The 54,750-nt window shown below is 65.4% G+C and carries 61 protein-coding genes, 2 pseudogenes and 2 riboswitches (2 of these 65 cut by a window edge); of the genes and pseudogenes, 38 read left to right on the top strand and 25 right to left on the bottom strand.

Annotated elements, in window-relative coordinates; genetic code table 11:
- From ACU5AX_RS17535 to ACU5AX_RS17570, 8 genes are all read right to left on the bottom strand, one after another.
- A protein-coding gene (locus ACU5AX_RS17535; protein WP_232474404.1) for an FTR1 family protein crosses the window boundary here: on the bottom strand, window positions 1–1,051 show its 5' portion. Its footprint begins 971 nt before the window's first position; only the first 1,051 of its 2,022 coding nucleotides appear in the window; it begins with the start codon at window positions 1,049–1,051; its stop codon lies beyond the left edge, outside the window.
- 82 nt (window positions 1,052–1,133) lie between these two features.
- Complete coding sequence (locus ACU5AX_RS17540) at window positions 1,134–2,366, bottom strand: aspartyl protease family protein (protein ID WP_446691941.1); 1,233 nt, start codon at window positions 2,364–2,366, stop codon at window positions 1,134–1,136.
- A gap of 88 nt (window positions 2,367–2,454) precedes the next feature.
- The gene (locus ACU5AX_RS17545; protein ID WP_198355573.1) at window positions 2,455–2,853 is read right to left on the bottom strand and encodes a MerR family transcriptional regulator; all 399 of its coding nucleotides are present in this window, start codon (window positions 2,851–2,853) and stop codon (window positions 2,455–2,457) included.
- On the bottom strand, window positions 2,840–3,433 hold the full coding sequence (locus ACU5AX_RS17550; RefSeq protein ID WP_198355574.1) for a recombinase family protein: 594 nt from the start codon (window positions 3,431–3,433) through the stop codon (window positions 2,840–2,842). Before ACU5AX_RS17550 ends, ACU5AX_RS17545 begins: the two co-directional genes overlap by 14 nt.
- Before the next feature lie 197 nt (window positions 3,434–3,630).
- On the bottom strand, window positions 3,631–4,113 hold the full coding sequence (locus tag ACU5AX_RS17555; protein WP_198355575.1) for a c-type cytochrome: 483 nt from the start codon (window positions 4,111–4,113) through the stop codon (window positions 3,631–3,633).
- Between the two features lie 12 nt (window positions 4,114–4,125).
- A complete protein-coding gene (locus tag ACU5AX_RS17560; protein WP_198355576.1) occupies window positions 4,126–5,361 on the bottom strand; it encodes a molybdopterin-dependent oxidoreductase in 1,236 nt (411 codons plus the stop codon).
- An 89-nt stretch (window positions 5,362–5,450) separates the two neighbouring features.
- Complete coding sequence (locus ACU5AX_RS17565; protein WP_007406242.1) at window positions 5,451–6,602, bottom strand: TDT family transporter; 1,152 nt, start codon at window positions 6,600–6,602, stop codon at window positions 5,451–5,453.
- A complete protein-coding gene (locus tag ACU5AX_RS17570) occupies window positions 6,599–7,471 on the bottom strand; it encodes a LysR family transcriptional regulator (RefSeq protein ID WP_007406272.1) in 873 nt (290 codons plus the stop codon). Before ACU5AX_RS17570 ends, ACU5AX_RS17565 begins: the two co-directional genes overlap by 4 nt.
- Before the next feature lie 146 nt (window positions 7,472–7,617).
- Here ACU5AX_RS17570 and ACU5AX_RS17575 point away from each other — a divergent pair, with 146 nt between their 5' ends.
- Window positions 7,618–8,685: a molybdopterin-dependent oxidoreductase gene (locus tag ACU5AX_RS17575; RefSeq protein ID WP_007406227.1), complete on the top strand. Its 1,068-nt coding sequence runs from the start codon at window positions 7,618–7,620 to the stop codon at window positions 8,683–8,685.
- Window positions 8,682–9,194: an MgtC/SapB family protein gene (locus tag ACU5AX_RS17580; RefSeq protein WP_198355578.1), complete on the top strand. Its 513-nt coding sequence runs from the start codon at window positions 8,682–8,684 to the stop codon at window positions 9,192–9,194. The genes ACU5AX_RS17575 and ACU5AX_RS17580 overlap by 4 nt, the downstream gene beginning before the upstream one ends.
- A 51-nt stretch (window positions 9,195–9,245) precedes the next feature.
- Here ACU5AX_RS17580 and ACU5AX_RS17585 read toward each other — a convergent pair whose 3' ends face one another.
- Genes ACU5AX_RS17585 through ACU5AX_RS17600 form a run of 4 tightly spaced genes read right to left on the bottom strand, consistent with a single transcriptional unit; the run spans window position 9,246 to window position 12,330 of the window.
- Window positions 9,246–10,016 (bottom strand): anti-sigma factor family protein, encoded by a 771-nt coding sequence (locus ACU5AX_RS17585; RefSeq protein WP_063690136.1) that lies wholly within the window; start codon window positions 10,014–10,016, stop codon window positions 9,246–9,248.
- On the bottom strand, window positions 10,013–10,522 hold the full coding sequence (locus ACU5AX_RS17590; RefSeq protein WP_446691942.1) for an RNA polymerase sigma factor: 510 nt from the start codon (window positions 10,520–10,522) through the stop codon (window positions 10,013–10,015). Before ACU5AX_RS17590 ends, ACU5AX_RS17585 begins: the two co-directional genes overlap by 4 nt.
- Before the next feature lies 1 nt (window position 10,523).
- The gene (locus ACU5AX_RS17595) at window positions 10,524–11,963 is read right to left on the bottom strand and encodes a YncE family protein (protein ID WP_063690139.1); all 1,440 of its coding nucleotides are present in this window, start codon (window positions 11,961–11,963) and stop codon (window positions 10,524–10,526) included.
- A 1-nt stretch (window position 11,964) separates the two neighbouring features.
- Complete coding sequence (locus tag ACU5AX_RS17600; RefSeq protein WP_078462353.1) at window positions 11,965–12,330, bottom strand: DUF305 domain-containing protein; 366 nt, start codon at window positions 12,328–12,330, stop codon at window positions 11,965–11,967.
- Window positions 12,331–12,493: 163 nt separating this feature from the next.
- Window positions 12,494–12,570: riboswitch (Fluoride riboswitch) on the top strand.
- A gap of 23 nt (window positions 12,571–12,593) precedes the next feature.
- Here ACU5AX_RS17600 and ACU5AX_RS17605 point away from each other — a divergent pair.
- The 17 genes from ACU5AX_RS17605 (at window position 12,594) to ACU5AX_RS17685 (ending at window position 26,220) form a co-directional block, all read left to right on the top strand.
- Window positions 12,594–13,952: a voltage-gated chloride channel family protein gene (locus ACU5AX_RS17605; RefSeq protein WP_446691943.1), complete on the top strand. Its 1,359-nt coding sequence runs from the start codon at window positions 12,594–12,596 to the stop codon at window positions 13,950–13,952.
- A gap of 26 nt (window positions 13,953–13,978) precedes the next feature.
- Window positions 13,979–14,314 (top strand): DUF190 domain-containing protein, encoded by a 336-nt coding sequence (locus ACU5AX_RS17610; protein WP_063690145.1) that lies wholly within the window; start codon window positions 13,979–13,981, stop codon window positions 14,312–14,314.
- Between the two features lie 147 nt (window positions 14,315–14,461).
- A riboswitch (Fluoride riboswitch) is annotated at window positions 14,462–14,538 on the top strand.
- A gap of 24 nt (window positions 14,539–14,562) precedes the next feature.
- Window positions 14,563–15,954 (top strand): voltage-gated chloride channel family protein, encoded by a 1,392-nt coding sequence (locus ACU5AX_RS17615; protein ID WP_043060742.1) that lies wholly within the window; start codon window positions 14,563–14,565, stop codon window positions 15,952–15,954.
- A gap of 32 nt (window positions 15,955–15,986) precedes the next feature.
- The gene (locus ACU5AX_RS17620) at window positions 15,987–16,373 is read left to right on the top strand and encodes a DUF190 domain-containing protein (protein WP_229664493.1); all 387 of its coding nucleotides are present in this window, start codon (window positions 15,987–15,989) and stop codon (window positions 16,371–16,373) included.
- 2 nt (window positions 16,374–16,375) lie between these two features.
- A complete protein-coding gene (locus tag ACU5AX_RS17625) occupies window positions 16,376–16,813 on the top strand; it encodes an EamA family transporter (RefSeq protein WP_043060744.1) in 438 nt (145 codons plus the stop codon).
- 23 nt (window positions 16,814–16,836) lie between these two features.
- On the top strand, window positions 16,837–18,696 hold the full coding sequence (locus ACU5AX_RS17630) for an alkaline phosphatase family protein (protein WP_196227733.1): 1,860 nt from the start codon (window positions 16,837–16,839) through the stop codon (window positions 18,694–18,696).
- Window positions 18,693–19,271 carry a histidine phosphatase family protein gene (locus ACU5AX_RS17635; protein ID WP_150426783.1) on the top strand — a complete coding sequence of 193 codons (579 nt, stop codon included), beginning with the start codon at window positions 18,693–18,695 and terminating at the stop codon, window positions 19,269–19,271. The genes ACU5AX_RS17630 and ACU5AX_RS17635 overlap by 4 nt, the downstream gene beginning before the upstream one ends.
- Complete coding sequence (locus ACU5AX_RS17640) at window positions 19,268–19,480, top strand: hypothetical protein (RefSeq protein WP_043060745.1); 213 nt, start codon at window positions 19,268–19,270, stop codon at window positions 19,478–19,480. Before ACU5AX_RS17635 ends, ACU5AX_RS17640 begins: the two co-directional genes overlap by 4 nt.
- The gene (locus ACU5AX_RS17645; RefSeq protein ID WP_043060746.1) at window positions 19,477–20,295 is read left to right on the top strand and encodes an ABC transporter ATP-binding protein; all 819 of its coding nucleotides are present in this window, start codon (window positions 19,477–19,479) and stop codon (window positions 20,293–20,295) included. The genes ACU5AX_RS17640 and ACU5AX_RS17645 overlap by 4 nt, the downstream gene beginning before the upstream one ends.
- A complete protein-coding gene (locus ACU5AX_RS17650) occupies window positions 20,292–21,110 on the top strand; it encodes a universal stress protein (RefSeq protein WP_229664494.1) in 819 nt (272 codons plus the stop codon). Before ACU5AX_RS17645 ends, ACU5AX_RS17650 begins: the two co-directional genes overlap by 4 nt.
- A 3-nt stretch (window positions 21,111–21,113) precedes the next feature.
- Window positions 21,114–21,743, top strand: a complete 630-nt coding sequence (locus ACU5AX_RS17655) for a 2,3-bisphosphoglycerate-dependent phosphoglycerate mutase (RefSeq protein ID WP_076718498.1) — start codon at window positions 21,114–21,116, stop codon at window positions 21,741–21,743.
- Between the two features lie 13 nt (window positions 21,744–21,756).
- Window positions 21,757–23,058 carry a phosphopyruvate hydratase gene (gene eno / locus ACU5AX_RS17660; protein ID WP_198355580.1) on the top strand — a complete coding sequence of 434 codons (1,302 nt, stop codon included), beginning with the start codon at window positions 21,757–21,759 and terminating at the stop codon, window positions 23,056–23,058.
- Window positions 23,055–23,867 carry an undecaprenyl-diphosphate phosphatase gene (locus ACU5AX_RS17665; protein ID WP_043060748.1) on the top strand — a complete coding sequence of 271 codons (813 nt, stop codon included), beginning with the start codon at window positions 23,055–23,057 and terminating at the stop codon, window positions 23,865–23,867. The genes eno and ACU5AX_RS17665 overlap by 4 nt, the downstream gene beginning before the upstream one ends.
- A 55-nt stretch (window positions 23,868–23,922) precedes the next feature.
- Window positions 23,923–24,309: a fluoride efflux transporter CrcB gene (gene crcB / locus ACU5AX_RS17670; RefSeq protein WP_061780585.1), complete on the top strand. Its 387-nt coding sequence runs from the start codon at window positions 23,923–23,925 to the stop codon at window positions 24,307–24,309.
- Window positions 24,310–24,412: 103 nt separating this feature from the next.
- Window positions 24,413–24,670: a PepSY domain-containing protein gene (locus ACU5AX_RS17675; RefSeq protein WP_052814241.1), complete on the top strand. Its 258-nt coding sequence runs from the start codon at window positions 24,413–24,415 to the stop codon at window positions 24,668–24,670.
- Window positions 24,671–24,707: 37 nt separating this feature from the next.
- Entirely contained in the window at window positions 24,708–25,424 is a 717-nt protein-coding gene (locus ACU5AX_RS17680) for a sulfite exporter TauE/SafE family protein (RefSeq protein WP_196227750.1), read from the top strand.
- Between the two features lie 58 nt (window positions 25,425–25,482).
- Complete coding sequence (locus tag ACU5AX_RS17685) at window positions 25,483–26,220, top strand: sulfite exporter TauE/SafE family protein (protein ID WP_196227749.1); 738 nt, start codon at window positions 25,483–25,485, stop codon at window positions 26,218–26,220.
- Here ACU5AX_RS17685 and nhaA read toward each other — a convergent pair.
- From nhaA to ACU5AX_RS17705, 4 genes are all read right to left on the bottom strand, one after another.
- A complete protein-coding gene (nhaA, locus tag ACU5AX_RS17690; RefSeq protein ID WP_043060751.1) occupies window positions 26,213–27,394 on the bottom strand; it encodes a Na+/H+ antiporter NhaA in 1,182 nt (393 codons plus the stop codon). The two genes, ACU5AX_RS17685 and nhaA, sit on opposite strands and share 8 nt — an antisense overlap.
- A gap of 326 nt (window positions 27,395–27,720) precedes the next feature.
- On the bottom strand, window positions 27,721–28,266 hold the full coding sequence (locus ACU5AX_RS17695; protein ID WP_373284538.1) for a DsrE family protein: 546 nt from the start codon (window positions 28,264–28,266) through the stop codon (window positions 27,721–27,723).
- Between the two features lie 28 nt (window positions 28,267–28,294).
- Window positions 28,295–28,705 carry an ArsR/SmtB family transcription factor gene (locus ACU5AX_RS17700; RefSeq protein ID WP_043060753.1) on the bottom strand — a complete coding sequence of 137 codons (411 nt, stop codon included), beginning with the start codon at window positions 28,703–28,705 and terminating at the stop codon, window positions 28,295–28,297.
- Window positions 28,702–29,325 (bottom strand): peroxiredoxin, encoded by a 624-nt coding sequence (locus tag ACU5AX_RS17705; protein ID WP_043060754.1) that lies wholly within the window; start codon window positions 29,323–29,325, stop codon window positions 28,702–28,704. The genes ACU5AX_RS17700 and ACU5AX_RS17705 overlap by 4 nt, the downstream gene beginning before the upstream one ends.
- A gap of 72 nt (window positions 29,326–29,397) precedes the next feature.
- Here ACU5AX_RS17705 and ACU5AX_RS17710 point away from each other — a divergent pair, with 72 nt between their 5' ends.
- From ACU5AX_RS17710 to ACU5AX_RS17755, 10 genes are read left to right on the top strand one after another with little or no spacing between them, the layout of a single operon-like run.
- Complete coding sequence (locus ACU5AX_RS17710; protein ID WP_446691944.1) at window positions 29,398–30,327, top strand: MBL fold metallo-hydrolase; 930 nt, start codon at window positions 29,398–29,400, stop codon at window positions 30,325–30,327.
- On the top strand, window positions 30,327–30,767 hold the full coding sequence (locus ACU5AX_RS17715; protein WP_043060755.1) for a YeeE/YedE family protein: 441 nt from the start codon (window positions 30,327–30,329) through the stop codon (window positions 30,765–30,767). Before ACU5AX_RS17710 ends, ACU5AX_RS17715 begins: the two co-directional genes overlap by 1 nt.
- Window positions 30,767–31,192, top strand: a complete 426-nt coding sequence (locus ACU5AX_RS17720) for a DUF6691 family protein (RefSeq protein WP_043060756.1) — start codon at window positions 30,767–30,769, stop codon at window positions 31,190–31,192. The genes ACU5AX_RS17715 and ACU5AX_RS17720 overlap by 1 nt, the downstream gene beginning before the upstream one ends.
- Window positions 31,193–31,210: 18 nt before the next feature.
- On the top strand, window positions 31,211–31,645 hold the full coding sequence (locus ACU5AX_RS17725; protein ID WP_043060757.1) for a protein tyrosine phosphatase family protein: 435 nt from the start codon (window positions 31,211–31,213) through the stop codon (window positions 31,643–31,645).
- Window positions 31,642–32,874: an NAD(P)/FAD-dependent oxidoreductase gene (locus tag ACU5AX_RS17730; protein WP_188658600.1), complete on the top strand. Its 1,233-nt coding sequence runs from the start codon at window positions 31,642–31,644 to the stop codon at window positions 32,872–32,874. Before ACU5AX_RS17725 ends, ACU5AX_RS17730 begins: the two co-directional genes overlap by 4 nt.
- A complete protein-coding gene (locus ACU5AX_RS17735) occupies window positions 32,871–33,653 on the top strand; it encodes a sulfite exporter TauE/SafE family protein (RefSeq protein WP_188658601.1) in 783 nt (260 codons plus the stop codon). Before ACU5AX_RS17730 ends, ACU5AX_RS17735 begins: the two co-directional genes overlap by 4 nt.
- Before the next feature lie 29 nt (window positions 33,654–33,682).
- The gene (locus ACU5AX_RS17740; RefSeq protein WP_229664496.1) at window positions 33,683–34,462 is read left to right on the top strand and encodes a TlpA disulfide reductase family protein; all 780 of its coding nucleotides are present in this window, start codon (window positions 33,683–33,685) and stop codon (window positions 34,460–34,462) included.
- A complete protein-coding gene (locus ACU5AX_RS17745) occupies window positions 34,459–35,085 on the top strand; it encodes a DsbA family protein (RefSeq protein WP_188658602.1) in 627 nt (208 codons plus the stop codon). The genes ACU5AX_RS17740 and ACU5AX_RS17745 overlap by 4 nt, the downstream gene beginning before the upstream one ends.
- 2 nt (window positions 35,086–35,087) lie before the next feature.
- Window positions 35,088–35,729, top strand: coding sequence for a DsbA family protein (locus tag ACU5AX_RS17750; protein ID WP_188658603.1), 642 nt, complete (start codon window positions 35,088–35,090; stop codon window positions 35,727–35,729).
- A gap of 21 nt (window positions 35,730–35,750) precedes the next feature.
- A complete protein-coding gene (locus ACU5AX_RS17755; RefSeq protein WP_150426776.1) occupies window positions 35,751–36,641 on the top strand; it encodes an MBL fold metallo-hydrolase in 891 nt (296 codons plus the stop codon).
- 96 nt (window positions 36,642–36,737) lie between these two features.
- Here ACU5AX_RS17755 and ACU5AX_RS17760 read toward each other — a convergent pair whose 3' ends face one another.
- Window positions 36,738–38,507 (bottom strand): chloride channel protein, encoded by a 1,770-nt coding sequence (locus tag ACU5AX_RS17760; RefSeq protein ID WP_229664497.1) that lies wholly within the window; start codon window positions 38,505–38,507, stop codon window positions 36,738–36,740.
- A gap of 16 nt (window positions 38,508–38,523) precedes the next feature.
- Window positions 38,524–38,805, bottom strand: coding sequence for a hypothetical protein (locus ACU5AX_RS17765; protein ID WP_150426775.1), 282 nt, complete (start codon window positions 38,803–38,805; stop codon window positions 38,524–38,526).
- 63 nt (window positions 38,806–38,868) lie between these two features.
- Between ACU5AX_RS17765 and ACU5AX_RS17770 the strand changes: the two genes are divergently transcribed.
- Window positions 38,869–39,636, top strand: coding sequence for a serine hydrolase (locus tag ACU5AX_RS17770; RefSeq protein ID WP_232474406.1), 768 nt, complete (start codon window positions 38,869–38,871; stop codon window positions 39,634–39,636).
- 63 nt (window positions 39,637–39,699) lie between these two features.
- Here the strand turns inward: ACU5AX_RS17770 and istB are convergent, their stop codons facing one another.
- Together istB and istA are read right to left on the bottom strand one after the other, a co-directional pair.
- On the bottom strand, window positions 39,700–40,428 hold the full coding sequence (gene istB / locus ACU5AX_RS17775) for an IS21-like element helper ATPase IstB (protein WP_093068513.1): 729 nt from the start codon (window positions 40,426–40,428) through the stop codon (window positions 39,700–39,702).
- A pseudogene (istA, locus tag ACU5AX_RS17780) lies at window positions 40,415–41,928 on the bottom strand (IS21 family transposase). The gene istB and the pseudogene istA overlap by 14 nt, the downstream one beginning before the upstream one ends.
- Before the next feature lie 51 nt (window positions 41,929–41,979).
- Between istA and ACU5AX_RS17785 the strand changes: the two are divergent.
- Both ACU5AX_RS17785 and ACU5AX_RS17790 read left to right on the top strand, forming a co-directional pair.
- Window positions 41,980–42,489 (top strand): redoxin domain-containing protein, encoded by a 510-nt coding sequence (locus tag ACU5AX_RS17785; RefSeq protein ID WP_198355585.1) that lies wholly within the window; start codon window positions 41,980–41,982, stop codon window positions 42,487–42,489.
- Entirely contained in the window at window positions 42,486–42,866 is a 381-nt protein-coding gene (locus ACU5AX_RS17790) for an ArsR/SmtB family transcription factor (RefSeq protein WP_198355586.1), read from the top strand. Before ACU5AX_RS17785 ends, ACU5AX_RS17790 begins: the two co-directional genes overlap by 4 nt.
- Before the next feature lie 29 nt (window positions 42,867–42,895).
- Here ACU5AX_RS17790 and ACU5AX_RS17795 read toward each other — a convergent pair whose 3' ends face one another.
- From ACU5AX_RS17795 to ACU5AX_RS17805, 3 genes are read right to left on the bottom strand one after another with little or no spacing between them, the layout of a single operon-like run.
- On the bottom strand, window positions 42,896–43,642 hold the full coding sequence (locus tag ACU5AX_RS17795; RefSeq protein WP_198355587.1) for a substrate-binding domain-containing protein: 747 nt from the start codon (window positions 43,640–43,642) through the stop codon (window positions 42,896–42,898).
- Entirely contained in the window at window positions 43,639–44,631 is a 993-nt protein-coding gene (locus tag ACU5AX_RS17800) for a substrate-binding domain-containing protein (protein WP_288338777.1), read from the bottom strand. Before ACU5AX_RS17800 ends, ACU5AX_RS17795 begins: the two co-directional genes overlap by 4 nt.
- A gap of 21 nt (window positions 44,632–44,652) precedes the next feature.
- Window positions 44,653–45,210, bottom strand: coding sequence for a DsrE family protein (locus ACU5AX_RS17805; RefSeq protein ID WP_198355589.1), 558 nt, complete (start codon window positions 45,208–45,210; stop codon window positions 44,653–44,655).
- Window positions 45,211–45,366: 156 nt separating this feature from the next.
- Between ACU5AX_RS17805 and ACU5AX_RS17810 the strand changes: the two genes are divergently transcribed.
- From ACU5AX_RS17810 to ACU5AX_RS17835, 6 genes and pseudogenes are all read left to right on the top strand, one after another.
- Window positions 45,367–46,917 carry a cbb3-type cytochrome c oxidase subunit I gene (locus tag ACU5AX_RS17810; protein WP_198355590.1) on the top strand — a complete coding sequence of 517 codons (1,551 nt, stop codon included), beginning with the start codon at window positions 45,367–45,369 and terminating at the stop codon, window positions 46,915–46,917.
- Entirely contained in the window at window positions 46,914–47,534 is a 621-nt protein-coding gene (locus tag ACU5AX_RS17815) for a cbb3-type cytochrome c oxidase subunit II (RefSeq protein WP_198355591.1), read from the top strand. Before ACU5AX_RS17810 ends, ACU5AX_RS17815 begins: the two co-directional genes overlap by 4 nt.
- Complete coding sequence (locus ACU5AX_RS17820) at window positions 47,531–48,733, top strand: c-type cytochrome (protein ID WP_198355592.1); 1,203 nt, start codon at window positions 47,531–47,533, stop codon at window positions 48,731–48,733. The genes ACU5AX_RS17815 and ACU5AX_RS17820 overlap by 4 nt, the downstream gene beginning before the upstream one ends.
- Window positions 48,734–49,191: 458 nt before the next feature.
- Window positions 49,192–49,545: pseudogene (locus tag ACU5AX_RS17825) on the top strand (c-type cytochrome); the annotation flags it as partial.
- On the top strand, window positions 49,511–51,844 hold the full coding sequence (locus ACU5AX_RS17830; protein ID WP_446691945.1) for a heavy metal translocating P-type ATPase: 2,334 nt from the start codon (window positions 49,511–49,513) through the stop codon (window positions 51,842–51,844). The pseudogene ACU5AX_RS17825 and the gene ACU5AX_RS17830, both read left to right, overlap by 35 nt.
- A gap of 131 nt (window positions 51,845–51,975) precedes the next feature.
- Window positions 51,976–53,096 (top strand): IS3 family transposase gene (locus ACU5AX_RS17835; RefSeq protein WP_314375207.1). Its coding sequence is split into 2 segments (ribosomal slippage): window positions 51,976–52,225 and window positions 52,225–53,096, totalling 1,122 coding nucleotides; the frame shifts between segments, so codons are not numbered across the junction.
- Window positions 53,097–53,304: 208 nt separating this feature from the next.
- On the opposite strand, the gene ACU5AX_RS17840 is transcribed toward ACU5AX_RS17835, so the two are convergent.
- Together ACU5AX_RS17840 and ACU5AX_RS17845 are read right to left on the bottom strand one after the other, a co-directional pair.
- On the bottom strand, window positions 53,305–54,468 hold the full coding sequence (locus tag ACU5AX_RS17840) for a TDT family transporter (protein ID WP_198355604.1): 1,164 nt from the start codon (window positions 54,466–54,468) through the stop codon (window positions 53,305–53,307).
- Window positions 54,465–54,750: the final stretch of a LysR substrate-binding domain-containing protein gene (locus ACU5AX_RS17845; RefSeq protein WP_198355605.1), read on the bottom strand. The gene runs 587 nt beyond the window's last position; 286 of the gene's 873 nt are visible here — the last part of the coding sequence; its start codon lies beyond the right edge, outside the window; the stop codon is at window positions 54,465–54,467. Before ACU5AX_RS17845 ends, ACU5AX_RS17840 begins: the two co-directional genes overlap by 4 nt.

Genomic DNA, 54,750 nt, shown 5'->3' on the forward strand with positions numbered 1-54,750 from the left:
TCGGCTCGACCGGCTCAAAACCGTCCAGGTACGCCGACAGCGCCATTCCCTTCGCAGCAGCGCTATCACCTTTGCGAGCCGCATCAAGGCTCGCCGCCAACTTCTGACGAACGAGCGACAGCGACGCCGGAGCCTGTTCGATCACGGCTTCCGGGTGGCGGCGTAGATAAGCCATGGCCGCCCGCGCCCGCTGCTCACCCAATTTGCCAGCGAGGGAGGCTGGCGTGAGGCCTACAAGGGCCTTGAGGTCCGGGATTTGGTCGCGCAGCGCCGGATCGGCTTTCCAGAGGCGCTCGCCGAGCCGCGCCTGTTCGTCGCTGAAGGCAAAGCTGCCGGCGCGGAATGCCAGCGCCCATCGATCCTGGCTCGGCAGATCGGCGAAGCTCTGCATCGCCGTTCCGTCGATACCTTGGCTGATCACTTGATAGAGCGCGAACACGCTGCGCTGACGGGCGCGATCGGCATCGGTAAACGCGATCGGGGGCGTGGTCAGCTTCGCCGCACTAGGGCCATGCCCATCTCCAGTAGCACCGTGGCAAGCGGCGCAAGTCGAACCGAACAAAGCTTCGCCACGTGCAAAGCTCGGGGGAGCGGTCGGGGCGAGCGGCACGGGGTAAGCTTGCAGCAGATCAGCCGCGAGCCCGTGTGCCAACGCGGAGACCTCCTGGGGCGACCTCTGGCGGACGATCAGGCCTTGCAAGCGTGCCGCACCCGAGATCAACGCCGCTCGCTCGGGCTTGATCGGCAGAGCCGCAAGACGTGAGGAAACGGAGCCTGCAAACTCCTTCATCTCGGCATATTCGGACGCGCTCTTGATACGGCCGCGATCGACGGCCCCCTCGTAATCAACGGCAACATAGTCGAGCAGTCGCCAGGCAGTTTGCACATCGTTCGGGTCGGCCGCGGGCGCGGCGCGCAACGTGGAAATGGGCACAATGAGCCCGAGTAGGATCAGGAGCGCGACAACGATCAGCCGCACCGGGGCGGCGTGGATCGCGCGGTCAAAAGGCGCGCCGTCGACGTTGAAATGGCGAAGATACACGGGAAACATGCCGGCTCTCTACAACCTCCAGCCACTATAGAAGCAAGCGATTTGAGAGCCGCTCGCAGTAGCGCCGCATCGAGTGGTGGCTTCAGTAGTAGTCAGCAAGCGTGAGCATGCGCGTTGTGCCGTCTGCGAGCCTAAGCGCTATCCGGTCTCCGGCGCGGCCATAGCGCCACTGCCAGAGCCGGCCGCGGATGTAGGATCTGTCGATCGCAATGCCGTTCACCGCCACGATCCGCTCGCCAATCAACCATCCCGCCCTTGCCGCCGGGCTGCTGATCGCCACGTGAATGACCGCAAGATCTGTCGGGGAGGCCACGAGGCCGAGGCCACTTCGATCCTTCAGCATCGGCAGACGCGCTTGAAGCCGTGCCGGTCGCAACCACAGGCGTCCGAGGGCGACGTCCAGCACAATATTAAACTGCCCCAGCAGCGGCATCCCGATGTTGCCCACCGTGCTCGCCGAGGCCCATCGATCCAGGGCGAGGGCCGGGACTGCCTCTGTCAACAGCCCGCCCAGGCTCACCTTGTCGGCAGTGAACGTCTTGACGATCTGCACACCCTCGACCCCGCCCAGCGCTGCGGTTGAGTGAGGCCGGTCGGCGAGCGAGCGGTGCGCATCGAGATAGGCAGAGGACAACATCAGTGCAGATGAGCTGCCGGTATCGAGCATCAGCAGTATCGGCCCAGAGCCATTCACCGACGCGCGGAGGAGGAGTTCCTGTCTGGCACCCCGCTCGAGCGGGAGCATCGTCCATCCTTCTCCACCGAGGAAGCTCCCATTCTTTCCGAATGCGAACTGTTTTCTCTCAAAATTCAGGACAACGCAGCCGCCGACAAGCACGTCGGCTCCGAGCATCATGTCGATCGGTCTTCCATATGCCGCAGAGATCGCGGCGAGATCAGCAACGATGGCAAAAGACAGAACATGGGCTTCGCCGGCCAGCGTCACCTCGACATTGCGAACCAATTCAACTGCGGCCCGGCTGCTAAGGCCGGATATTGTTCGAGGTTCGAGGCCCACCATACCGAGTTTTGCGGCAAGCGGGCGGCTGATGATCGAGGCCCCGCTTCCAGTGTCGAGCACTGCCTCAATGTCGGCGCCCGCGACCTTCGTCGGGACAAGCAGGGTGTCGCCTGTTCCCACTTCCAAAGGATGCCAGCTTGGAGGTTCGACGAAGCCGGGCCAGTACGATCCGGATCGAGGCCCCCTGCTCACAGCAGCGGTAGAGATGCTGGCCCCGAGAAGCCCGCTGCCGAGCTGCTTCAACACCCTTCGACGGCTTAAATACCCCGCCGCGGCTCCGTCCACGCGGTCCACTTAATCCTTCCCACCCCGGCCCCGTTGCCGGAATGGAGGTGCTGCTACATGCTACAGTCGCTAGAGGATCAAGCCGTATAATCGGGCCTTACGCAACAGGTCGCGCGATAGCCTGGATGACCCGGCATTCCGCCATCGTCTTGGCGCAACAGCCTGCCGCGCTCATTGAGGCAAGTTCATCCCGCAGCGCACCGAGCTGGCGAAGCCGCTCCTCGACGTCAGCAAGGTGGCGCGACGCGATGTCAGTCGCTTCCGAACAGTCGCGCTCAGGTTGGTCGGCGAGCGCCAGCAACGAGCGGATCTCATCGATCGAGAACCCGAGCCGTCGGGCATTGCGAATGAAATTGAGACGATCGACGTCCGGGAGACCATAGGTGCGCCGCCCCGACGCGGTACGAGCGGGCCGGCCGAGCAGTTCGATTTCTTCATAGAACCGTATGGTTGTGACTTTGGTCGCGGTAGCGCTTGCCAATTCACCGATCTGCATCGAGACTTCCTTCCGCACCGATGACATCCTGTTCCGGTGCCGGAAGATGCCGGTACAGGGTCGGAACCGAGACGCCGATCGCCGGCGCAATCTCCCGCATCGGCATCCCGGAGGCCACTAGCTTGCGAGCCGCCTCGAGTCGTTTGGGGGTCATCACCGTTTTCCGGCCGCCGACCCTGCCCTCACGCCGGGCGACCATCAGCGCAGCCGTCGTGCGCTCCCTATTAAGATCGCGCTCCATTTCCGCCATCGCAGCCATGATGTGGAAGACGAGCTTGCCAGCAGTGCCGGCCGTGTCGATCCCGTCCGTCAACGATCGGAGGCCAATGCCGCGCTCCGCCAAGTCAGCGGCGAGATCGACCAGGCCCTTCATCGTCCGACCGAGACGATCGAGTTTCCAGACCACCAGCACATCGCCCGCTCGGGCGTGCGAAAGCGCGTCGGCCAACCCTATGCGGTTCGCCTTGGCGCCGCTTGCCTTGTCGCTGAACGTCCGCTCACATCCTGCCTCGCGCAGTGCGTCGAGTTGAGGTGTCAGATCCTGTTCGGGGGTCGAGACCCTGGCGTAGCCGATCAGCATGACGCATTCTCAAAACTCATCCCGCGCCCCTAGCACGGGCCTCAGCAATCGAGAATGTGTTTTGATACGCCCGCCACCCCTGCTAAGCGTTCTCACATGGTGGCGCATCAAAATCGATCGTGGCTGTTGAAAAAGTCCTACTGAAGGCTGCCGATCGTCTGTCGAAATCGCCTTTTTAGATTATGCGAGAGGTTTGCTTATCCGGTTCCACCTGAGACATCAGGAGCCACCTTGGGGTCGGGATCCTGTGCCTTGCCGGTTGCGGGTGCCGCTTTCTGGCTCGGCATAGCGGTGAGATAAGCAACGATCGCGTCAACGTCCTTCTCGGCCACCGGCGCCTTGTACACCTCACGCATCTTGGTGACGGTCGCCTTCCACTGGTCCGCCGATAGCGCAGGCTGAGTTAGCGCCATGCTGGCCGAGTGGCACGAAGTGCAGTTGGCGTTGATGACGTCGGCGTGCGGACCATCGGGGTAGGTAGCGTCATCGACCGGCAGGTCGACGCTGGTCGAGGCGAGCGAAAAGCCGCGGGCTGAGACGCTGGTGGGCGGTGCCGGCTCGGATTTCTCGGAGATCGGGGCAGGCGCCTTGCGGCTGCTCGGCGCCCCGATCGAGACGAGGATAATGCCGGTCAGGCCGATCAGGCCAGCGGCCATGATGCCGGGAGACGGGGTCTTCATGCTACTCGCTCCTCAGGCCGCGATGATGGTGGTGGTCTCGATATTGCCGCGCATGAACCCGCCCGGGTTCCAGATCGGCTTCATCGGCTGGGCGACACCGTTGGTGTTCCAGCAGCGCACCATGATCGGGTTGGCACCGCGTCGCAGCGGCACGCGACCATCCCACCGACGGAAGCTGTACCTGCCCTCGTCCGCTCCGAGCGTCGTCCTGTACCAGGTGCGGCCTCCGTCCGACGACACATCGACCTTGGCGACGCCGCAATCGCCGCCCATTGCGATGCCGCCGACCGGGATCGACGCTTCATAGGCGATCGCCTGACCATCGGGCAGGCTGGTCATCCAGCTACGCGGGATCATGCGATTGATCGGTACGGTCGGGAAGTCCTTGGCACCGGGCGCGACATTCGCGCCGGGTGTCGCGGGGATCTTGTAGGCCTTGGCCATCCAATACTGGTCGTCAGGGCCGGGCAGTACCTCGATCGCGTTCAGCATCTTGACCCAATAGGTCGAGTACCAGCCCGGCACGATCAGCCGGCAGGGAAAGCCGTTGAGGAGCGGCAGTTGCTCGCCGTTCATGCCGAAGGCGATCATGACCTCGCCGTCGCGGGCATGGTCGATGTCGAGTGCCTTCTCGAAGTCAGGAGCGCCCGCCACGACCGGCTGATCGAGGGCGCCGAAGCGCACCTGCACCGCGCCTGCCTTGACCCCGGCGAGGTCGAGCACGTCGCGCAGGCGAACGCCGAGCCACTTGGCGTTGCCCATCGCGCCATTGCCCCATTGCGCGCCGGCGACGCGCGGCTGGAACAGCCCGCGGCTGTTGCCCGAGCACTGGTTCACCGCCGCCATCTCGACCCGTGGAAGGCGCAGCAGCTGAGCGAGGCTGATCGACAGCGGCCGATTGACGTGGCCGAAGACGTTGAGGCGGAAACTTTCGACGTCGATCGAGGTCGGTATGTCGGCCCAGTGCCAGCGGACGAAGAACTGGTCGTTGGGCGTGAACACCGACTTGTCGAAGACCTCCATCGGCGTCTCCAGCAAGGGTGGATGGACGCGCTGGAGGATCATGCTGCCCTTGCCGGGAAAGGCGCTGGTCATCGGCCGCTCGGCATTGCCGCCGGGCAGCTTCAGGTCGACGAGCTGCTGCGCCAGTGCCGGCGCGGCGGCAAGGCCGGCGGTGCCGAGCGCGGCATGGCTGAGGAAGCGGCGACGGCTGGTCTCACTCGCCAGCCCGGCGTCGAAATTGTCCATGACAAGGCTCTCCTGTGGCCAGTCACGCTGGCGGATCAAAGGGGCATTCTGCAAGTGATCGGACCGACTGATCCGATCATCATGGCGGATCAGTTCGGGGTGGCGATGCAGGGCGAGACGAACAGGTTGCCCCGCCATGCACCGGCTAGCGTCTTGGCACCGACCAGCAGCCACATCGCCGCGAGCGCAACCGTCAGCACCGTGCCGACGATACCGAAAAACATAAGGTTCAGCGTCGTGCCGAGGCGGAAGGTGGCGACGGTGTAGACGCCGAGCGGGAAGGTGTAGCCCCACCAGCCGAGGTTGAACGGCACGCCCGCGCGCCAGTAGCGGATGGTGATAAGCGTCGCGAGCGCCAGCCACCACAGGCCGAAACCCCAAAGGCAGAGCCCGGCGACAACGCCGATCCCCTGCGCGACGGTGCCGACGCCGGCTAGCCCGTGCGCGGTGAGGATCGCCGGCGCATCCGCGCCGAGCACCAGCATGCCCAGAGCACCCGTGCCGATCGGCCCCAGCGCCAGCCAGGAAGATGCCGCCATGCTTTCATGCGGCAACTTGTGGAGTGCCATGCGCAGGATGAGGATGGCGAGGATGCCAAACGCGACCGGCACCGAATAGGCCCACAGCACATAGGAGGTCGCGAGCGTCACTATCTGCGCGTGGGGATCGGTTAGATGCGGCGCGAGCAGCCCGCCGCTGGCGCCCGCCACTTCGGCAGCGACGACCGGCAGCAGCCATACGGCGGTCATGCCGTCCAGGCTGTGCTCGTGGCGGGTAAACATCAGGTAGGGGATCAGCACGCCGCAGGCGAGCGACATGGCGACGTCGATCCACCACAGGATATGCGCGACCGGCACGATGCCATTTCCGAACCGCGCGATGCCGAAGGCGAGACAGCCGTTGATGATCGTCGCGAGGCCCATCGGAATGGTCCCGATGAACATCGACACGGTGTTGTGCCCGAAGATGCGCCGCGCCTCGTGCCCGAACATCACCCAGCGCGCGCCATAGAGGCCGGCGAACAGCGCGAAGAGCGCGATATTGAAGAACCACAACACCTCGCCGACAGGTTTAAGCGAAGGCCCGATGCCGGGCACCTGCGGCAGCGCGAGGGCAAGGATGCCCGTGCCCATCGTCGCGGCGAACCAGTTGGGCGTGAACTGGCGGATCATCTCGCGGGGGTGATCGAGCCGGCTGAGCGGCTTGAGGCCGCTGAGAACGGAGTGCGTGTCGGCAGTCATGCGACCTGCTCCTTGATGAGATCCGTCAGCGCGTCGGCCGCGCGGGTGCGATAGCGTTCCTTGTGGCGCAGCGCGTGAAAGGCGCGGTCGGGCAGCCCGAGCGGCAGCTCGACGAGATCGCCAGCCTTGAGCGCGCGCGCGACGACCAATCGCGACAAGACGGCAACGCCGGCACCGGCCTCAACGGCGGTGCGCACCGCCTCGTTGGACGGCAGCGTCATCGCTATCGTCAGCTGGGCCGGATCAAACCCGCGCGTTCGCAGCACGTCCTCGAAAGTCGAGCGCGTACCCGATCCCTGCTCACGGACGATCCAGCGTGTAGTGCGCAGCCAGGCCTCGTCGATGCGTTCGGCTTCCTCGCGGCCGACCAGCACCATTGGGTCATGCCCGACATTCCAGTGGGCAAGCGCCGGTTCGTCCACCTCGCCCTCGACAAAGCCGAGTTCCGCCGCGCCGCTCAACACCTGCGCTGCCGCGCCTTCGGTGTTGTCGATCGCCAGCTCGACCGCGATCTGTGGGTGGCGTTCGTGGAAGGCGGCGAGCTTTGCCGGCAACCAATAGCTCGCGATCGTCTGGCTGGCGACGATCCGCAACGAACCACGCGCGAGCCCGGCATAGTCCGCGAGCATCGTCTCGGCATGCGCTGCCCGCCCCAGCACCGCGCGCGCTTCCTCCAGAAAGCCGCGGCCTGCCTCGGTAAGCTGGATGCCACGCCCGACGCGGTGGAACAGCGGAACGCCGTAGCGCGCTTCGAGGGCCGCAACCGCCCCGGAGGCAGCAGACTGCGTGACGTTCAGCGCCTCCGCTGCCTTGGTGACGTGTTCGCGCTCCGCGACACCGACGAATATTCTGAGCTGCTCCAAAGTCATGCAGCATATATCGCGTACTTAGATCGATACGACCAACCGTTTGATATGGTCATTCCAATCTGGATATCGGAATGGTCGGCAGCCTTTCGTCTGCGATGGTCTCGAAGACTTGAAGCGTTACGCGTGCCCGCGACGTTTGATCGTCCATGACCGATATGATCGAGCGCAGTTCTGATCCCTACAATGCCGAGCCGACGCCCGGTGCGTTGATCGAGCGGTTTCTGACGCCGCAGGCGCTGTTCTACGTGCGCAGCCACGGGCCGGTGCCGGATCTGCCCGCCAATCATCGGATCGAGGTGAGCGGGAGGGGCATGGCGAGCCGCTTCTTCTCGGTGCAGGAACTGAAGAGCACGTTTGCCACGCGCACGGTAACGGCGGTTCTCCAGTGCGCCGGCAACCGGCGTACCGATCTCCAGCAGGTCGCCAACACCTCCGGCGATCCGTGGGACGTAGGCGCGATCGGCAATGCGGAGTGGACCGGCGTACGCTTGGCCGATGTGCTCGATGCGGTCGGCGCGCCGGATGCGTCCGAGCTGTTCGTGGCGTTCACCGGCGCGGACGAGGTGGACGTGGAGGGTGAAGAAGCCTTGTTCGGGGTATCGATCGCCATGAGCAAGGCGCGGGAGCCCGACGTACTCCTCGCCTGGGCGATGAATGGCGAGCCGCTGACGCCCGAACATGGCGCCCCGCTCCGCATGGTGGTGCCTGGCTATGCCGGGGTCCGCAGCGCCAAATGGCTGACACGGATCGAGGTGCGTGAAACGCCCTCCGAGGCACCGATCCAGGCGCACGACTACAAGCTCTTCCCCGCCGCTGTGACGAGCGACACCGTCGACTGGAGCCAGGGTCTGACGATCAATGCCATGCCGCTCAACGCCGCGATCTGCTCGCCCGGTGCGGGCGAGAGTTTGGCCGCCGGAGAGGTGCGGATTGAGGGATATGCCATTGCCTATGACCGCCGTATTTCTCGGATCGAAGTGTCGGTGAACGGCGGTCGCGACTGGCAACAGGCGACCTTCGCCGATGATCCGGAGACGCGCTGGGGCTGGCGGCGCTGGATCCTTGACGCCACACTTGCCAAGGGACGCCAGCACCTTGTCGCCCGTGCCTTCGACGAGACCGGGCAGGGACAGCCCGAGCGGCCGGATACGATGTGGAATTTCGCCGGCTATCTGTGCACCGCCTGGCATCACGTTCACGTGCTGGTCGAATGATCGAAGCATCAGCGGCACCGGACGTCGCTTTCTGGATCGATGCGATTGGCCGGCTGGTGGTGGCGACCGCGGCCGGGATGGTGCTCGGCTGGGAACGCTCGCGTGAGAACCGGCAGATCATGGGCCTGCGGACGCTGGGTCTGGTCGGTCTGGCGAGTTGCATCGCCGTTCAGGCGATCGTGCATAGTGGCTTGCCGAACGTGAACGCCGATGCCGCAGGACGGGCGATGCAGGGCATTCTGTCCGGCGTCGGCTTCATCGGTGCCGGCGCGGTGCTGCGGGTCGGTCAGGGTCAGGAAGTGCATGGACTGGCGACCGCCGCGTGCATCTGGGTCACCGCCACCATCGGCGCGGCAGCAGGGTTGGCGGTGTGGCCGCTCATCATCGGCGGGTTGAGCCTTGCGATGCTCGTACTGTTCGTGGGCGCTCCGCTCGAACGCCGCATCCGCGAGCGGGCCAGGCTGACGCCAGCCGAGGCCGACAGGAAGGACGCCGAACGAAAGCCGTGATCGCGCTGGACAGCCCGGTGCCTGTCGGCGCCGGGAAGCGGCAAGGCGCTATCAGGACACCAGCGCGGCACCTGCCTGGCGCCGGACTTCATCGGCGATCGGATGCAGCTCGGCCGCGGGGCGCTCGCCCACCACACTGTAGCCGATCCCGTCGACCGCCCATGTGATCCGGCCCATGGTCCCGCTGGACGTACTGGTCATGCTCGCGGTCTTGTCGATCTGCATGGGCCTCGTCAGCACCGCGAGTTTCGACGCTTGTGGTCCATCGTAGAGAAGCAGCGCCGCAGGGCCGTGGGGTGTCGCGACCAGTCGCCCTCCGCCATAGCGGTAACCGGCTGTGCTGAGGTCCGGGATGGTCACGCGCTCACCCAGTCGGGCGGAGGTCCACCGGATCAGCATGGCGCGCTGGTCGGGGCCGATTTCCGCCGGTCGTATCCGGTCGGCGGCATAGACACGGAAATTGTCACTCGCCTCGTTGGCCAGCGCCGCGATGCCCGCGCGAGGTTCGCCGCTCCACCGCGCGCTCGACCAGCCCCCGCCAAACCCGACCGCCACGAGAAGCGACGCGGCGATGGCGAGTTGCCAACGCGGTTGGCGTTGCCGTCCCCTGATGGCTGCGACGCGCATCGTCGCCGGGATCGGTTCATCCGCGATGGGAGCGAACAGCGATGCAAGGGCTCGCGCCTGCTCCGCCTGCTCCCGCAAACGGGCATGCACATCCGGCTGGCCTTCAAGGTAAGCGTCGACCAGGCGCTGCCGCTCGGGCGACAGCCTGCCATCGATCCACGCGGCCAGATCGTCCTCGCCGATCGGGCTGGTCATTGCACGCTCCTCAATCGCGGCCGTTCACCCTCCCGGAGGAGCGTCGCCAGACGGTCGCGCCCCCGCGCTATGCGCGACATCACCGTGCCCAGCGGCACCCCGACGACGGCAGCGACCTCCGCATAGGGTAGCCCCTCAACCGAGACGAGGAGCAGCACCGTTCGCTGTTCCTCAGGCAACGCATCAAGCGCGTGCAGCAGGTCGCGGTGGTGCAGGCCTGTATCCTGATCGGCCGGGCGGCCGAGCGCAGCGTCGTCCACGAGGTGGAGCGGAACCGCCGTGCCTCGCCGGTTATGCTGCCGCTGATGGTCGACCAACAGGTTGTGCAGGATCGTATAGACCCACGGGCGCACCTCCACGCCGCGTCGCTGTCGCCAGCGCCCGACTGCGCGCTCGAGGCAATCCTGCACCACGTCATCCGCCATCGCCCGATCGCGCAACCACGATCGGGCATAGCGGCGCAGGCCGGGGATCAGAGGTTCGATCGCGGCGGCAAGCGGGTCCATCTCAGTCGCGCTGCACCTGCACGATGCGACCCGGCGCGCCGTTCACCACCTCCGCGACAGCCAGAAAGCGCCGGGGCGCCGCGGTGCTGCCCTGAACGATCTGCCGGATCGGCCCCGATGCGTTGACGATCGCCGCACCTGCCGGGTTGCTCATGAAGTTCGCAAGCGGCTCTACCGCACCGCTGCCGTCCGCGTTGGCGGTCAGCACGAGCATGTAAGGCTTTTTGGGCTGCAAACCGGTAACGGCACTTTGCACGACCTGGATGATGCCCTGGTCGAAGAGGGTGATGCTGCTTGCCGCACCATTGCCGCCAACCGGCCCCATGGTCAGATGCACCGCCTTGCCGGCCGTACCGAGCGGTTGGAGATTGTCGGTGCCGGGGCCTGTCGGGACAGCGTTCGGCACATAGGCGATCGCCTGCGGTGCCTGTCCGACCGGCACGGTGGCGACCACCTTGTTGCCTGTGGTGTCGATTGCGGCGAGTTCATCGGCATTCTCCAGCCCGACATAGATGCGCCGGCCGTCGCCCGATGGCCAGACGCCGTGCGGCATCTTGCCGACCGGGATGGTGGCGACGGGCGCGAAATCGGACGTGCGGAACACCTTCACCGCGTTTTCCCCGCCTACCGTGACGTACGCGAACTGTCCCCTGACCGTGCGGGCGAAGTTGACGTGATTGGTGATCGGCCCGGTATCCAGCACCTTGAGGATTGCGAAGGGTGGCCTGGCATCGAATGCGACCGTCTTGCCGATGTCCTTCAGCGTGAACCACACCTGCTTGCCGTCCGGCGTCGCGGCGATGTTGGGACAGAATGGGCTCGGCTGTGCCACCTGTCCGACCTGCGCGTGGGTTGCGACATCGAACACGGCCAGCACCGGATTGAACGACGAACAGACATAGCCGTATCGGCCATCGGGCGAGAAGATCGTCATACCCGGACCACCGGGCGTCTTGATGCGCCCGGTTTCCTTGTACGTCGTAGGGTCGAGCACGGCGATATAGTCCTCGCCGCGGACGGTGACCCAGACTTCCTTGCCGTTCGGTGTAAAGAACGCCTCGTGCGGACTGCGCCCGACATAAGTCGTATGCTTGACGGTGTTGGTGGCGGTGTCGATCCACGACACGGCGTTCGATGCGATCGACACGACCGCGAGGGTCTTCCCGTCCGGCGAGAAGCCGAGTCCGTGAACCAGCACCTGCCCCTTGTAGAGCGGTGAAAAATTCATCGGCTGCGGATCGCCAAGCTTGATGACGCCGAGCAGCCGGTTGTCGGCCGGGTCCGTCACCGACACCGTGTTGGAGAATTGTTCGGATGCATAGACGCGGTCGCGGTGGCTGACAGGCACGTCCCTGGCGTTCCACGGCGCCTGCTGGGCCATGGCGATGCCCGGTGCGGCGCTTATCAGCAAGGCGGCCGAGCGCAGGATGGTCCGGATCATGTCAGTGCTCCATATGGCTGTGGTGGTCACCGCCCTGCGTCGGGGCTGGCGTCGAAGGGGGTAGCGGCTGACCGATCGCCAGCTTCATGGCGGCGATCTCCTGCTGCTGATCGATGATGATCTCCTGTGCGATGCGCTTGAGCTGCTCGTTATGACCGTAGCGCAGCTCCGCCACCGCCATATCGATGGCGCCCTGATGGTGCGGAAGCATCATCGCGACGAAGTCGCGGTCGACGTCGCCGGACGGCTTGACCATCATGCCCGCCATCATCCGGTCCATCGCGGCAGACACCATGCTGGCGTAGCCATCGGCAGGGGCGGCCGCGGCTGCGCCGGTGAGCAGGGCTAAAGCAGTCAGACCCAGCATCCAGTTTCGTCTATGCATAAGCCTCCGGCGCATCGGTCTCGAAAGCGTAGACGATGCTCGTCGGGGTTTATTCCATGGGCGAGCCAATTATTTATCTTCACCAAAACAACGGTCTCATCGTGACCCTGCCGTGGTTGACCAGGTCGCCGTCGGACAGCATATGCTCGGGCACGGCGATGGATTTCCGCCGGGCCATTCGGCCGAACCGCCCTCGCAAGGGCCGATGATTCCTACCAGGCGCCGCAAGGCAGCAAGGAGGAATCGTGCACGCGACGTTTCGCAATCTCTACGACCAGTTCAACATGGCAGCGTTCATTCGCGAGCGCCGCACCCATGCCATGTCGGTGCTGCGGTGGACTTTGATTCTGGTCCCGATGGCCGCAGCGGTGGGAACGCTCTGCGCGGCCTTCTTGTGGAGCCTCGATGCCGTAACCCGGCTTCGCTATGCCTTTCCCTGGCTGCTCTACCTGCTGCCGATCGGCGGGTTCTTGGTCGGACTGCTCTACCATCTGACAGGGCGTTCGGTCGAAGGCGGCAACAACCTCATCGTCGAGCAAATCCACGAACCGGGGGGCGGTGTGCCGCTGCGCATGGCCCCGCTCATCCTCTTCGGCACGGTCGTGACGCACCTGTTCGGGGGATCGGCGGGGCGTGAAGGCACCGCCGTGCAATTGGGCGGCAGTCTTTCCAGCGGGTTTGGGCGCGCCCTCAAGCTGGATGCGGAAGCGACACGCACCCTCCTTATGACCGGAATCGCGGCGGGCTTCGGCGCGGTCTTCGGGACGCCGATCGCGGGCGCGGTCTTTGCACTGGAGGTGCTGGCGATCGGCCGGGTCGAGTATCGCGCGCTAGTACCGTGCCTAGTCGCGGCACTGGTGGGTGACTGGACCTGTCTTGCCTGGGGCATTCATCACGGCGCCTACCATGTCGATGCGATGGTGCCGGTCGACGCGTTGCTCGTCGCCAAAGCCGGCGTCGCGGGCGTTGTATTCGGATTGGTCGGGCTGGCCTTTTCAGAGGCCAACCATGCGCTCGGCGGATGGCTGAAGCGCGTGATACCCTATGGCCCACTACGACCCGCTATCGGTGGTGTCGCCGTGATCGCGCTGGTCTGGCTATTTGGCACGCGAGACTATCTCGGCCTGGGCACGCTGGCGGCAACGCCGGGCGACCTGACCATTGCCAGCTTTTTCGGCCCCGATACGCACCCGTGGAGCTGGGCGCTGAAGCTGCTCTTTACCGTCGTTACCCTGAGCGCTGGCTTCAAGGGCGGAGAGGTGACGCCGCTGTTCTTCATTGGCGCGGCGCTCGGCAATGCGCTCGCGCCCATGTTCGGAGTGCCGACAGGGGTTTTCGCGGCGATCGGTTTCGTCGCGCTGTTCGCGGGCGCGGCCAACACGCCGCTGGCTTGCACGTTCATGGGGATCGAGCTGTTCGGCGCGGCCTATGCGGTGCCGATCGCAGTCGCGTGCTTCGTCGCCTATCTCTGCTCAGGCCACAACGGCATCTACCTGTCGCAGCGCGTCGCCGTGCTTAAGGTGCCTGCCGCACACCTCACACCCGACGCCACCCTGCGCGATGCCCGCACGCGCCGCGCTTCTCGCCGGCGCGCGCGCGCCTGATCCCGCTTCCTGTCGAAAGCTCTACCATGCCCGACCTTTTCACCGTTCAGCACCGCGAAGTCGGGATGCTGCGCATCTATCTGAAGCCGTCCGACAAGATCGGCCCGCGTCGCTTCTGGGGGGCAAAGCCGCTCTATCGCGAGCTGATTCGCACCGCGAAGGCGGACGGCATCATCAACGCCGTCGCGCAAAATACCCATTACGGCTTCAGCAATCACGAACCGATCCGGGAGAACGGCTCGGAAATTGCCGATCCGCATCTGACGATCTGTGTTGAACTGGTCGGTGATCGCGATCAGCTCGACCTTTTCTGTCGCCGTCATGGCGATCTGCTCGGCGACAAGGTGATCGTCTACAACTAACTGGAGCATTGGACGATCACGCGCCAAACTGAGCGAGCCAGAGCTTGATCGGCGTTCCCGGTTGGGAAACGACCAACGACATGGCCAAGGCTTCCCCGCAAGGATGGTATTTCGGGAATTGACGTTGCTGCATTGCAGCGACATATATCTCTTCAAGGCGATGGATTTCCGCCGGGTCGTCTGACCGAACCGCCCTAGCAAGGGCCGATGATTCCTACTTGGCGCCGCAAGGCAGCAAAGGAGGAATCGTGCGCGCGACGTTTCGCAATCTGTACCATGAGTTCAACGTGGCGGCGTTCTTTTGCGACCGGCACGACCATGCCATGTCGGTGGTTCGCTGGACGCTGATCCTGCTGCCGATGGCGGCGCTGGTCGGGACGTTGTGCGCGGCTTTCCTATGGAGCCTCGATGCCGCTACACAGGCCCGCTTCGATCATCCGTGGCTGCTGTATCTCCTGCCCGTGGGCGGGGCAGCCGTCGCGTTTCTCTATCATCACACCGGGCGCTCGGTCGAAGCCGGCAACAATCTGATTGTCGAGCAGATCCATGAGCCCGGGGGTGGCGTACCGCTCCGCATGGCACCGCTGGTGTTCCTTGGCACGATCGCGACGCATCTGTTCGGCGGCTCGGCGGGACGCGAGGGAACCGCCGTGCAGCTCGGCGGCAGTCTCGCCAGTGCCATCGCCGGCCTGTTCCGTCTCGATGCATCCGGTATTCGCATCCTGCTGATGGCCGGCGTCGCGGCGGGCTTCGGCGCGGTGTTCGGCACGCCCTTGGCAGGCGCGGTGTTTGCTCTTGAAGTGCTGGCGCTTGGCCGCGTCGAATATGGCGGGATCATTCCGTGCTTGCTCGCCGCGCTGGTCGGGGACTGGACGTGTCATGCCTGGGGCATCCACCACACGCCTTATCACATCGCCTATGCCGCCCCCGCCACGGGCGCGCTGCTGGTCGAGCCGCTGATGCTCCTCAAGGCGACGATCGCGGGCGTCGCCTTCGGGTTCGCCGGCCTCGTCTTCGCCGAAGCGAACCACGCATTCGGCGGCTTCCTCAAGCGCCGCATACCTTACGGACCGGCCCGTGCCGCTCTGGGCGGCGTCCTGGTCATCGCGCTCGTCTGGATCGTCGGCACCCGCGCCTATCTGGGTCTGGGCGTATGGTCCGCCATCCCCGGTGATCCTACGATCGCGGGCTTCTTCAGCGGCCCGGTCGATCGGTGGAGTTGGGCGCTCAAGATGCTGTTCACCGTCGTGACGCTGAGCGCAGGCTTCAAGGGCGGCGAGGTGACGCCGCTGTTCTTCATCGGTGCCGCGCTCGGCAACGCGCTGGGGTGGCTGCTCGGTGCACCGCTCGACCTGTTCGCAGCGCTCGGTTTCGTCGCCGTGTTCGCCGGGGCGGCCAACACGCCGCTGGCCTGTACGATCATGGGGATCGAGCTGTTCGGCGCCACCCATGCCGTGCCGATCGCGGTGGCCTGTTTCGTCGCCTACATCTGCTCGGGCCATAACGGCATTTACCTGTCGCAGCGGATCGCCGTGCCCAAGCGTCCCGCCCGCGCTCATACCGGCACCTTAACGCTGCGCGACGCCCGCGCATCCCGCCGTAGCCGGCGTCCTTCCAACACCGTCAAGGAGCATAACTGATGCCCCACAAGGTCACGCCCAGCGAGATCGGGATGATCCGCATCTACATGAAGCCGTCCGACAAGGCTGCGGGCGCGCGTAGCTTCTGGTCGCGCAAACCGCTGTACCGCGAGCTGGTCGCGCAGGCGAAGCGCGACGGCATTATGAACGCCGTCGCCCATCACACCCATTACGGCTACAGCAATCATGGCCCGATTCGGGAAAATGGCTCCGAGATTTCCGATCCGCACCTGACCATGTGTGTCGAGCTGATCGGCCAGCGCGGCGAACTCGAACGCTTCTGCGAGGGGCATGGCGATCTGCTCGCGGGCAAAGTGATCGTCTACAAGCATCTGGAGCATTGGAGCATCGGTCCGGGCGGCGTCCGGCATGAAGATGCGGTGCCCGCCGAGCTGGCCGATGAAACGGGGCAGGCGTGAGAGTGGGAAGCGTCAGCTCCTCCTCGTGGCTCGTCTGGGCGCTGGGTTCCGCCGGATTTGCCGCGCTGACCGCGATCTTCGCCAAGATCGGGGTCGAAGGAATCAACTCCGACCTGGCGACCCTTTTCCGCACGCTCGTGATTGTCGTGGTGCTGACCGCGCTGCTCGCGCTTACCGGCAAATTTCAGCCCCTCGGGACCATCGCGCCACGTACCTGGCTGTTTCTCGGGCTGTCCGGCCTGGCGACCGGCGCGTCATGGCTCTGCTATTTCCGCGCCCTGAAGATCGGCGACGCAGCGCGGGTCGCTCCCATCGACAAGCTGAGCGTCGTTTTTGTCGCCGTCATCGGCGTGACGCTTCTTGGTGAACACCTCTCCCTGCGGGGCTGGTTCGGCATCGGTTTGATCGGTGCCGGCGCCGTGCTCGTCGCGCTTGCCTGATGCCTTTCGAACGGAAACCAACGATGCGCTATCTCCCGATCGTCGCCGCTGCCGTCGCCATTGCCGCTACACCGGCACTCGAAGCTCGCACCGCAAAGCGCGCCCGCACTCCGCACAACGTCATTCTGGTCGTCATCGACGGGTTGAGAGGCAAGATCGTCACCCCTCAAACCGCGCCTGAACTGGTCCGGCTACGGGATGCCGGGACCTACTTTCCCAACAGCCATTCGGTATTCCCGACGTTCACGACCGCCAATGCCTCCAGTCTCGCGACCGGCCATCAGCTTGGCGATACCGGCGATTTCAGCAACACGATCTGGACGGCCGCCCCGATCGCAAGCGCGGCGGGCAGCGTCACCCCGTTCCTCGAAAACGATGCCGTGCTCGGCGAGGTCGATACGCACTTCGGCGGCAATTACCTCAACGAAACGACTGTTCTCGAAGCCGCACGCAAAGCGGGATACGGCACCGCCGCGATCGGCAAGCTCGGCCCAGCGCTTATCCAGGATCACCTCGCTCGCGACGGTATGACGACGATCATCGTCGACGACTCCACCGGACGGCCGGGCGGCATCGCGCTTTCGCCCGACACTGTCACAGGAATGACCAGGGCGGGGCTGCCGCTCGTCGCACCGGACAGGGGTGCCAACGGCCGTTCGGGGGACGCTCGCACACCCGGCACGCGCGAGGCCAATCGTGCGCAGCAGGACTATTTCATCGATGTCGCCACCCGCGTGGCGCTGCCGTCATTCAAGGCACGTCACCGGCCTTTCGCGATGGTCTTCTGGTCACGCGATCCCGATGGGACCCAGCACAATCAGGGCGACAGTCTCAACCGCCTGACGCCCGGAATTAATGGTCCGACGACCTTTGCTGCGATCCGCAACGCGGATGGAGATCTCGCAAAGCTGCGAACGGCGCTCAAGCGGCTTGGCCTAGATCGGACGACCGATATCATCGTCACGTCGGACCACGGCTTTTCCACGATCTCGAAGCAAAGCGACACGAGCCGTGCAGCACGGACGCGGTATGCCGATGTTCCTGAAGGCTTCCTCCCGCCCGGCTTTCTCGCGCTTGATCTGGCGTCGGCGCTGAATATGCCGGCATTCGATCCCGAGGCCGGCAACGCGCCGGTGACAACGGGTGCTCATCCCAGTCGCGGCAACGCACTGCTGGGGGCCGATCCCTCTCATCCCGACATCGTGGTTGCCGCCAATGGCGGGTCGGACCTGTTGTACCTGCCTGGACGCGATCCGACGCTCGCGCGCCGTATCGTCACCGCGCTGCTTGACCAGGATTATATCAGCGGAATCTTCGTCGATGATCGGCTCGGCTCGATCGCCGGCACGCTGCCATTATCGTCGATCAACCTCAAAGGGGCAGCGCTGCCCCCCGTACCGTCGATCGTCGTCATCTTCCGCTCGGCAACGACCGGCTGCGCAATACCGACGAACTGTCAGGTGGAGGTGGCGGATACGACGCTGCAGCAAGGCCAGGGCATGCACGGCAGCTTCGGCCGCGGCGACACCCTCAACTTCACAGCGGCGATCGGCCCCGATTTCAAACGGCGTTTCGTCGATCCGGCACCGGTCAGCAACGCGGATATCGGACACACGATGATGGCCTTGCTACGCCTCTCCCCGACGCCGCATGGTGCGCTGACCGGCCGGGTAATGAGCGAAGCGATGCCCGGGGGGCGGATGACCCCCTATGTCCGGGGCGAGCAGCGATCCGCTGCCGCCGGGAATGGTCTCGTCACCCTGCTGCGCTATCAGGAGGCGGCAGGCATTCGTTATCTCGACGCCGGGGGTTTTGCGGGCCGCACTCTCGGCCTGGCTGATGTGGCAGCACCTGAAGCCGCTGGCCGGGGAGCGCGTCGATGACGGGGCTGCCGCAATTCTGGCTTGTCCGTCATGGTGAGACGGCCTGGAGCCTGACACGTCAGCATACGGGTCGAAGCGACATTCCCTTGACGAAGGGCGGGGAGGAAGCTGCCCAACGCCTGAGCGAGCGCCTGCCGGCACGTCCCTTTTCGCAAATATGGTCCAGCCCGTCGCAGCGCGCGCGTCGAACCGGCGAACTGGCAGGCTTCTCCCGGAAGATCGCAATCGTCGATGACCTCGCGGAGTGGGATTACGGTGCCTACGAAGGTCGAACCACGAAAGAGATTCTGGCCGATCGCCCGGATTGGATGCTGTTTCGCGATGGCTGCCCGCAAGGTGAAACACCTGACGACATCACGGCGCGGGCGGATCGCGTCGTCGAACGCCTGCGGGCCTCCACGTCCGACATCCTGATCTTTTCCAGCGCCCATATCCTGCGGGTGCTGGCTGCGCGCTGGCTGGGGCTTCCCGCCGCGGCCGGTGCGCTCTTCATCCTCGACACCGCCAGCATCAGCATTCTCGGTTACGAGCACAATGATGCCGAGCGGGTCATTCGCGGATGGAATCTGGCATGAACCGGACTGCCCTCCTCGCATGGGCGATAGGGGGCATCTTCGCACCGCTGGGCGGGATCAGCGCCGGCATCATCACTTACGCCGAATATAGCCAGCACCGGCTTCCCAAGGGGCGGGCAGCCCGTGAGGCCCTGCGAAGCGGGGCGGTGGCGACGGTCGTCCTCCTGACGGTCACCGGCCTGTTCGGTTGGTGGGTGGGCCGGTCATGACGAACACGCATGACGATGCCTCTCCGCTCATTCTTGAGGGCGTTGTGACCGAACTGAGCGGCCGGATCATCCACGACGGTGTGGACCTCGTCATGAAGCGTGGCGAGGTTCTTGGCTTGGTCGGCGCGTCGGGATCGGGAAAATCGGTTCTGCTTCGATGCATTATCGGCCTGCTGCCACCGAAAGCGGGCACCGTCAGGCTGTTCGGAGACGATCTGTACCAGGCTGACGACCGGACGCTGGCCGCGATCAAACAGCGCTGGGGCGTGCTCTTTCAAGCCAACGCACTGTTTTCCGATTTCAGCGTTCTGGACAACATCGCGATGCCGCTGCGCGAACATCACGGTTTGCCGGAAGAGCTGATCCTGTCGGTCGCAAGAATGAAGGCGCTCGCATCGGGACTTCCCGAGGATGCGCTGTGGAAGTTCCCGTCCGAGCTTTCCGGCGGGTTGCAAAAGCGTGTGGGGGTGGCGCGGGCGATCGTGCGCGACCCGGATCTCATCCTCCTCGACGAACCGACTGCCGGTCTCGATCCGATCATGGCAGCACAGATCGATGCCCTGATCGGTGGTCTGGCAAGCGAACTAGGCCTGAGCGTGGTGGTCGTGACCCACGACCTCGATACCCTCTACACCATCTGCGACCGTGTCGCGGTTCTGTCGGATCGCACGATCCTTGCCGTCGCCCCCGTCCGTGAGCTGGAGCACAGCCAGGACCCGTGGCTCCGCAACTATCTGCTGGGCACACGGACGCGGGCCGGGCGCATAGCTGATCCAAAAGTCGTTCATCCCTCGCCACAGGAGATCATGTCATGAAGCTGCTTGCTGTCATCGTGGGCGCGGACAGCGCGCCTGCCTGTCTGGATGCGGCGGTTCTTGCCGCAAAAGCATTGGGCGACGCTTCGATCGAAGCACTCAACGTCGTCGTCGATCCCGATAGGATTCACGCCTCCAGCGATGAGGAAATCCAGTTCCAGCGCATGCGCGAACGTGATGAAGGGACCGCGCAGGAGCGTGCCGATGCGGCCCATGCCGCCTTCGTCGCGTGGAACGCCGGGGCAGGCGAGGACACGCCACGGGTATTCTGGCGGTCGGTCGTCGGCACGGAAGAAGCCGTCGTTACGAGCGAGGCCGCGAACGTCGATGCGCTGATCGTGGTCGCGCGCGAACAGAGCATGGACAGTGGCGATGCCATTCACGCAGCCCTCTTTTCCACCGACAAACCGGTCCTGATCGTACCACCGCACTGGCAGCCCGGTGCCGTCACCGCATTCAGCCATATGGCTGTCGGTCTCAGCGACAGCGATACGGCCCGCCATGCGATCAGGGAGGCGGCACCATGGTTGCGGGTGGCAAGCCGGGTCACCGCGATCCGCATCGGCGAGGATGGCGATCCGGCGCTGAAGCTCGAGGCGCTGCTCGACGAACTGTGCGTGACGCACGAACTTCATGTCGTCCCCCGACAGGGTGACAATCTGGGTGCGCAGCTCGTCGCGGAAGCCAAGGCTGTCGGAGCCGATCTACTGGTGACCGGCGCCTACCGGCACAACCAGCTCGTCGAATGGTTCATGGGCGGCACCACGCGGCATCTGCTCGCCGCAGCCGAAATCCCGTTGCTGATGGCCCATTGAACGATGAACGGAGCTGCCCATGCGCGCCTGATCCTGCTTCGACATGGAGAAAGCGAAGCCAACGCCGCCAATCGCTTTACCGGATCGGCCGATCCCGCATTGACGGCAAACGGGCGCGGACAGGCCGACGCCGTTGCCCGTCAGTTGCTGGACCGCGGCATTCGGCCCGCCCGCATCTTCCGGTCGACGCTACGCAGGTGCGCCGACACCACTGCCATCGTCACGGCCGTGACCGGCAGTCAGGACGTTCCCGTCATCGCAAACCTGGCTCTCAACGAACGCGATTACGGCGCGCTGACAGGGCTGAACAAGGCGGAAGCCGCAGATCGGTACGGCGTCGAACAGGTGCTGCGCTGGCGCCGCTCCTATGCCGATGCACCGCCCGACGGGGAGAGCCTGCGCGATACGGCAGCGCGCGTGCTCGCCTACCACATCCACGTCATGCTGCCTGCCATTATGCAAGGCGGCGCCACGCTGGTCGTGGCGCACGGCAACAGCCTGCGCGCACTCGCCATGGCGCTCGACGGCATCGATGCGGTCGGGGTCGAGACGTTCGACATCCCGACCGCCGGTGCCATCCTCTACGAATTCGCCGCAACGACCGCGATCCTCGATCGCGCGATCATCTCCTGACAGGAAATTTCCCATGTCCATCGACAGCCAGATCGCCCGTCTCCAAGCCCTGGAAATCCTGGATTCCCGGGGCAATCCGACCCTGTCCGTCACGGTGACGCTGACGGACGGAAACTCGGCAACCGCCTCGGTCCCGTCCGGGGCTTCGACCGGCCTGCACGAAGCCGTCGAACTTCGCGACGACGACCGTAACCGTTACGGCGGCAAGGGCGTGCGGCGCGCTGCCGCTCATGTCGAAGGCGAGATTGCAGATGCACTCATGGGGTTGGATGCCCGCGCGCAATCCGACATCGATCATGTGATGATCGCACTCGACGGCACCGACACCAAGGGCCGGCTCGGTGGCAACGCCATCCTGGGCGTTTCCATTGCCGTCGCGCGCGCCTCCGCGCTGGCACAAGGGCGACCACTCTACCGGAGCCTGAACGACGCCGATGACTATCTCCTGCCGGTGCCCTGCATGAACGTCCTGAACGGCGGCAAACATGCCGACAGCAGCCTGGACTTCCAGGAATTCATGATCGTGCCGCACGGTGCGCCGGGTTTCGCGGAAGCCGTGCGCTACGGTGCGGAAACCTATGCCGCCCTGCGTAGCCTGTTGCACGACCGCGGGCTTGCGACCTCGGTGGGTGACGAGGGTGGCTTCGCGCCTCGGCTCGACAGCAACGAGGCCGCCTGCGAGCTGATCGTCGCAGCCATCGAACGTGCAGGGTATCGCCCCGGGGTCGATATCGCGATTGCGCTCGATCCCGCCGCATCGTCCTTTGCCGAGGGTGAGAGCTATCACCTGTCGCGGTCGCGCACCGGACGGCTCGATCGGGCGGCACTGCTCGCACTCTACGGGCGCTGGATCGATGCCTATCCGATCGTCTCGATCGAAGACGGCTTTGGCGAGGAAGACTGGGCCGGGTTCATCGATCAGACCGCCGACCAGGGCGATCGGATACAGATCGTCGGGGACGACCTGTTCGTCACCAACCCCCGCATCATCCGTGAAGGCATCGCCCGACACGCTGCCAATGCCGCCCTCATCAAGCCGAACCAGATCGGAACGGTGACGGAGACGATCGAGGCCGTCCGCATCTGCCAGCAAGCGGGATGGGGGACGATGGTGTCGCATCGCTCCGGTGAAACCGCAGACGACTTCATCGCCGACTTTGCGGTCGCGATGGGTGCAGGCCAGATTAAGTCGGGCGCCCCGTGTCGCGGCGAGCGGCTTGCCAAATATAACCGCCTCATCGCGATCGAGGCGGAGCTGGGCGATCGTGCCCGCATGGCGGCTCCGTTTGCCCGTTACGTCGAGAGGCGGGCATGATCGATCCTACCGCATTGGTCGCACCCGTCGTCCTCGGCATTGTCGAGGGCCTGACCGAGTTCATTCCCGTCTCCTCGACGGGCCACCTCATCCTCACCGAGCGTCTGATCGGCTATGAGGGACGGCAAGCGGGCATCGTCGATGTCGTCATCCAAGTCGGCGCGATTCTGGCAGTCTGCTGGCTCTATCGCGCAAAGCTGTGGTTGGTGGTGACCGGATTGAAGGGCGATGCCGGCGCACGACGCTTTTCGCGCAACGTCCTCATCGCCTTCATTCCGTCCGTCATCGTCGGCGGACTGGCACACGACTTCATCAAACAGGTGCTGTTTTCGCCCTATGTCGTGGTCGTCAGCCTTGTTGCAGGCGGGATTGCGATCATCGTGATCGAACGGTGGGCCAAGCGCCGTGCGGTCGTTGCCGGCGACGTCGAACACCTGTCGCCATCGCTCGCGCTCGGGATCGGGCTTTGCCAGCTTCTCTCGCTCATCCCCGGCGTGTCTCGCTCCGGCGCGACCATCATGGGCGGCGTTGCGTTGGGTGTCGAGCGTCGAGCGGCCACGGAATTCTCGTTCTTCCTGGCGATCCCGACCATGTTCGGCGCCGCTACGCTCGATCTCTATAAGAACCGCGACATCATCGGGGTCGATGACGTGATGGCGATCGGTGTCGGGCTGGTGGTGTCGTTCGTCGTCGCGATGGCGGTCGTAAGATGGCTCGTCCGCTACGTCGGTCGGCACGGTTTCGAGCCGTTCGGGTGGTATCGGATCGTCTTCGGCTTCGTGGTCGCCGGGTTGCTCGCCTCGGGCTGACCGACGCGCTGCCTTCCGTCGGCTTCTTTGCCACTCTGCAAGCAACGGAATGACAATGCCTCTTTGGACAGGTTTCCTGGTCGTGTTCCTTGGCTCGGGCATCGGCGGAATGCTGCGCCACGGGGTTGGTCTGCTTGCCCTGCGTTTCACGGGTGCGAACTTTCCCTGGGGTACGCTCGTCATCAACGTCGTCGGCTCGGCGTTGATGGGCCTGATGATCGGCCTGTTCGCGGCAAGGAGCATCAACGATCCCGAACTGCGGCTGTTCGTGACGACCGGACTGATCGGCGGCTTTACGACATGGTCGACCTTCTCGCTGGATATCGTGACGTTATGGGAACGCGGCGAGATCGGCTCTGCCATTGCTTATGCCGCTGCCAGCATCGTGCTGTCGTTGACGGTCCTGGCAATCGCCCTTCTCGCCGCGCGGCGCTGGGGATGATGCGAACAGCTGCACCAACGCACGGTGTTGACCGATACTGATATCGATCAGGAACGCTCTCGAAAGAATGACGTTTGCCCGGAACTGCAACGGGAGAATTTTCATGAAGATGCTGCTTGCGGCAACGGTCGCGATCGCGTTGGCGACGCCTGCTTTTGCCGATAATGACATGCCCACCAAGGCGCAGCGCGCATCGGTGATGAAGGCAATCCGCGCCGCTGGCTGCACCAATCCGACGAAGGTCGAGCGTGACGACGGTGGATTCGAGGTGGACAACGCCCGTTGCAAGGACGGCGTGTACGATCTGAAGCTGTCAGCGGACTACAAGATCATTTCGCGCGAGCGCGAGGACAACGACTGACCATGCCCGGCGCTCGCGCCGGCAGGCCGGGCGCCGCATGACTGACTATTTGCTACTCGTCCTGGGTGCGTTCGTTGCAGCCGCAATCTCGGGGTCTGCGGGCTTCGGAGGCGCATTGTTGCTCCTGCCGCTCCTCAACCAAGTCGTCGGCGTGACCGAAGCAGTGCCGCTGCTGACGATCATCCAGATCATCGGTAACGGTGCCCGTGCCGTCATGAACTGGCAGCAGATACGCTGGCGCCCGGTCTTGCTGTTTCTCGCGGCGGCCATTCCGCTGTCGATGCTGGGGGCATTGTCCTTCGCATCACTTCCGACCAGCCTCGTCACTCGCCTGGTCGGTGGAGCGATCCTGTTGCTCGTCGTTCTCAAGGCGACGGGTATGATCGCGTTCAAGCCATCGCGCCGGGTTCTGGTCGTCGGGGGTGGCATTACCGGCCTGCTATCCGGCCTTGTGGGCAGTGCCGGACCGCTCGGCGCCGCGGTCTTCCTCAGCCTCGGCCTGCCCCCGCTCGCCTATGTTGCGAGCGATGCGACTGCGGCCATTGCCATGCACGGTGCCAAGACCATCGTTTATGGCGCGACGATCGATCTTGGACCGGCTTTCTGGCCCCTTGCGATTGCGATGGGCCTCGCGATGATCGCCGGCACCTGGGCCGGGCGCTCGCTTATCAAGCGACTGCCCGTCGACCGCTTTCGCCAATTCGTGATGGTCCTGCTCGCACTGATCGCGGTGCAGATGATCGTCATGGGCTGACAATAGGGGATCGGCGCAATAGCCGTATCCCGTCACTGCTTATCCGAAAGTCCGTGCGATGGATGCCTCCACCGTACTGCTGCTCGCCCTTCTGATGATGGCGGGTGCGGCACTCTACACCTCGGTCGGCCATGCCGGCGCATCGGCCTATCTGGCGATCATGGCGCTGTTCTCGCTGCCCGCCGAGACGATGCGCCCGACCGCGCTGATCCTCAACATTCTCGTCGCAAGTTTCACGACCTGGCGCTTCGTGCGCGCCGGGCAATTCAATGCAAGGCTGCTGCTGCCGTTCGTGATCGGCGCGATCCCGGCCGCCTATCTGGCAGGGCAACTCCATCTGCCGGGGTACATCTACCGCCCGATCGTCGCGGCCGTGCTGCTGCTTGCCGCGATCCGCCTGTTGTGGCCGTCGAAGCATGAAGCGCCGGAACCGGTGCCGCCTCGCCATGGAATCGCGATCCTCTCCGGAGCGGGCATCGGCGCGCTGTCTGGGCTGACCGGGACAGGGGGCGGCATATTCCTCAGTCCGCTCGTGCTGCTCCTGGGCTGGGAGACGCCGCGCCGCACGTCGGGACTGTCGGCCGCCTTCATCCTGTGCGTCTCGATCGCCGGGTTGCTTGACAACCTCACGTCGGTCGGCCGGTTGCCGCGCGAGTTGCCGATCTTTGTCGTGGCCGTCTTTCTCGGCGCGCTGATCGGCACCCGGCTCGGTGTGTCGAAGCTCGATTCCCGGCGCCTGCTTCAGGCGCTCGGCGCTGTCCTTCTGATCGCAGCCGGGAAACTGGCGCTCACCTGACGTTGCCCCCGGAATCACGCTTGGCCCATCGCAGTGTGAAATAGCCGAGCAGACCGGAAATCAGCGAGCCGGCAAGAACACCGATCTTGGCCTCCGCCTGGAGGAGGGGACTGCTCGGAAAGGCGAGCAGCGTGATGAAGATGCTCATCGTGAACCCGATGCCGCACAGGAGCGCTACCCCGAGCATCTGAAGCCGCCCCGCATGTGCGGGCCTGTCGGCCAGCCCCAGCCTGACCGCGATCGACGCAAAGCCGAAGACGCCTCCGACCTTGCCGAGCAGCAATCCTGCCGCGACGCCGAGCGTGACGGGCGCGACCAGCGCGCTCGGCGGGAGCCCCAGCACCGGCACCGCGGCATTCGCCAGCCCGAAGACGGGAACGATCAGAAAGCTCACCGGCAGATGCAGGGCATGTTCCAGTCGATGCAGCGGGCTGACGCAGGCATGGTCGGATCGACCGGGAGTGCGCTCCATCGGTATGGTGAAGGCCAGCATGACACCGGCGAGCGTCGCGTGGATGCCCGAGCGCAGAACCAGTACCCAAAGAACGATGCCCACGAGAAGATAGGGCGACAGGCGTCGTACCTTGAACAGGTTGAACCCGATCAAAACCGCGAGCGCCGCTCCCGCCCCCGCTAGTGCAGGCAACGAGAGGTCGGCCGTGTAGAACAGCGCGATGATGAGCACCGCGCCGAGATCGTCGATGATCGCCAGCGCCGCGAGAAACACGCGCAACGATGCAGGCACGCGATTACCGAGCAGTGCGATGACGCCCAGCGCGAAGGCGATATCGGTCGCCGCGGGGATCGCCCATCCGGCCGCGGTCGGTCCGGCATTGAATGCGAGATAGATAAGAGCGGGCACGATCATGCCGCCGGCGGCTGCGATGCCCGGCAGGACGCGCCGCGGCCATGTCGAGAGCTGGCCGTCTACTACCTCGCGCTTGATCTCCAGCCCGACGAGCAGGAAGAACACCGCCATCAGACCGTCATTGATCCAGTGTTCGAGCGACAGCGGCCCGACATAGGCGTGCAGCATCGCTGCATAACCCGGTCCGAGAGGCGAGTTGGCGATGATGAGCGCAACCACCGCGGCGGCCATGAGAACCAGTCCGGCTGATGACTGTGCTTCGAGAAAACGGCGGATCGCACTGGGGTGCGATTGGGCATGGCTCATCAACAGGGTATCCGGACGTGAGAATTCGGACGCTGGCGGCCCGACCAGCGTAAGAACCTGCCCACCTCCGAATATGGCGGCGAACACCCGGGGAGAGCTATCGCATCGTCACATCATCAGGGCAACGTCATGTCGTGCCGTGAGCCCATCGTACAATTGAAACGATCCAAGCAGGCCCATGAGAGCTGCAGCGGCCGCTATCATCAAACAGGCGGTCGACATCCGATCGGTATCCGAGGTCTTATCGCTCGTCCCACCAAGGAACGGCCAACGAGACGAGGGGACGTTCTCGGAATCGATCGCGCTTCGGGACAGTGTGAAAGCGATCAGTCCGGGATCAATGCCCAACCGCGTATCTGCAACGTCGCCATCGTCGTAAGCGCCGACACATCGACTTCGACGACCTTGTCGACCTCAGCAGGGGCAATCCCGTTCCCGACCAGAGCCTGGCTGCACACCCGAACGGACACGCCTGCTCGTTTCAACGCCGCTATCAGGGCAAGATTAGGGTTCGTGGCAGCGCCGGTTTTCGTCGCATACGCCCCATTTTCAGCAATAATCGGTGTCGCCGGGCCGTGGACGATCACGACCACATCTCCCTGTGCTGGCCGCACGTTGTCCGCGCCGAGCAGATTCAGAAAGCGCGCGACCTTCTCCAGCGAGGGATTGACCTTGTCGGGGGATGACGCCGCCTTCGTCACGCTGAACAGTACCCGATAGCGCAGGGAGCGGTCCGGCCGCTCAACCGCGCCTTCTACCGGCGTGATCTTGCCATAGCCGGCAATCACGGGCTGTTGAGCGGTGCCTCCCGCTGACCCGGCACTGCTCATGACGGCAAGGCATCCTGCAACTGCGATAACGGGAAGCCGCATCTCATTTTTCCTTCCACAACCGGAATGATCATCCGACCCTCGCAAACACGGCCGCGCCCATGTTTCGCGGCCGCGCGGCAACCGACGCCCCGCGCGCTCGCGCCGGACGGGGAGCGGGAGCTGCTTCCTCCACGGCTGTATCGTCAGCGCCGAACATCGCTTCCAGCGTGCGCACGCACAGTGCAGCTGCGTCATCGGCAAGCCGGTAGTGAACCTGCTTGGCTTCACGTCTTGTCTTCACCAGATCGGCGCGGCGCAGCTCGGCAAGCTGCTGGCTGAGGGCCGGTTGGGTCACGCCGGTAGCAGCCTCTATGTCCGCAACCTGACGCTCACCGCCGAGCAGATAGGACAGGATCATGAGGCGCTGAGGCTGGGCGAACACGCGCAGCTTTTCGACCGCCGCATCGGCGATCGCGCGGGATTGATGGATCGCTGTCATCGATCGGCCTTTAACTGATGAAACCAGTCGTCACCGGCGCTACCCGGCAAGGCAGGCGGCAGCAGGACATCATCACCCGGCTGCCAGTCGGCCGGCGTATAGGCTTGCCCATCGGCCGAACGCTGCAATGCCCTGACTGTGCGGAGCATCTCGTCGACGGATCGCCCGACGTTCATCGGATACCAGTTGAGCGCACGGATAATGCCTTCGGGATCGATGAAATAAGTCGCGCGGACGGCTGAGGCGTCGCCGGCCTGTTCGTCGAGCATGCCGTAGGCGTAACCCACCGCCATCGACGGGTCTTCGACGACCGGGAACGGCACCTCTACACCGAAGACATCCTTGATCGCGCGCAACCAGGCGACGTGCGAATACAGGCTGTCGACCGACAACCCGAGCAGGACGCAATCCAGCTCCTCGAATTGCGGTGCGGCCTTCGCCAAGGCCACGAACTCGCTGGTGCAGACCGGCGTGAAATCAGCCGGGTGCGAAAAGAACACGACCCAACGACCACGATACTGATCGAGCGACATCTCGCCCTGCGTCGTGCGGGCAATGAAATTCGGGGCCGCGTCCCCGATGCGCAACGAGCGCGGTACGTCTGCATCCATCGTTTCCATGCTTTTCAGATGGCACGGGCAGCCCGTTGACGCAAGCAGATTATACAACTACATAAACCATGAAATCAATAAATGGAGACGATCGTGGAGTCGGCGTTAAACAAGGCAGTTGCGCAGATTGAACGTGCGAAGGCGGCAGGAGCGCCGATTGTCCATTCCTTCTTCGATGAGCCGACCAACACCGCGACCTACGTCGTCTGGGACCCTGCCACGCGGAAGGCGGCGATCGTCGACAGCGTCCTGGACTTCGACGCCGCGGCAGGCCGCACCGGGACGACATCAGCGGACGCGGTCATCGCATATGTGCGGGAGCACGGCCTCTCGGTCGAATGGCTGCTCGAAACCCATGCCCATGCCGATCACCTGTCTGCGGCGCCCTATCTGCAAAAGGTGCTGGGTGGTCAGCTCGCGATCGACCGCGAGATCATTCGCGTGCAGAACGTCTTCGGCAAGATTTTCAACGCCGGAACCGACTTCGAACGCGACGGCTCCGAGTTCGACCGCCTGTTCGACGATGGCGACCGTTTTGCGATCGGCGACATCGAGGCCATCGCGCTGCATGTGCCGGGGCACACCCCCGCCGACATGGCCTATGTCATCGGCGACGCGGTCTTCACCGGCGATACCCTCTTCATGCCGGATTACGGCACCGCACGCGCGGATTTCCCCGGTGGTGATGCGCGCCAGCTATTCCGCTCGATCCGCCGGCTGATGCAGTTGCCTGACGAGACGCGACTGTTCCTGTGCCACGACTACAAGGCTGCGGGTCGCGACCGGTATGTCTGGGAAACGACCGTGGGCGCGCAGCGCGTCGGCAACGTCCATGTCCACGAAGGGGTGAACGAAGACGACTTCGTCGCGATGCGCACCAGTCGGGACGCCACCTTGGCGATGCCCAAGCTCATCCTGCCGTCGGTGCAGGTGAACATGCGCGGCGGCCATCTGCCGGCGCCGGAAGCCAACGGCACCCGCTACCTCAAGATTCCACTGGATGCGCTGTGATGCCCGAATTTTTTCCCCATGCCATGCCGCTTGCCGGCTTCATCGGTGGCCTGATGATCGGTGTCGCTGCGGCGATCATGTTGCTGGGCAACGGTCGGATCGCCGGGGTCAGCGGGATGTTCGCGCGTGTCCTCGGCCTCTCCGAAGGGGGCGCTCCCTGGATGACAGCACTGCTTTTCACGGCAGGGCTGCCGCTGGGTGCGGCGCTGGCCGCGGCCGATGTGGATGTGGAAGCCCGCTTCCCGACATCCCTTGGGCTGATCGCCGTCGCCGGGCTGATCGTCGGGATCGGTACGCGGCTCGGCGCGGGGTGCACCAGCGGTCACGGCGTCTGCGGCCTGTCGCGCCTGTCGCCGCGGTCCATCGTTGCGACGGGTACGTTCATGGCGACCGGTATCGCCACCGTGACCCTCATGCGTCTGGCGGGAGTGGTATCGTGATGCGCCAGAGCCTCCTTTCGCTCATGAGCGGCACGCTGTTCGGCGCCGGCCTCGCCGTGTCCGGCATGATCGATCCTGCGCGGGTGCGGGCGTTCCTCGACGTCGCCGGTGCCTGGGACCCGACCCTCGCCTTCGTCATGGCCGGAGCGATCCTGCCGATGGCGCTGGCCTGGCTCATCGTGCGTCGGCGCTCCACGCCGATCGTCGCCGAGCAATTCCATACGCCCGCCACGTCGCCGATCGACGCGCGCCTCATCGGCGGTGCCGCCCTGTTCGGCATAGGCTGGGGCCTTGTCGGCCTGTGCCCGGGCCCTGCCATCGCCGCACTCGCGATCCAGCCTGCCCCCGCGCTGCTCTTCATCGCTGCAATGGCGCTCGGCGCAGCCATCCACTGCTTCGCACTCACCCCACGCCGTTCGGCGTGACCGGATAGGAGACGTCACATGGCCTTCAAGAAGATCACATCGTCCTTCTCGGCTGCTCCCCAACTTACCCGAAATGACGTCGCTGCTGCCGCACAGGCAGGATACCACTCGATCATTTCGAGCCGGCCCGATGGCGAGGAGCCAGGGCAGCCGAGCGCGCACGAAATGGCCCGGATCGCCGAAGAACATGGCCTTGGGTTCGCCCATGTCCCGATCGTGCCGGGCAAGGCGACCGATGCCGATGCGGACCGGATGAAGGAAGCGCTGGCCTCGCTGCCGGGGCCGACGCTCGGCTTCTGCCGAAGCGGCACGCGGGCGGCCACCCTATGGGCGCTGGCGGAGGCGGATCACGCCGATCCGGCGACGATCATCGGTCAGGCCAAGGCAGCCGGATACGATCTGGCCGATCTGAAGTCGGCGCTCGCCCGCCGTTCCGGAAAGGCCGGCAAATGACCTACGACATCGTCATCATTGGAGGCGGAGCCGCGGGTATCGCAACGGCCGCCAGCATTCTGAAGCGCAACGCCCAAGTGTCGATCGCGGTCGTCGATCCGGCCCAAGATCACTATTATCAGCCCGGTTGGACGTTGGTCGGGGCGGGCGTTTTCACCCCCGAACAGACCCGCAAGGCGGAAGCCGACGTGATGCCCAAGGGCGTCGAATGGATCCGGCTGCCTGCGATTGCCATCGACCCCGAGCGTCGGGCGATCACCCTGGGCGACGGGGATACGATCGCTTACCGTGTCCTGATCGTCGCCCCCGGCCTGCGCCTCGCATGGGAAAAGATCGCCGGGCTTCCCGAAGCACTCGGCCGCAACGGTGTCACGTCCAATTACCGCTACGATCTGGCACCTTACACCTGCCAGCTTGTCCAGGAATTGCAGCGGGGACGCGCGCTGTTCTCGCAACCGCCGATGCCGATCAAATGCGCCGGCGCTCCTCAAAAGGCGATGTACCTGTCCTGCGACATCTGGCGCGATCACGGTGTTCTTCCAGCGATCGACGTCGAGTTTCACAACGCCGGCCCGGCGCTGTTCGGCGTTGCGACCTACGTCCCTGCGCTGATGGAATATGTCGGGAAGTACGGGATCGACCTCAGGCTCGAATCCAACCTAGTCGCGGTCGACGCCGATCGGCGTATTGCCACGTTCGAGCACAAGCGGGACGGCGTCAGCGAGCGGGTCGAGCGCGAGTTCGACATGCTCCACGTCGTGCCGCCTCAGGTTTCGCATGACGTCGTCGCCAAAAGTCCGCTCGCGGCGGCAAACGGCTTCGTCGAGGTCGATGAGGCCACGCTGCGCCACAAGCGGTACGACGACGTCTTTGCCTTGGGCGATGCTGCCGGGACGAGCAATGCGAAGACGGCCGCGGCAGCCCGCAAGCAGGCACCCGTGGTGGCGGTCAACGCGCTCGCCGCACTCGATGGTAAAGCCCCAGTCGCCGACTATGACGGTTATGGATCGTGCCCGCTTACCGTCGAGCGCGGCAAGATCGTCCTTGCCGAGTTCGGCTATGGTGGAAAACTCCTCCCCAGCTTTCCGTCGTGGCTGCTGAACGGCACGCGCCCGACGCGCGCGGCCTGGTTCCTGAAGGAGCGGATGCTGCCCCCGATCTATTGGCAGGGCATGCTGAAAGGCCATGAGTGGATGGCGGCTCCGCATGAGATCGGCAAGGCGGCATGACCCTCGAACCGATCCAGTATCTGCTGGGCGCGCTGTCGGGCAGCCTGGTGGGCTTCACCCTCGGTCTGGTCGGCGGGGGAGGCTCGATCCTCGCTGTCCCGCTCATGGTCTATCTGGTGCGCGTGCCCAACGCCCACCTCGCCATCGGCACGAGCGCGTTCGCGGTCGCCGCTAACGCTGCAACCGGGCTGATCGGTCATGCAAGGGCGCACACCGTTAAATGGCGCTGTGGCGGCATGTATGCGACCGCCGGCGTCATCGGTGCCCTGTTCGGCTCCACTGCGGGCAAGGCCGTCGACGGCGGCAAGCTCCTATTCCTGTTCGCGCTGGTCATGGTCGTCGTCGGCGTCCTGATGCTGCGCGGGCGGGGTGACACGGGTAGCCCGGGAGCGGAGTGCAACCGGGAAAAGGCACCGAAGGTGCTGGGCTATGGCCTCGGCACCGGTCTGTTCTCGGGCTTCTTCGGCATCGGCGGGGGCTTTCTGATCGTCCCCGGCCTGATCGGGTCGACGGGCATGCCGATTTTGAACGCTGTCGGCACGTCATTGGTCGCCGTCACCGCGTTCGGGCTGACGACGGCCGCCAATTACGCGTTTTCCGGTCTGGTGGACTGGCCGCTCGCTTTCGTGTTCATCGCCGGTGGGGTTGTCGGTGGCCTGATCGGCACGCGGATCGCGAAGCGCCTCGGCACCGGCGGCACGCTCACCACGGTCTTCGCCGTCCTGATCTTCGTGGTGGCGGCCTATATGATTTGGAAGAGCACGGCCGCGTTTCTCTGATGGGGGGTGCGATTGCCATCGGGCCGCTGATGCTGGTCGTCGATCGCGGGCTTGCTGTGCTATGCATCGTCGTGTTCCTTGGCCTCACGACGCTGGCCGGTCGGTTCCGCTTCCCTCGCGTATCGGCAGCCGCAACCAGCGCCATCGTCGCTGGAATGGTCGCGGCGCGGACCGGTTACGTCGCAGCGCATTGGTCGAGCTACGCCGACGCTCCGCTGTCCATCCTTGCCGTGTGGAAGGGCGGCTTTTCCCCCGTCGCAGGGCTTCTCGGCGCTGCGGCGACGCTGGCCACCCGGCTTGGCCGCTCAAGCGCGCTGGCGGCAGGCTGGGGAGCGTTGGCTGTTGCGGGTGGCCTCTGGTTCTCGCTTCAGGCCCTGATGCCTCCCGTGACCTACGGCCCGTTCCCCTATCATTTCAACCTGACGACCCCGTCCGGCGCTCCGCTTCCGCTTGATCGCCTCCGTGGCAGGCCGTTCGTGGTCAACCTGTGGGCGACATGGTGCGGCCCGTGCCGGCGTGAGCTGCCGATGCTCGATGCGGTTGCATCGCGCCCTGGCGAGGTCCCGATCCTTCTTGCCGATCAGGGCGAGGCACAAGCGATCGTCAGCGGCTTTCTCGACCGTGAAGGTGTCGGTGCGCGGCATGTCGCGCTCGACCCCGATCGCGGGCTTTCCCAAGCCCTGAAGGTGGTGGGATATCCCGCAACGGCTTTCGTCGCAGGCGACGGCACGATCGTGCAGCTCCAGCTCGGCGAATTGTCACGCGCTGCCCTCGCCGATGGAATCGAATTAGCAAGGAAACACCGATGAACCGTCGCAACCTGTTGTCGCGGGGCCTCCTGGCTGCGCTTGCCTTCGCCGCACCGATCACGCCTCTCATGGCCCAGCAGCCCGATCTGTCGCGCAAGTCCGTCGTCGATGATCCCGCGGCTCCCAAGCGCGCGGGCAAGACCTATGATGTCACGGTGGTCGAGTTCTTTGACTACAACTGCCCCTATTGTCGTCGCATGGAGCCGGTGCTGAACGCCCTGCTTCACTCCGACCCGAAAGTACGGGTCGTGTACCGGGACTGGCCGATCTTCGGACCTGCCTCGCGTGAGGCGTCACGCGCGGCCGTCGCGAGCCAATGGCAGGGCAGGCATGCCGCCTTTCACGAGGCCCTCATGACCTCGCCGGCGCGGCTCGACAGCGCGGGCGTCAAGGCAGCGGCTGCCAAAGCCAGGGTCGACTGGCCCCGTCTGCAACGCGATTTGAAGACGCGTGGCGCCGAAATCGACGCACTGCTCACGCGCACCGATAGCATCGCCCAAGCGATCGGTTTCAACGGAACGCCGGCGTTGATCGTCGGCTCGCAGGTCGTCGCCGGTGCTGTCGATCTCCCGACGTTGCATCGTCTCGTCGCGGAAGCGCGCAAAAAACCTGCGGCGCGCTGACCATGCCCGGGCCGCTCAATCGGAGACAGCTTGCCGGCTTAGGCGCGGTGGTCGTGGGTGGTTGGGCAGTCGGGCAGGTTCTGTGGCGTACCGCCCCGATCGGGCGCGACGTCGGGCCGACCGCTGACCTGATCCTGGCCGGCAATGGCTCGCCTGAGGACGGGCCTGCCGACGCTACGCTCCGGCTTGCCGTGTTCAGCGACTATCGTTGTCCGGCTTGCCGTCACGGGTTTCCCGCGCTGGAAGAGGCTGTGCAGCGCGACGGCAAGGTGCGGGTCATCTACAAGGACTGGCCGATCTTCGGTCCACCATCCGAACGTGCCGCAAGCGTGGCGCTCGCGTGCGCCGAGCAAGGGATTTACCCAGTCGTCCACCGTGCGTTGATGACGGACAGCCGCACGATCGACGACGCAATGCTGCGGGACGTCGTGATGCGCGCTGGCGGCGACTGGCTGCGCGCGACGACTTGGCTTGCGGCCCATGCTGACGCTGTCGCAGCCCGCCTGCGGGCGAACGGTCAGGAAGCCTATTCGATCGGGCTAGCCGGCACCCCGGGTTATCTTGCCGGTCGCCTGTTGGTGATGGGCGCGATCGACACCGGCGATTTCAAACGGCTGTTCGCGCGTGCGCGGGAAGAAAGCTGACGATGCGAGAGGATACGAAACATGATCGAGTATAATCACAAGGGCATGACGATCGCGTCACTCCATGACGAGCGCACCGGCAGCTTCCAGTATGTCGTAGTTGACGAGGCCACGAAGGTCGCCGCGATTATCGACCCGGTCCTCGATTTCGATCCGCGCGCCGGTGCGACCGCAACCGACAATGCCGATATGATCCTCGAATATGTGCGCGCGAAGCGTCTTACAGTAGAATGGGTACTCGATACCCATTCCCACGCCGATCACTTCTCCGCTGCTCCGTACCTTGCTGAAAAGACAGGTGGCAAAACCGCGATCGGCGCCAAGGTCATAGAGGTGCAGAAGCTTTGGCAGGACATCTACTGCCTGCCCGACCTGCCCGTCGATGGCAGCCAGTGGGATCGCCTGTTCGCCGATGGCGAGCAGTTCAGGATCGGCTCGCTCGACGCGCACGTCATGCTGTCGCCCGGCCACACGCTCGCCTCGATCACCTATGTCGTGGGTGACGCGTCGTTCGTTCACGACACCCTTATGGTGCCTGACAGCGGCACGAGCCGGGCGGATTTCCCTGGCGGGGACGCGCACGCGCTTTGGCGCTCGATCCGCGCTATCCTCGACCTCTCGCCTGAAACCGCCACCTATGTCGGGCATGACTACGGCAAGGACGGTCGCGAGGTAGTCGGCCGCTCGACCGTGGCGGACCAGCGCCGAGACAACATCCATGTGCGCGACGGCATAGACGAGGCGGAGTTCGTGGCGACCCGCGAGAAGCGCGACGCTTCGCTGCCATTACCCGACCTGATGCTCGCTGCGCTTCAGGTCAACATTCGTGGCGGCCGGCTCCCCGATGCGGAGGCGTGCGGGACGGCTTTCCTCAAGGTGCCTTTGAACCGCTTCGGCCCAGCTGCGGAATAGTCCGGTCTGCCGCGATGCGTCTGATAGCGGACCGGACGCTCCTGACATTCTCTCCTTCTAACTGCGACGAGCAAATCAGCTCGTCGTGGTCAAATATCAATCCTCGCGAAACATCTCGCGCTGAGACTTGTCCAGTTCCTCGGCATAGCGTCGTCGGGCATAGGATTCCGATAGAATGCCGAGGACTTTGCCGTCACCGGCGACAATGGCCATTTCGTCGGCTCCTGCGGTATCGAACGCTGTCATGACCTCCTTGATGCCTTCGTCAGGCTCCAGAACCTGCTCCCTGTGGATCGCGAGCGTTCCGACCGCGTCTGTTGTCGACACACCCTCAGCAAAGGCGCTGGCCGTCTGTACGATCCCAGCGTAACGATCCTGATCGTCGATCACCACGACCCGGCTCGTCGATCCTAACGGGAAAAGCCGTCGAAACTCGGCGACAGTGATCCGGGCGGGCGTCGCCCGCTCTACCTTCCGCATCATCCGTCCGGCGGTCAGCGTGCGAACCCAACCGACGTCGCGGGCACTCTTGATGGTTTCTCCACGAAGATGGAGACGCCACGTCGAGAAGGAATAGCCGAACGTCTCGCGTACGATCGTCGACGATACCAGCCCAGCGGCGATGGTCGCGCCGGCGAGGGAGAAGTCGTGCGTCGCCTCCAACACCAGCATCGCCATCGTCATCGGGCCCCCGACGACCGCAACGGCCAGCGCCGCCATCCCCACCAGCGCTGCATTAGTAGGATCGACCAGCGGATGCCCTGCAAGCCAACCCAGTCCACCCGCGTAGAGCTGGCCCAGAAGACTGCCGAGGAAGAGCGATGCGAAAAAGAGTCCGCCTCGGAAACAGAAGGCCAGCGATACGATCGATGCCGCGCTTTTCAGAACGAGAATGGCTGCCAGGATCATCAGCGGCACGCCATACTCCAGATCGATGTGAAGGGCGCCGTGACCCGCCGACAGGACTTGGGGTGTTAGCCAGGCCAGCGGAACAAGCAGCACCCCTCCGATGATGGGTCGCAACGAGGCGCGGATCGGCAGGCGTCGGCTCAGCGCCTCGACATCGGCCACGGCGCGCATCAGCAGGATGCCGATCGCCGCGGCGATGGCGCCGAGGCCGGCGTAGATCAGGTAATGGTGGGTCTGAACCTGCTCGCCGACCGTCGCGTCGACGATGTAAGGCTGCGCACCGAAGCCCTGTGCCACGAGCACGCCGGATAGCGACGCTGCCGCAACGGGTGCGATCGCAGCGGGTGTGTAGGCACCGATGACGATCTCGAACGCGTAGAAGGCACCTGCCAGCGGTGCACCGAATGCCCCTGCAATGGCTGCACCGGCACCGGCCCCTACGAGGACGCGAAGGTCGGCGCGTCTCAGCCTGAACCATCCGCCCGCGATCGATGAGACAAGCCCCCCAAGCTGCGCATAGGCGGCTTCGAGGCCGACCGAGGCGCCGAAGCCGTTCGAGATGATCGTCTGGCCGGAGATAACAAGACTGTCGCTCCACGACATGCGACCGCCGTGCAGAGCATTGGCCTCCACCGCGTCGACCATCTTCCGGGCTCGCGCCTTCACGACCCACGAGAACAGCGCCAGGATGGCACCGCCGAGGGGCAGCGCGAGGAGCGCCAAGGCGGGGATCGCCGGCGTCGAGCTCAGGCGCTGTCCGCTTGGCAGCGCGAATAGCAGGTGCTGTATGGTCCGGGCGATCGCGCCTTGCACCACACTCAGCAGACCGGCAGCACCGCCGATTACAACGGCCAGAAGGATAAGGAACGCCTCGCTGGCACGCACTCTTCGGCGCAACCATGACGCCGCCATTCGCAGTGCTGTGACGTCCAGCCTCATGCCATCGTCATCACGCATGTCGCGCCGTGCGCCTTTAGTCGTCATCACGAAGGAGCACCGCGAACACAATCAGGGCGATGGCACCGCTGAGCGTCCAAAGCACAACCGAACCCGCCCATGTCTCTGTCCAGGCGGCAGCGGTCAAGCTGATCAGCAGGGTGATAATGAGTAGCGGCGCGAGGAGAGGAGAGCCGGGAAGACGCATGGTCCCCGTTAGCCCCAAGCTCTTGTCCGGACTATCCTTCTTGGTCGAATTGTCCTTCGGCAGCGCATCCGGAACAGTTTGTGCGGCAAGCCGAGCGCGATGCGCGGCCAAGGCTCCTTGCTTCCGTTCCGCTCCCTGAGGAGGCCATTAGAAGGCTCGGAAAGGGAAGCCTCATTGTCGTTTGATTCGCTGTACCGTCGTCTCTCTATCGTTGCTGGTCTGACCGTGGTTACCGGATGCGTTCCGGCCGGACGACAACCCCTGCCACCCGCATCCGTACCGATCACCGTCCAGACGACCACACCCGTCCGGATACCGCCGAAATTGGTGCAACCCCGGCCACAGCCATCTGCCGGCCTGCTCAATACCATCCAGGCGCTGGGAGCAGGCTTCAACGGCCAAGTGGGCATCAGCGTCCGCGACATCGACGAAGGTTGGGTTGCCGCATGGGAAGGCGACATCCCGCGCCCCCAACAGAGCGTCAGCAAATTATGGGTCGCGATCGGGGTCATGGATGCAGTTGATCGACAGCGATTGTCGCTGACCGATCCGGTGACAGTCACCCGCGCCGATCTGACCGTCTTCCACCAACCGATCCGGACGCTGGTCGGCAAGACCGGCTACAAGACCACCATCGCCGACTTGCTGCATGGTGCCATGGCGCGCAGCGACAACACCGCCAGCGACGTACTCTTGTGGCGCATCGGCGGTCCCGCCATCATCAATCGACTGCTTGGCGACAAGGGGATTGGCGGTGTCCGCTTCGGTCCCGGCGAGCGGCAATTGCAGGCCCGTACCGCTGGACTGGAGTGGCGACCCGAATGGGCCGGGGTGTCAATCGGCGTCCAAAAAGGACCCCCTATCGGCGTGCAAAAGGGACCCCCTTTGTCGAGCAGCGTGACGGGTATGATGGGCGCACTGTTCGCGCTGGTTGCGGCGTAGGGCGGGCGTAGCCCGACCGGAGGCGCAACCAGCGCGAAGCGTTCTTTGCCGGTGCCCCAGGCGTCAGCTTCGATGTTTGAAGCGCCAGCTGTCGTTGCCGGTTTCGACGATGTCGCAGTGGTGGGTAATACGGTCGAGCAGTGCGGTGGTCATCTTGGGGTCGCCAAAGACGGTCGGCCACTCGCCAAAGGCGAGGTTCGTGGTGACGATGACGGAGGTCTGCTCGTAGAGCTTGCTGACGAGGTGGAAGAGCAGTTGACCGCCCGAGCGTGCAAACGGCAGGTAGCCAAGCTCGTCGAGCACCACGAGGTCGAGGCGCGAGAGCTGGGCCGCCAGCGTGCCGGCCTTGCCAAGGCGCGTTTCCTCCTCGAGCCGGTTCACCAGGTCCACTGTGTTGAAGTAGCGTCCGCGGGCGCCGGCGCGTACCACATTGGCAGTGATGGCGGTGGCAAGATGCGTCTTGCCGGTACCCGTTCCACCGACCAGCACGACGTTGCGTCGGCCCGGAAGGAACGAGCCGCTGTACAGCGAGCGCACCAGTCCCTCGTTGATGGGAGTGTCGCCGAAGACGAAGGCGTCGAGGTCCTTCACCGCGGGTAACCTGGCGGCCGACATCCGGTAACGGACCGAGGCTGCATGGCGGTGCGTCGCCTCGGCACGCAGCAGGTCGGTCAGGACCTCCATGGTCGTGCGCTTGCGCTGGAGACCGGTAGTGACCGCCTCGTCGAAAGCGCCAGCCATGCCCTTCAGCCCCAACTCGGTCATGGCCGTCATCATCTCATGCCGCTGCATGGAGGCCTCGCAGGCTGTCATAGCGGTTGCAGTCGGCGCGGGGCGGATGGCGCAGCGCCAGATCTTCTGGCGTGACAATAGTCAGCGGTCGCGACGGTTCGCGCCGGCGGGCCAGGATGTTGACGATGACGTCGTCGCTGGCGACGCCGGCCAGCAATGCTTCGCGCACGGCCGCTTCCACCGCCTCCAGTCCGTCGTCGAGCACCGCGGCCAGCACCCGCACGAACCGCCGGTCGGCATCGTCACCGACGCCAAGCTTGCGCCGCAGTCGTGCCAGCGCAGGCGGCAGCTCCCAGCCCTGGAACGGCGCGCCGTTCCGCAGGGCGCCCGGCTTGGTCGCCAACACCGGCAGATAGTGCCACGGGTCGTAGATGGTCCGGTCCCGGCCGAAGAACCGGGGATGGTCGGCGACGACTTCCCCGTCGCAGCGCACGACGATGCGGTCGGCATAGGCGCGGACCTGAACGGCACGTCGCACCACCCTGGCAGAAACGGAGTAGCGGTTGCGGTCGAAGCTGATGAGGCATGTGCCGCTTACCGCATGCTCGCTCTCGTGGAAGCCGTCGAAGGGTGCGACAACAGGCTGGAGCACCGCCCGTTCGACTGCCCATGCCTGAGCGACCGTCAGTTCCTTCTGCTCGGGATGCTGGTGCAACTCGGCCCAGCGCCGACACTCGGCCTCCAGCCAGCCGTTCAACTCATCGAGGCCGGTAAATCGCAGGCGCGGCTGGAAGAAGCGACCGCGTGCGGTCTGCACCTGGTTCTCGACCTGACCTTTCTCCCAGCCCGACGCCGGCGAGCAGGCGGTTGGCTCGACCATGTAATGGTTGGCCATGACCAGGAAGCGACGGTTGAAGACCCGCTCCTTGCCGGTGAACACGCTCGTCACCGCCGTCTTCATGTTGTCGTAGATGCCGCGCGTCGGCACGCCTCCGAAGAAGGCAAACGCCCGCGCATGCGCGTCGAACAGCATCTCCTGTGTCTCGCGGGGATAGGCTCGCACATACATTGCCCGCGACGCGCACAGCCGGACATGCGCGACCTTCACTTGGCAATCGGCTTGCCCGAGATCTCGACGTCCTCGTGGCTCCAGTCGAACTGGTAAGCCTCGCCCGGCCGGAACAGCAGCGGGATGAACGCCGGCGCATTCATCACGTCGCGACGCCGCGCCTGCCGCCAGCGCGCCGCATAACGGCGAACCGCGTCGTACGAGCCGTCGAACCCCTCGCGTAGCAGCAGGTCGTGGATGCGCGTGAGGCGCAGCTTCTCGCGCCGCGGCCGTGCCTCATCTTCCTCCAGCAACGCATCCAGTCGCGCCTGAAACGGCCCCAGCTTCGGCAGCGGCTGCACCTCCCGCCGGTAACCCATGTCCGCTTCCGGCGCCCGGATCGCCTTGCGCACCACCTTGCGCGACAGGTGCAGGTCCCGCGCTATCGCCTTGATGGCCTTCCCCGACGCGTGCTCGCGCCGGATCCTCAACACCGTCTCCAATACCAGCATCCCGATCTCGCCGCCTGACACACCGCCAAGCGAGCAGCCTAGACCACCGGGATGAGGGGTCCCTTTTCGACGCCGATCACCCCGCTACCGGGGTCCCTTTTCCACGCCGATCCACACGCCAAGGCAGCGCCGGCGTTCGAGGCGATCGACTGTGCGTTGCTCGGTCTGTCGGTCGACAGCCTCTACAGCCACGTCGCCTGGATGCGCGCGATCCGCGAGCTGTCGGGTGTCGAGGTGCCGTTCCCCGTCGTGGAAGACCTGTCGATGGCGGTCGGGCGTGCCTACGGGATGCTCGACGCCGCGGCGACCGACTCCGCTGCGGTGCGCGCGACCTACTTTATCGATCCGGAGGGCGTGGTCCGCGCGACCAACTGGTATCCGATGAACGTCGGCCGGTCGGTCGACGAGATGCTGCGCACGGTGCAGGCGCTCCAGCGGGTGTCGAAAGGCGACGCGCTGACCCCTGCGGGCTGGCATCCCGGCGACGAGGTATTGTCGCCACCCGCCCTTCCGGTCGACGGCAAGGCGGACTGGTTTCACCGGCTGAGGCCCGACACATGAGCCTCGATCGTTCGCAGGCCGATGCGATGGTGGAGCGGCTACGCACGCTCGCCCAGCCCCAGCGCCTGATGATCCTCTCTGTCCTACTCGACGGTGAGCGGGCGGTGGGCGAGATTGAAGAGGCAACCGGCATCGGCCAGCCCGCGCTCAGCCAGCAGCTTGCCGAGCTGCGCCGGGCCGCGCTGGTCGTGACGCGTCGCGAGGCGCGCCAAATCCACTACCGCATTGCCGACGATGCCGCCGAGGAGCGGGTCCGTACCTTGTTCGCCGCGTTCAGCGCGGTGCACCCGATCCGTCATGTCCGTGATCGGATCGACCGTGGGAGTAGCAAAGTTGCGGGCCTCAGCGGAGCCGCGATGTTCGCGCGGATCGGCTGATCGCGCGCGTCCATCGAGACGACACGGCCTTACTGCCAGCCCCATTTGCGGAAGATCGCGGCTCCCTGCGGCCCGGCGACGAAACGGACGAATGCCTGCGCACCGGCCTTGCCCTGCCCGCGCGTCGTCAGCGCGACGCCTGCATCCCGGTAGACGAGCCGGTTCGCGTCCAGCGGCACCACGTCGGCGACACCGGGATTTGCCCTTGCCCAGATCGGGAAGGTCACCCACGCGTCGATGGTCGGGTCGGCCTTCCAGCCTTTCAGCGCCAACGCGGTGTTCTTGCCATAAAGCACGATGTTGCGTCGGAACGCCTTGACCGTCGCGATGTCGCCGTTGCGGCCCGCGATATCCTCCCACATGCCCTGCTGCCCGGCCCCGTCGACGACCGCGATCCTGATGCCAGGCTTCAACAGATCGGCGAAGCTACGAATGCGCTTGGGGTTGCCCGGACGGACCAGGATACCGGCCGGACGCAAATAGAGCGGCGTGACAGTATTGGGCAGCACGAGACCGTCGAAGGTCGACACGAAGTCGCTCATCATGACTTCGGAGCCGCTGTAGACGACGTCCCCATCCGCCTTCATCGCGTCGGACCATTGCGGGGTCGGGCCGGCGGTGACGATCACCTCGACGCCGTTGGCCTTGCCGAATGCGGCCGCCGCCTCCTTCATCGCCGGGGCGGGACCACCGGGGCCGTAGACGTGGATCGTCTCGGCCAACGCCGGCGTGCCTATGCCGAGCATCACCAGCGAAGCGAGCAGCGCCGCCTTCATTTCATTGCTCCGGTATAAGGCTTGAACCCGTAGCGTTCGAAGATCGCCAGCCCTTCGGGCGAGCGCACGAAGGCGAGCCAGCGCCGCGCCGCCTCGGGATGCGGTGCATTCTTCGCCACGGCGCCGGCGTAGATCGCGGTGGTGTTGTCGGCCGCAGGAATGTCGACGCCCTCAATGGGGTGTCCCGCCTGCTTCTGAAACTCGACCTCCGACTGCCAGGTCACCCCGGCCTGCGCCTTGCCCTGCATCAGCCAGAGCGGCGTCTGCCGGTGGTGGATGTGGGTGAGCTGGGTCGAGCCGTCCTTGACCTTGGTCTTATAGACGGCGTCGGCGAGCGACGCGCCTCCCGCTTTGGTCAGCGAAGCTTCGATCTGCCGGGCGATCCCCTCGAATTCGGGGTTGGGCATGGCGAGCTTGACGTCCGTCCGACCAAGATCGGCAAGGCCCTTGATGCCAGCCGGGTTACCCTTGGGGACCATGATGGCCAGCGTGTTGGTGGCGTAAGGAACGACCGGCCCCTGGAGCAGCCCCGCCTCGATCTGCTTTTCGACCGCCTTCTCGCCGGCCAGATAGACGTCGGGCTTCACCGTCCACGTCATGTTGCCGACGGTGACGGTGCCGCCCGCCTGCATCTGGCGGACCAGCAGCCCCGGCGGGATCGTCTCCCAATACAGCCGCCCGCGATACTCGGGATATTTCGCCTCGAACGCCGCAACCAGCGGCGCCATCGCGAAGAAGTAGTTGCCGCCGACATAGAGCGACAGCAGCGGGTTCTGCGGATTGCCGTGAAAGTCGGCGAGATTGTCGGCATCCGCGATCGTGAAGCCAAAGCCACGATCGACTGCGTCGTCGTTGCGCCCTTCCTGCCACGGCGGGTAGACGCCGAGATCGGTCACGCTCTCCACCCTCTTGTCCTGCGCCATCGCCGGAACGCCGGTCGCGACCGTCAGTGCCAGCGCGGCGATCGCCGCGCGCCATGTGCTTGCCATTGATTGTCTCCCTGCCGAAGGTCACAGTTGCATCAGGTCGTAGCCCTGATGCTCCAGCGTGGTGACGGTGGTGAGACCCGACAGCGCGAGCGTCACCCGCTTATCGACCCAATCGTACTGGAAGTCGTGTTCGGCTACCGCCTGCGCGCAGACGGCGACATCGACCCCCGCCTTGCGCAGCTCCGCGATCAGCGGCAGGTTGGGATTGGCAACGCCGAACTTGGCGCGATACTGCGCGTCGTCGAGCGCCAACGGCGTCGCCGGACCATAGGTGATCGCGACGAACTTCAGGTGATCGAGCGGCACACCGGCCGCCACATATAGGTTCACCGTCCGGGCAACGTGATCGAGCGAGGCGTTGACATCGCCGGGTGCCTTCGCGCCCTGCGTCACCGCGAAGACGATGCGGTAGGTCTGCTTGGGGTCGGGCTTGTAGGCCGCGTTCGCCAGATAATGGATCTTGCCGTAGCCCTGGATCGTCGGCGTCGTCCAGAACCCCTGTGGCATATCCGCTGCCATCGCCGAACCCGCGGACGCCAGCAGCGCCCCCGCCATCATCGCCTTCATCATCGTCCGCATCTAAGCCTCCTGTGCTCTCTTGTTCGCGAAGCTATGCTTCGCTTCGGTCGAATACCAACAGCTTCTGGCGACCGTTCCGATCGGCAATCATGATTGGACGCCGCGCTGGTTGCGCGGCTAGCGTTCAGTCACCCTCGAAAGGATCGCCCGACCCACGTGCTGACCATCGGCCTCTTTCTCACGATCAGCTTTCTCGTCTCGGTGGCGGGGCTGGCGGCGTTGATCTGGGCGATCTCGAGCGGCCAGTTCGCCTTCGGCCAGCGCCAGGCGCGCGTGATCTTCCACGAGGGCGAGGAAGGCGAACTCGACGATCCAACCGTATCGGGCGAGGCGATCGACCGAGAGCGGACGGCGATCGATGCGTCGACGGCGCGACCGGTCACCCTGCTGCTCGTCGCCGCGGTGCTGTGGCTGGTGTTGGGCTCGGTGTTCGGCCTGATTGCATCGCTGAAGCTGCACATGCCCGACTGGCTCGACGGCAGCGCGGCGCTGACCTTCGGGCGGGTGCGCACGCTGCACCTCACCCTCGTCATCTATGGCTGGCTGTCGCTGGCGGGCATCGCCACTGCGACCTGGATCACGCCGCGCCTGTTCCGGACGCCACTGCGATCGGCGGGGTTCATCACCTGGGGCGCGATGCTGTGGAACATCGGCCTCGTCGCCGGGCTGATTGCGATCGCGAGCGGATGGAACGACGGCGAGGAATGGCTGGAGATCCCGTGGCAGATCGACGGGCTGCTCGCGGTCGGCGGCGCGCTCACCGTCTACCCACTGCTGCGCACAGCCTTCTCGCGTGAGGTCGAGCACATCTACGTCTCGGGATGGTATTATCTCGCGGGCATGATGTGGTTCCCCGCACTCTTCATCATCGCCAACATCCCCTATGTCTTTGTCGGCGCCGAGCAGGCCACGGTAAACTGGTGGTTTGCGCATAACGTGCTGGGGCTGTGGCTGACCCCGCTCGGGCTCGGCGCGGCCTATTATTTCATCCCCAAGATCATCGGCAAGCCGGTCTATTCCTATGCGCTCTCGCTGCTCGGCTTCTGGGCGCTGGCACTGTTCTACAGCCAGGTCGGCATTCACCACCTGATCGGCGGCCCGGTGCCGACCTGGGTCGTGACGCTCTCGGTGGTGCAGAGCGTGATGATGTTCGTGCCCGTGCTCGCGGTCGCCATCAACCAGCACGTCGTCGTCGCGCGGAACCTGTGGGCGTTCCGCGCCTCGTTGCCGCTGCGCTTCGTGTCGCTCGGCGCGATCATGTACACGCTTGCCTCGTTCGAGGGATCGCTGGAGGCGCTGCGCTCGATCAACACCGTCACGCACTTCACCCAGTTCACGATCGGCCATGCCCATCTCGGCGCCTATGGCTTTGCCAGCTTCATCATGTTCGGCGGTGTCTACTACATGATGCCGCGGATCACCGGGCGACCATGGCCGTGGCCGGGGCTGATCGCGGCGCACTTCTGGTGCGTGGTCGTGGGCTTCGCGCTCTATTTCACGGCGCTGACGATCGGCGGCTGGCTCGAAGGCGAGGCGATGCTTGACGCCTCGCGCCCCTTCTCGGCGAGCGTGATCCTGCTGAAGCCGTTCCTCGAGGGCCGCTCGCTCGGCGGTGCGATCATGACGCTCGGCCACTTCCTGTTCGCGATCAACGTCGCCGCCATCCTCCTGCCCCGCTCGGCCTCGCGTGCGGCGGTCGCGGCATGAACCGCGCCGTCCCGCTCGTCATCCTGTCGATGGTCATCCTCGCCTTCGCGACGCTGATGCTGGTGGTCGGCCCCAAGCTGCAGATCGGCCGGGAGGTGCCCGCGGCCGGCCTGCAGCCATACACCGCCGAGCAGCTTCGCGGACGCGAGGTCTACGTATCGATGGGCTGCGTCTACTGCCACAGCCAGCAGCCGCGCACCCCCGACCAGGCGCCCGACGCCGAGCGCGGCTGGGGTCGCCCCTCGGTCGCCGCCGACTATGCGCACGACTATCCGCACCTGATGGGCACGATGCGGACCGGGCCCGACCTGTTCAACGTCGGCGCGCGTCTGCCGAGTGCCTCCTGGCAGCTGACTCACCTGTACCAACCTCGCGCCGTCTCGCCGTGGAGCATCATGCCGGCCTATCCTTTCCTCTTCGAGGTGAAGGATCGGGCGGCTCCCGGCGACGTCGTCGTCTGGCTGCCGCCCAAGGCGCGCATCGTGGGCAAGGTCGTCGTCGCCAAGCCGGCGGCGCGCGAGCTCGTCGCCTACCTCCTCTCGCTCGACCACACCTATCCCGCGCCGGCCAAGGCGATCCGCGACGACGGCTATGCCGTGGGGCAGGTGGGCAAGTGACCGCGCCGCCGCCCGAGGACGAGCGGTTCGAGCCCTACGAGCCCCGCCGCCGCATCCCGCTCCCGGTCTACTGGATCGCGATCGCCTTGGTGCTGTGGGGCGCGATGACGCTGTTGCAGGACAGCGCGGCGCATCGTCGCAGCGATACCGCCCGCATCGCGCAGGCCCGCCAGACGCTCGCGCAGCAGGACGCGCCGGGAGCGCTGCTGTTCGCCGAGCGCTGCTCGACCTGCCACCAGGGCGACGGCGGCGGCATCGCCGGCGCGGTCCCGCCGCTCTCGGGTTCGCCTGTCGTTGCAGCCGACCCGCACGCGATCGTCCAGATCCTGCTCCACGGCATCACCGGGCCGATCGCGATCGAGGGCAAGACCTATGACGGTCATATGCCCGCGTTCGCGAGCGTCCTCGACGACGCGCAACTCGCACGGCTCGCCAGCTATGTTCGCCGGACCTGGGGTTCTCGAGGACCGACGCTCGATGCCGCCTTCGTCGCCCGGGAACGCGCCGCCACCGCCAACAGGGCCGGGCCCTGGCAGGGCGGTGCCGACGTCGCTCAGATGGTGCCAGCAATGGGGGCGCAGCCGTCCAACCCCATCGCGCCTCCCGCGCCGGACCAGGCGTTGGCGATGAGAATCGCCTTCAACGGCGTCCGCGGTGGCTGGTCCTGCGCCTCGTGCCACGGCATGGCAGGCGAAGGGCGCGATGGTGTGCCGCGGCTGGCCGGGCTGCCGGCCGACTATATCGCGGCGCAGCTGACCAACTTCGCGAGCGGCGCGCGCGCGAACGACTCCATGTACACCGTGTCGCGGCAGCTCGCTCCGGCTGAGCGTGCGGCGCTCGCCCACTACTATGCCGGCCTTGCGACGCCCTCGAACGCCCGTCCTTCGCTCGGCGGCGATATCGGGCGCGGGGCAACGCTGGCTCTGCTCGGTGACGATCGCGCGCAAATCCCCTCCTGCTTCTCGTGTCACGGATCTTCCGGATTTGGCGTCGCCCCTTCGTTCCCGGCGATCGCCGCACAGCATCCGGGCTATGCGGCCGGACGGGTCGCAGCGATCGCGGCGCTCGGCAAGAACGCCAACCTGATGACCCCGATCGCCAAACGGTTGAACGACGCCGACCGGCGGGCCGTCGCCGATTATCTGGCGACGCTTCCGCCGACGCCGGCCGGAGTTGCCACAGCGAGGAAGGAGAGATGATGGACGAGTCCCGCGATCCCGCCAGCAGCGAGCCGCCGCGTGATCATGATCGTGCGCGGACCACTCGCCGCGGCCTCTACGCCCTTGGTGGCGGCGTAACGCTGTTCGTCTTCGCGGTGCTCATCCGCGACGAGTTCCACCATGCGCCCACGCCCGATGCCGCCGTATCGGCGCCGGGCACGCCGGTCAGCTTCACGCCACCACCGATGAGCAAGATCCCCGGCGGTCCTGAAGGCGACGCGATCCGCCACGGGCTCGCGATCTTCGAGAATACCGGTACGCAGGCATCGCAGTTCGTCGGCAACGGCCTTGCCTGTCGCAATTGCCACCTCGACGGCGGGCGCAAGGCCAACTCGGCACCGATGTGGGCGGCGTGGGTCAGCTACCCCCAGTACCGGTCCAAGAACGGGAAGATCAACACCATGGAAGACCGGCTGAAGGGCTGCTTCAGCTATTCGATGAACGCGCAGGACAGTCCGAGCGGCGGACCGCCCAAGCCCGGCGATCCGGTCTATGCCGATCTCCAGACCTATTTCCATTGGCTCGCGAAGGGTGCGCCCACCGACACCAAGCTGAAGGGCGCGGGTTTCGTAAAGCTCAAGCTGACCGCGCTCGGCTACGATCGCAGCCGTGGCCAGGCGGTTTATGCCCAGCATTGCGCGGCCTGCCACGGTGCCGATGGACAGGGCCGCACCGACCTCAACGGCCGGGTCGTCTTCCCGGCGCTGTGGGGGCCGAAAAGTTACAACTGGGGCGCCGGCATGGCGGTGGTCAATAATGCCGCCGGTTTCATCAAGGCGAATATGCCGCTCGGCGCGGGCAATTCGCTCAGCGACCAGCAGTCGTGGGACGCCGCCGCCTGGATCGATAGCCAGGAACGGCCCAAGGATCCGCGCCAGAAAGGCACCGTCGAGGAGAACGCCAAGGCGTTCCATGCCAAGGAAAAGACCTTCTACGGCAAGATGGTCGACGGCCACCTGCTGGGAACCGGCACCGCCCCGCCCACGCGAATCGCCTCGCGCTGACGCGCGGATGGAGCAGCGCCAGCTCTTCGCCGTTGATGGCCTGTTCTGTGCCGGATGCGCGCGCGGGCTGGAAAAGCGCCTTGCGGCTCTCGACGGCGTCGTCGCCGCCGGCGTCCACTTCGTCACCGCGTCCGCGTTGGTCCGCTGGGACCCGGCGCGCTGCGATCCGCAGGCGATCGGCCGCCGCGTCGGCGAGGCGGGCTACCGGCTGATCGAGCGGCAGAGTCTGGCCGACACTGCGGCGCGGTTCGATCGCGAGGTGCAGAGGCTGGCGCTGCGGCTCGCGGTCGCGATCGTCTTCGGCATGTGGTCGATGGGGGCGGCGCTCATTCTCTACGTCCAACCGGACATCGCATCCCCTGTCGCCTGGTGGATCGCGCTCGCCTCCGGGCTGTTCGCCCTGCCCGTGCTCGCCTATTCGGGCGCGGCGATCTTTCGCATGGCGTGGCGCTCGATCCGGCTGCGTGCGCCAGGTCTCGACCTGCTGATCGCGACCGGCGCGAGCGGCGCGGTGGTGCTCTCGACCGCTTCGCTCGTTCGCGGGGAAGCGCAGGTCTATTTCGACACCGCGACGATGCTGGTGACGCTGCTCCTTCTGGGTCGTCTGATTGAGACACGGGTCCGCCGCACTGCGATCCAAGCCTTGTCGGCGGTGGACGATCTGGCAGCGAACCAGGCGGTCGCACTGGCGGATGGTGGATCGGTGGAGCTGCGGCAGCTTGCGATCGGCGCATCGATCATGATCGATGCCGGAGCAGTGATCCCCGGCGATGGCGTCGTCGTCGAGGGCGAAAGCCTTATCGATCGCTCGATCATGACCGGGGAGGCCATGGCGAGCGCCATTGGCCCGGATGACCGGGTGCAGGCGGGAACGACGAACCTGCGGCGCAGACTGATGGTGCGGGTCGACCGTGCTTATGGCGACCGCGACATCGACCGCATGGGCGGCCGGATCGCGCTCGAGATCGCCGGCCGCGGCGAACCGCGTCGCGCGCTCGATCGATGGATCGCGCGATTGCTTGCCGCCGCACCGGCCTGGTCGGCCCTCGCCTTCCTGATCGCTTTCGCTCTTGGAGCCTCGCTGGTCGAAGCGATGACGCGTGCGCTCGCGACGCTGATCGTCATCTGCCCCTGCGCGCTGGCGATCGCCGCACCGCTCGCGCATGTTCGAGCCGCAGGCGTTGCGGCACGACGCGGGATCCGGATCGCCGACCCCGCCGCGCTCGAGGCGCTCGCCGGCATGCGGACGGCGATCTTTGACAAGACCGGAACGCTGACCCTCGCTCGGCTTCGGGTTGATCTGGTCGAGCCGATCGCACCGTTCGCCAGGGAAGAGCTGCTCGAGGCCGCCGCGGCCGCCGAGCGCGGGATCGATCACCCGATCGCGCGCGCCCTGGCGAACGGTGCGGACGGACCCGCAGGCAACCGCTTCGACCGAAGCGCAGGTGGAGTAGATCTGCGTGGTCGGGATGTGGCTGTGAGTTCGGCCAATGACGCGTGCGATGATGGCCGGACCTGGCTCGACGTGATGATCGATGGCCAGCGCGCAGGTAGGATCGGCTTGGCCGACACGCTCGACCAGGAAGCGCCCGCGACCATCGCAGAGCTGCATGCGGCCGGGATCGAGGTGAGGCTGGCGACGGGAGACGGCGTGGACGCGGCGCTGTCGGTGGCGGGCCGCGTCGGCGTGCCGCAGACGATGGTCGCGGCAGGTTGCACACCGCTCGATAAGGCAAAGCTGGTCGCTGCGGTGTTGCATCCAGTGATCGTGATCGGCGACGGCGTCAACGACGCGCCCGCGCTGGCAGCGGCCGATTGCGGCATCACCGTCGCGCGCGCGCATGCCGCCGCGGCCGCAACGGCCGGGCTGGTGCTTGAAGTTGGCGGGATCGGGACCGTGCTGCCTGCGTGGCGACTAGCGAGGCGAACGCAGCACGTGATTACGCAAAATTTCGTACTCGCAACAGGCTATAACATCGTGGCGGTGCCGCTCGCGGTTTTGGGCCTGATGACCCCTCTTGTCGCAGCGGCTGCGATGGTCGCGAGCTCATGCCTAGTGACGATGAACGCGATGCGCCTGAACTGACGAGGCAACTAAGATTTTGGTTCAGCTTCTGCCTAAATTCGTGCGCAAAGCGCCGCTCCGTCGTACTCGCCTTGACCTGCTCCCCGAAAATCATGCCATTGGTAAGTTAGCTCGTCATATGGAGACGAGCGATGCGGCGAGGCCGTTTTACCGAGGATCAGATCATAGGCGTGCTGCGTGAGCACGAGGCCGGCGTGAAGACCGCCGAGCTGTGCCGGAAGCACGGCATCAGCGATGCGACGTTCTACAACTGGAAGTCGAAGTACGGCGGCATGACCGTGTCGGAGGCGGCGCGGTTGCGGACGCTGGAGGACGAGAACCGGCGGCTGAAGAAGCTGCTGGCGGAATCGATGCTTGACGTGTCGGCGCTGAAGGATCTGCTGGGAAAAAACTGACCCGGTCTGTGGATCGCTACGCTGCGGTGGAGAAGCTGATGGCCGACCACGGCTTCTCCGAGCGTCGCGCCTGCAGGCTGGTCGGGGTCAACCGGTCGGCGTGGCGATATGAGCCGCTTCGCGGGAAGGACGAAGCTGTCCGCGAGCGGATGCGCGAGATCGCGAACGAGCGTCGCCGGTTCGGCTATCGCCGACTGGCGATCCTGCTTCGGCGTGAGGGCAAGGGCATGAACCTGAAGAAGGTATACCGGCTGTATCGCGAGGAGCGGCTGACGGTGCGCAAGCGCGGCGGCCGAAAACGAGCTCTGGGCACGCGGGCGCCGATGGCGATCCCGCAGGAACTCAACCAGCGCTGGAGCCTCGACTTCGTGTCGGATGCATTGGCCTGCGGCCGGCGGTTCCGCCTGCTCAACGTCATCGACGATTACAGCCGGGAATGCCTGGCATGCATCGTCGATACCTCGCTGTCGGGACGACGTGTCGTCCGCGAGCTCACCGCCATCGCCGAGCGTCGCGGGCTGCCGTGCATGGTGGTCAGCGACAACGGCACCGAGTTGACCAGTCATGCTGTCCTCGCGTGGTGCCAGGACACCGGGGTCGAGTGGCATTACATCGCGCCGGGCAAGCCGCAGCAGAACGGCTTCGTGGAATCGTTCAATGGTCGCTTACGCGACGAGTGCCTGAACGAGCACCTGTTCCCATCGCTTGCTGCGGCGAGACGGATCATCGAGGCATGGCGGACGGACTACAACACCGTGCGTCCGCACAGCAGCCTTGGCGGCATGGCACCCGCCGAGTTTACCAACCGCCCCCGCCACGGGCATCGGGACAACGAAGCTAACTTATCAGCGGCCTGAAAACGGGGAGCAGGTCAGCCTTCGAAAAAAGTCATTCTTCCGCAGAGCTTGTCGTCGGTGTTGGTCAAGTCGGGGGGTGATCAGGGGCATTCGAGATCGGTACAGGAAAGCCGCTCGGCATCTACGCAATGGTCAACTGCAGCGGGGCTAAGACGGCTTCCATATCGAGGGTCGTCACATATCGTTCCGATCCCTTCAAGCGAGCGGTTCAGCGCGGGGTGGCGATACAGGGCGAGACGAATAGCCGGCCAGCCCAGGCCCCCGACAGCGTCTTGGCGCCCACCAGCAGCCACATCGCCGCGAGCGCCACCGTCAGCACCGTCCCGGTCACGCCGAAGAAGACGAGGTGCAGCGTCGTGCCGAGCCGGAAGGTCGCGACCGTGTAGACGCCGAGCGGGAAAGTATAGCCCCACCAGCCGAGGTTGAACGGCACGCCCGCCCGCCAGTAGCGGATCGTGATCAGCGTCGCGAGCAGCAGCCACCACAGGCCGAAGCCCCACAACAGCAGCCCCGCCACAGTGCCAAGGCCCTGCGCCAGGGCGCCGACCAGCCCCAGACCGTTTGCCGCCAGGATCGCGGGCGCATCGCCGCCCAGCACCAGCATGCCGAGCGCACCGGTCCCGATGGGTCCTAACGCCAGCCAAGAGGAAGCCGCCATGCTCTCGTGCGGCAGCTTGTGCAGCGCCATGCGCAGGATCAGGATGGCGAGGATGCCGAACGCCACCGGCACTGAATAGGCCCACAGCACGTAGGAGGTGGCGAGCACCACCATCTGCATGTGTGCGCCCACCAGGTGCGGCGCGAGCAGCCCGCCACTGGCGCCGGCGACCTCGGCCGCGACCACCGGCAGTAGCCACACTGCGGTCATACCATCCAAGTTGTGCTCGTGGCGCGTGAACATGAGGTAGGGGATCAGCACGCCGCAGGCGAGCGACATCGCCACGTCCAACCACCACAGGACCTGCGCCACGCCTACGATCCCGGGTCCGAAGCGGGCGATGCCGAAGGCGAGGCAGCCGTTGATGATCGTCGCCAGCCCCATCGGGATCGTGCCGATGAACATGGACACGGTGTTGTGGCCAAAGATGCGCTTGGCCTCATGCCCGAACAGAAGCCAGCGCGCGCCGTAAAGGCCGCTGAAAAGCATGAAGAGGCCGATGTTGAACAGCCACAGTGCCTCCCCGATCGGCTTCACCGCCGGGCCGATGCCCGGCATCTGCGGCAGGGCGAGCGCCAGGATGCCAGTGCCCATGGTCGCGGCGAACCAGTTGGGGGTGAACTGGCGGATCATCTCCCGCGGGTGTTCGAGCTGCACCAAAGGGCGCCAACCGCGGCTCACTTCTTGGAGGTTTCCGGTGTCGTCGGGCGTCATCTCGCCTGCTCCTTGATGAGGTCGGTCAACGCGTCGGCTGCCCGGGTGCGGTAGCGTTCCTTGTGGCGAAGCGCGTGGAACGGACGGTCGGGTAGGACGAACGGCAGCTCGGCGAGCGTGCCGGCCGCGAGTGCGGGCGCCACGACGAGGCGCGAGAGCGCCGCCACCCCTGCCCCGGCCTCTACCGCGGTCCGCACCGCCTCGTTCGAGGGCAAGGTCATCGTCACATCGAGACTTGCTGGATCGACGCCACGGCCACGTAGCACCTCCTCGAAGCTGGAG

This window comes from Sphingomonas benefaciens (assembly GCF_052907485.1).

Coding starts and splice junctions, on each gene's coding strand:
- istB (WP_093068513.1), bottom strand. CDS start 40,428: ATGCAGCGGCATGAGATGATGACGGCCATGACCGAGTTGGGGCTGAAG.
- ACU5AX_RS17840 (WP_198355604.1), bottom strand. CDS start 54,468: ATGACGCCCGACGACACCGGAAACCTCCAAGAAGTGAGCCGCGGTTGG.
- ACU5AX_RS17740 (WP_229664496.1), top strand. CDS start 33,683: ATGCTGGTCGTCGATCGCGGGCTTGCTGTGCTATGCATCGTCGTGTTC.
- ACU5AX_RS17805 (WP_198355589.1), bottom strand. CDS start 45,210: ATGCGGACGATGATGAAGGCGATGATGGCGGGGGCGCTGCTGGCGTCC.
- ACU5AX_RS17570 (WP_007406272.1), bottom strand. CDS start 7,471: ATGACTTTGGAGCAGCTCAGAATATTCGTCGGTGTCGCGGAGCGCGAA.
- ACU5AX_RS17785 (WP_198355585.1), top strand. CDS start 41,980: ATGAGGGGTCCCTTTTCGACGCCGATCACCCCGCTACCGGGGTCCCTT.
- ACU5AX_RS17750 (WP_188658603.1), top strand. CDS start 35,088: ATGCCCGGGCCGCTCAATCGGAGACAGCTTGCCGGCTTAGGCGCGGTG.
- ACU5AX_RS17630 (WP_196227733.1), top strand. CDS start 16,837: ATGCGCTATCTCCCGATCGTCGCCGCTGCCGTCGCCATTGCCGCTACA.
- ACU5AX_RS17580 (WP_198355578.1), top strand. CDS start 8,682: ATGATCGAAGCATCAGCGGCACCGGACGTCGCTTTCTGGATCGATGCG.
- ACU5AX_RS17745 (WP_188658602.1), top strand. CDS start 34,459: ATGAACCGTCGCAACCTGTTGTCGCGGGGCCTCCTGGCTGCGCTTGCC.
- ACU5AX_RS17555 (WP_198355575.1), bottom strand. CDS start 4,113: ATGAAGACCCCGTCTCCCGGCATCATGGCCGCTGGCCTGATCGGCCTG.
- ACU5AX_RS17600 (WP_078462353.1), bottom strand. CDS start 12,330: ATGCTGGGTCTGACTGCTTTAGCCCTGCTCACCGGCGCAGCCGCGGCC.
- ACU5AX_RS17725 (WP_043060757.1), top strand. CDS start 31,211: ATGGCCTTCAAGAAGATCACATCGTCCTTCTCGGCTGCTCCCCAACTT.
- ACU5AX_RS17685 (WP_196227749.1), top strand. CDS start 25,483: ATGGATGCCTCCACCGTACTGCTGCTCGCCCTTCTGATGATGGCGGGT.
- ACU5AX_RS17585 (WP_063690136.1), bottom strand. CDS start 10,016: ATGACCAGCCCGATCGGCGAGGACGATCTGGCCGCGTGGATCGATGGC.
- ACU5AX_RS17640 (WP_043060745.1), top strand. CDS start 19,268: ATGAACCGGACTGCCCTCCTCGCATGGGCGATAGGGGGCATCTTCGCA.
- ACU5AX_RS17730 (WP_188658600.1), top strand. CDS start 31,642: ATGACCTACGACATCGTCATCATTGGAGGCGGAGCCGCGGGTATCGCA.
- ACU5AX_RS17635 (WP_150426783.1), top strand. CDS start 18,693: ATGACGGGGCTGCCGCAATTCTGGCTTGTCCGTCATGGTGAGACGGCC.
- ACU5AX_RS17815 (WP_198355591.1), top strand. CDS start 46,914: ATGAACCGCGCCGTCCCGCTCGTCATCCTGTCGATGGTCATCCTCGCC.
- ACU5AX_RS17645 (WP_043060746.1), top strand. CDS start 19,477: ATGACGAACACGCATGACGATGCCTCTCCGCTCATTCTTGAGGGCGTT.
- ACU5AX_RS17760 (WP_229664497.1), bottom strand. CDS start 38,507: ATGCGTGATGACGATGGCATGAGGCTGGACGTCACAGCACTGCGAATG.
- ACU5AX_RS17715 (WP_043060755.1), top strand. CDS start 30,327: ATGCCCGAATTTTTTCCCCATGCCATGCCGCTTGCCGGCTTCATCGGT.
- ACU5AX_RS17545 (WP_198355573.1), bottom strand. CDS start 2,853: ATGCAGATCGGTGAATTGGCAAGCGCTACCGCGACCAAAGTCACAACC.
- eno (WP_198355580.1), top strand. CDS start 21,757: ATGTCCATCGACAGCCAGATCGCCCGTCTCCAAGCCCTGGAAATCCTG.
- ACU5AX_RS17735 (WP_188658601.1), top strand. CDS start 32,871: ATGACCCTCGAACCGATCCAGTATCTGCTGGGCGCGCTGTCGGGCAGC.
- ACU5AX_RS17595 (WP_063690139.1), bottom strand. CDS start 11,963: ATGATCCGGACCATCCTGCGCTCGGCCGCCTTGCTGATAAGCGCCGCA.
- ACU5AX_RS17550 (WP_198355574.1), bottom strand. CDS start 3,433: ATGCTGATCGGCTACGCCAGGGTCTCGACCCCCGAACAGGATCTGACA.
- ACU5AX_RS17665 (WP_043060748.1), top strand. CDS start 23,055: ATGATCGATCCTACCGCATTGGTCGCACCCGTCGTCCTCGGCATTGTC.
- ACU5AX_RS17720 (WP_043060756.1), top strand. CDS start 30,767: ATGCGCCAGAGCCTCCTTTCGCTCATGAGCGGCACGCTGTTCGGCGCC.
- crcB (WP_061780585.1), top strand. CDS start 23,923: ATGCCTCTTTGGACAGGTTTCCTGGTCGTGTTCCTTGGCTCGGGCATC.
- ACU5AX_RS17705 (WP_043060754.1), bottom strand. CDS start 29,325: ATGGAAACGATGGATGCAGACGTACCGCGCTCGTTGCGCATCGGGGAC.
- ACU5AX_RS17560 (WP_198355576.1), bottom strand. CDS start 5,361: ATGGACAATTTCGACGCCGGGCTGGCGAGTGAGACCAGCCGTCGCCGC.
- ACU5AX_RS17795 (WP_198355587.1), bottom strand. CDS start 43,642: ATGAAGGCGGCGCTGCTCGCTTCGCTGGTGATGCTCGGCATAGGCACG.
- ACU5AX_RS17610 (WP_063690145.1), top strand. CDS start 13,979: ATGCCCGACCTTTTCACCGTTCAGCACCGCGAAGTCGGGATGCTGCGC.
- nhaA (WP_043060751.1), bottom strand. CDS start 27,394: ATGAGCCATGCCCAATCGCACCCCAGTGCGATCCGCCGTTTTCTCGAA.
- ACU5AX_RS17755 (WP_150426776.1), top strand. CDS start 35,751: ATGATCGAGTATAATCACAAGGGCATGACGATCGCGTCACTCCATGAC.
- ACU5AX_RS17800 (WP_288338777.1), bottom strand. CDS start 44,631: ATGGCAAGCACATGGCGCGCGGCGATCGCCGCGCTGGCACTGACGGTC.
- ACU5AX_RS17700 (WP_043060753.1), bottom strand. CDS start 28,705: ATGACAGCGATCCATCAATCCCGCGCGATCGCCGATGCGGCGGTCGAA.
- ACU5AX_RS17650 (WP_229664494.1), top strand. CDS start 20,292: ATGAAGCTGCTTGCTGTCATCGTGGGCGCGGACAGCGCGCCTGCCTGT.
- ACU5AX_RS17655 (WP_076718498.1), top strand. CDS start 21,114: ATGAACGGAGCTGCCCATGCGCGCCTGATCCTGCTTCGACATGGAGAA.
- ACU5AX_RS17575 (WP_007406227.1), top strand. CDS start 7,618: ATGACCGATATGATCGAGCGCAGTTCTGATCCCTACAATGCCGAGCCG.
- ACU5AX_RS17790 (WP_198355586.1), top strand. CDS start 42,486: ATGAGCCTCGATCGTTCGCAGGCCGATGCGATGGTGGAGCGGCTACGC.
- ACU5AX_RS17590 (WP_446691942.1), bottom strand. CDS start 10,522: ATGGACCCGCTTGCCGCCGCGATCGAACCTCTGATCCCCGGCCTGCGC.
- ACU5AX_RS17680 (WP_196227750.1), top strand. CDS start 24,708: ATGACTGACTATTTGCTACTCGTCCTGGGTGCGTTCGTTGCAGCCGCA.
- ACU5AX_RS17830 (WP_446691945.1), top strand. CDS start 49,511: ATGCCGCCGGTTTCATCAAGGCGAATATGCCGCTCGGCGCGGGCAATT.
- ACU5AX_RS17620 (WP_229664493.1), top strand. CDS start 15,987: ATGATCCGCATCTACATGAAGCCGTCCGACAAGGCTGCGGGCGCGCGT.
- ACU5AX_RS17695 (WP_373284538.1), bottom strand. CDS start 28,266: ATGCGGCTTCCCGTTATCGCAGTTGCAGGATGCCTTGCCGTCATGAGC.
- ACU5AX_RS17710 (WP_446691944.1), top strand. CDS start 29,398: ATGGAGACGATCGTGGAGTCGGCGTTAAACAAGGCAGTTGCGCAGATT.
- ACU5AX_RS17675 (WP_052814241.1), top strand. CDS start 24,413: ATGAAGATGCTGCTTGCGGCAACGGTCGCGATCGCGTTGGCGACGCCT.
- ACU5AX_RS17565 (WP_007406242.1), bottom strand. CDS start 6,602: ATGACTGCCGACACGCACTCCGTTCTCAGCGGCCTCAAGCCGCTCAGC.